Origin of the sequence: Streptomyces sp. NRRL S-244 (assembly GCF_000717915.1) — a bacterium.
Taxonomy (GTDB): Bacteria; Actinomycetota; Actinomycetes; order Streptomycetales; family Streptomycetaceae; genus Streptomyces.
In genome coordinates this window covers 57,271-113,307 of record NZ_JOCX01000011.1, presented here as the reverse complement: position 1 = coordinate 113,307, position 56,037 = coordinate 57,271, and the positions used below count along the sequence as shown (strand labels likewise).

Genomic DNA, 56,037 nt, shown 5'->3' with positions numbered 1-56,037 from the left:
CCAGGAGCCGTCTGTTCCGTTTTCGGGCCGGGTGCGCACCATCCAGGCATTGCGCAGGACGCCTTCGCTGATGCAGCCGATCTTCTGGGCCACCTGCTGGGAGGCGGTGTTGTCGGCGGCGGTGCGCAGTTCGAGGCGTTCGAAGCCCTGGTCGTGGAAGAGCCATTGGGCGGCGGCGAGTACGGACTCGCTGGCGTAGCCCTCGCCGCGGGCCCAGGGTGCGGTGACGTAACCGACCTCGGTGCTGCGGGTGCGCCAGTTGGTGTTCTTGAGGTGCACGATTCCGACGAGGCGCTGGGTGAGGAACTCGGTGACGGCAAAAACGATGCCTCTGCCCTCCGTGCGCTCCGCGTGGGAGTGCCGGGTGGCCCAGGCGTGGGCGTCGGCGTGCGTGTAGGGGTGCGGCACGGAGGTCCAGGCGATGACGTGCTCGTCGTTCATCATCTCGGCGAGCGCGGTGACGTCCTCCCCGTCGAAGGGGCGCAGCACCAGCCGGTCCGTGCTGATGGTGACGTCCGGGAAGGTGGTAGTCATGCGCAGCTCCATGCCGTTGCTGGACCTTTGTGCGGGCCGTAGGCACAGCATGCAGCATCGGCGGTGTGATGTGGCGGGCGGGTTGCCCGGAAGCGGGCAGCGCTCGGCCCCGCACGCCGAGGGGGCGTACGGGGCCGATCAGCGGTTCTGGATCAGGACTTCGGGGCGCCGAAGGCCGGGATGACCGAGCCCTGGTACTTGTCCTCGATGAACTTCTTGACCTCGTCGGAGTTGAGGAGCTTGGCGAGCTTCTCGATCCGCGGGTCCTTCTCGTTGCCGGCCTTCACCGCGAGGAAGTTGGCGTACGGGTTGCCCTCCGCCTTCTCCAGGACCAGCGCGTCCTTGGCGGGCGAGAGCTTGGCCTCCAGGGCGTAGTTGCCGTTGATGACCGCGGCGTCCACGTCGTTCAGGGCGCGCGGGACCGTGGCGGCCTCCAGCTCCTTGAACTCCAGGCCCTTCTTGTCGGTGATGTCGGACAGCTTGGCGCCGGTGCCGACACCTTCCTTGAGGGTGATCAGGTTGTTCGCGGCGAGCAGCTGGAGCGCGCGGCCCTCGTTGGTGGTGTCGTTGGGGACGGCGATGGTCTGGCCGGCCTTGATGTCGGCGAGGGCCTTGACCTTCTTGGAGTAGAGGCCGAGGGGCTCCAGGTGCACGTTCACGACGGGCACGATGTGGGTGCCGTTCTTCTTGTTGAAGTCGTCGAGGTACGGCTTGTGCTGGAAGTAGTTGCCGTCGACCTGGCCCTGCTCGGTGGCGGTGTTGGGGAGCACGTAGTCCGTGAACTCCTTCACCTCGAGCTTGAGGCCCTCCTTGGCCGCCAGCTTGTCCTTGACGAAGTTCAGGACGTCGGCGTGCGGGCTCGGGGAGGCCGCGATGACGAGCGGCTTGCTCTCGTCGGCCTTGCCGCCGTCGGCCTTGGTGGAGGACGGGTCCGAGGAGCTGCCGCAGGCGGTGAGGCCGAGGGCGAGCGCGGCGGTGGCGGCGGCGAAGGCGGTGGCCTTGATGTTCTTACGCACGAAGAGTGCCTTTCTTGCTTTTTCCGGATGGAGGCCCAAGCACGACAAGTGCGGGCTTTCGGGGGGGGAGGTTCGGGGGGCGGTGGGCCCGGTTCAGGCTGTCCGGCCGCGCCGGGCGAGGAGGCGTACCACGCCGTCGCCGATCAGCTGGATCACCGTGACGATGGCGATCAGGACCACGACGGTGGCGAGCATGAAGCCGGTCTCGAAGCGCTGGAAGCCGTAGGTGATGGCCTTGGAGCCGAGGCCTTCGCCGCCGACCGCGCCGGCCATGGCGGAGTACCCGATCAGGGTGATCAGGGTGGTGGTCACGGCTGCGACCAGCGAGGGCAGGGCCTGCGGGAGCAGCACCTTGCCCACGAGGGTGGGAACGCCGCCGCCCATGGACTCGACGGCCTCGATCAGGCCGTGGTCCACCTCGCGGACGGCCGTCTCGACGAGGCGCGCGAAGAAGGGGATGGCGCCGATGGCCAGCGGGACGATCATCGCGGTGGGGCCGATGAAGGTGCCGACGACCGCGGTGGTGACCGGGATCAGGGCGATCAGCAGGATGATGAACGGCAGCGAGCGGCCTATGTTCACGATCACGCCGAGGACCTTGTTGAGCGGCCGGTTCTGCAGGAGGCCGCCCTTGTCGGTGAGGACGAGGAGGATGCCGATCGGCAGTCCGCCGAGGACGGTCACCAGGGTGGACCACAGCACCATGTAGAGGGTGTCGTACGTGCCCTGGGTGAGCAGGGGCTGCATCTCGGACCAGGTCACTGGGCACCATCCTTGACGAGCTGGGCGAGCTCGGCGTCGGCGTCTTCGGGATCGTCGACGACGTCGACCTGCAGGCCCTGCTCGCGCAGGAAGCCGACGGGCACGACGTTGTCCTCGTAGCGGCCGGGCAGCTCGATCCGCATGCGGCCGATCTGGCGGCCGGCGACGGTGTCCATCGCGGCGCCGAGGATCGAGATGTCGATGTTGTACGTCCGCGACAGCTGGGAGATGACCGGCTGGGTGGCGGCCTCACCGTGGAAGGTGACGTCGACGACCGTGCGGTCGGGGCCGGTGGCGGCGCCGCTGACGGGGAAGAGTTCGGCGGCGAGCTCGGAGCCGGGGGTGGCGAGCAGTTCGGCGACGGTGCCGGACTCGATGATCCGGCCCTGCTTCATGAGGGCGGCCGAGTCGCAGACGGTCTTGACGACGTCCATCTCGTGGGTGATGAGCAGGACGGTCAGGCCGAGCTGCTGGTTGAGGTCGCGCAGCAGCTGGAGGATCGAGCGGGTGGTCTCGGGGTCCAGGGCGCTGGTGGCCTCGTCGGACAGGAGCACCTTGGGGTCGCCGGCCAGGGCGCGGGCGATGCCGACGCGCTGCTTCTGGCCGCCGGAGAGCTGGCCGGGGTAGGCCTTGGCCTTGTCGGCGAGGCCGACGAGGTCGAGGAGTTCGAGGGCCTTGCGGGAGCGCTCGCGGCCGGAGACGCCGAGGATCTCCAGCGGCAGTTCGATGTTGCCCTGGACGGTGCGCGAGGACAGCAGGTTGAAGTGCTGGAAGACCATGCCGATGCGGCTGCGGGCCTCGCGGAGCTCCTTGCCGGCGCGGCGGCCGCGGCCGGCGAGCGCGGTGAGGTCGACGCCGTCGACGCTCACGGTGCCGGTGGTGGGGCGCTCCAGCAGGTTCACGCAGCGGATCAGGGAGGACTTGCCGGCGCCGCTCTGGCCGATGACTCCGTATACCTCGCCCTCGCGGACGTGCAGATCGACGCCGTCCAGGGCGGTGACCTCGCGGCCACGGGACTGGTAGACCTTCGTGAGGCCCGATGTGGTGATCACAGGAATTCCGTCGCTGTCGAGTGCGCGGCGCAGCGGGGTGCCGGCACGGGGCAAACATCTGGGGACGCGATACGGGTCGAACCGTCACAAATGGTCGGCGTCGACGCGTGCGCGGGGCAGGAGCGGTCCGGGGTGTCTGGACGGGCTCGGCCGGGTCTCGCTTCGGGGCGCGAGACTCAGGAGAGGGGCCCTCAGAAGGCGCACATTCGACACATACAACGAGCACCGGGCGTCATCGTCGCCTCGGTCGCAAGGGTGCGGCTGCTCGTCGTGGTCATGGGCCCAAGTAAAGCAGACGTATCCCGTCACCGATCAAAGCTGTCCGAATAGCGGACGGAATCCGGCCGCATACCGGACAACACCGGTCAGCCCCGGCCGTCCGCCGACACCGTGACACCCCCGTCGCTGACCTGCGCGGACACGGCCGGCAGACCCCGTACGACCAGGCACGCACGGAGCTCTGCGGAGGGGTGCGTTGTGGTCAAGGCCACGGTCCGCGCCCCGGTGCAGCGGGCCGGGTCCGCCCCGGCCCGGAGCGCCGCCGGCAGAGCCCGCGCCCAGGGGCGCGCGCACCGGGCCTTTCGGCCCGTAATACCCTCGCTGCATGCTCGACGCCCTGACGGTCGCCCTCGGCGCGGCCGCACTCGCCCTCGCCGCCTGGTGCGGATTCGCCGCCCTGCGGGACCAGCCCACCAAGGACTGGCACTTCATCGGCATGGGCGTGGTGACCCTGCTGGCCCTGGCCCAGCTGGTGATCGGCGTGGTCGAGCTGGCTCGGGGCGGCAAGCCCGACGAGGGCACGGTGATCTTCGTGGCCTACCTGGTGGGCGCCTTCGCGGCGGTCCCCGCCGCCGGGCTGCTCTCGCTCAGCGAGCGGACCAAGTGGGGCTCGGTGACGGTGGCCGCGGGCGCGCTCGTCCTCGCCGTCCTCGAAGTACGCCTCTACGACATCTGGGGGACCCCCGGTGCCTGACACGACGACCGCCACTCCGGGCGGACGCAAGCGGCTGGTCTCCGGACCCGGACTGCTGCTGGTCTGGCTGTACGGGGTGATGGTGGTGGGGGCGCTGTCGCGCTCGGCCTACCAGATCTCCACCGAGTTCGACCGGGCGCCGCTGGCGTACTCGCTGTCCGGCGCGGCGGCCCTGGTCTACGCGTTCATCACGTACTCGCTGGTGCGCGGCGGGGAGACGGCCCGCAGGGCGGCGCTGTTCTGCTGCGCCGCCGAGCTGGCGGGCGTACTGGCCGTGGGCACCTGGACACTGGTGCGCCCCGAGGCCTTCCCGGACGCGACCGTCTGGTCGGACTTCGGGATGGGCTACCTGTTCATCCCGGTGATCCTGCCGATCACCGGGATGCTCTGGCTGCGCGCCAAGCGCTGAGCGCCGCGCGCAGGGGTCACCGGCGTCAGGCGCTGACCGCGAAGTCGGCCGCGTCGGTGGCCTCCTTCTCCAGGATGACCAGGCGGACGCCGTCGGAGGCCGTGCGGCCGCCGACCTGTACGTAGCCGGCCTTGCGGTAGAGGCGCAGGTTGGACTCGCTCTTGTGGCCGGTGTGCAGGCGGAAGCGGGTGGTCTCGGCGTGGCCCGCGAGGGCCTCCTCGACGGCGCGCAGCAGCCGGGCGCCGAGCCCGTGGCCCTGCAGGCGCGGGTGGACGCAGAGCTTGGCGATCTTGCCGGTGCCGTCCTCGTCGACGCTGCCGCGCACGGTGCCGACCACTTCGTCGCCGAGCCGGGCCACGAGCACCGTGTCCGACTCCAGCTCCGCCTTGAGGGAGTCCAGGGTCTGGGTGAGCGGCTGGATGCGGTAGTTGCCGTACAGCTCGGCCTCACGCTGGAACGCCAGGTACTGCAGTTTGAGGATCTGCTCAGTGTCCTCGGCAGCTGCCGCCGAAATGGTCACGCTCATGCCCATGTGCGCATGCCTCCCGCTCACCTGGTAGCCCATTGGTCTACCGCTCCCTTCCCCGAAGGCGAGGAGCCGCAACCTCACGCGAGCATTCTGCGCAGACATCCCAGGCAACGGGAACGGACGGGTCCCAAACTTCCTTGTGAGATACCCAACTCTCCTGCGATTTCACGGTAAGTGAGGTCTCTGGGCGAAAGAAGTGCCCCCATGAGCTCCGGACACCGTCCGGGCAATCGGGCGACGGCCGATCGGAGAGCACGGTTCTCCTCCCCGTCCAGCAGGGCGACTTCGGGTTCGGCGCCCGCGCTGCCGGGCCGGCAGCCGTACGGGATCTCGCGGCGGGCGCGGCGCCGGGCGAGCCGGGCTTCGGCCCGCACCGCGCGGCGCAGCCAGCGGGCAGGTTCGGCGGGGGCGGGGTCGTGTTCCAGCAGCCTGACCCAGACGGCTTGCTCCAGGTCGGCCGCTTCCACTCCGGCGCCCGGGGCTTCCGCGGCCGCCTCGGCGGAGAGCAGCGGCCCCAGTTCGTTCAGGAGGTCGGAGTCCTTCAGCAGGTCCATGCCGGGCGGGACGCGCGGGCCGTGCCCGGCGGTTTCCACACCCGGCACAGCCCACCCGTACGTGATATTCCGCTTATCTGTTGACGGTGCGGGGCCTCGGGCGTTGGCCGAAAGCCGCCCCCACGCGTCTAGGCCGTGTCTTTCGGATCAGGCCGGATCCAAAAGACACGGCCTAGCGGCCGCGGCCCGGGCGGAAGGCCTCGGCCGCGAGGAGTCCGGTGTCCGCGTTGTCCGTGAAGATGCCGTCGATGCCCTGCTCGAAGTACGTCTTGAAGGCGCCGAAGGCGTCCCCGTACGCGTTCGGGTCGGTGCCCTTGCGGTACTCGGCCGGCAGGAAGGTGTTCTCGTTGCGCGCGGTGTAGGGGTGCAGCACCAGCCCCCGGGCGTGGGCGTCCTTGACCAGCGTGGTCGGGGCGCCGAGCTTGCCCGCCGCGTCGCGCGGGAGGATCAGGTCCATCGTGGGGCCGATGCCCTGGGCGAATCCGGCGATCCACTTCAGGCCCTCGGGCTTGACCAGGTCCGACACCGTCCGCGGGTCCTTGGCCTGTTCGAAGTCCCAGGGCCGGGTGCCGGCGGCGGACAGCAGGACCACGCGCGGGGCGGAGACCAGCCGGGAGAGCCGCTGGATGCTGGAGGGCTCGAAGGACTGGAGGAAGAGCGGGGCACCCCGCCCGTCGCGGCCGTAGCGGCGCAGCAGCTTGGCGAGGGGCTCTTCGAGGCCGAGGCCCAGGGACCGGAAGTATGTGGGGTGCTTGGTCTCGACGTGCAGCCAGACGCGCTTGCCGCGCCGCTTGCCCTCGCGGTCGGCCCAGCGCAGCACCTCTTCGAAGGTGGGCACGTCCCACCGGCCGTCGTAGAGCGTGTTGCGCTGGCGGACGGCGGGGATACGTTCCTTCGCCCGTAGGGTCTTCAGCTCGGCGAGCGTGAAGTCCTCGGTGAACCAGCCCGTGACCGCGACCCCGTCGACCGACTTGGCCGTACGCCGGGAGGCGAACTCGGGGTGGTCGGCGACGTCGGTGGTGCCGCCGATCTCGTTCTCGTGGCGGCACACGAGGTGGCCGTCCTTGGTGGGCACCAGGTCCTGCTCGACGACGTCCGCGCCCAGGTCGAGGGCGAGCTGGTACGAGCCGAGGGTGTGCTCGGGCCGGTAGCCGCTGGCCCCGCGGTGGCCGATGACCAGCGGGACGGGGAGCTCCCGGTAGCCGCCTCCGCGCCGCAGGTCGTCGGCGTACGCCGCCTCCGCCGCCTGTGCCCCGTCCGCTGCCGGCGCCGCCGAGGCGGATCCCGCCGAGAGCCCGGCCATGCCGCCGCCCGCTGCCAGGACGGCCGCCCCCAGGACCGTGCGCCGTGCTGCCCCACCCTGCGTCATGAGTGCCACTCCAGTCGTCTGAGAGGGCCGGTCGGTACCCGGGATCTGCCGGTCCGAGCGGCCCCGTTCGGCGTGCCGATCGTAGGCAGCGGCCGGTGGCGCGGGGGTGGGCCTGCGGGGAACATGGCGGAAACGTGCGTCAACACTGCGTATCCACCTCGTGAACCCGATGTGCACTCGGAGCTGACCCGCGAGTATCGTCCTCACCTGCACTACCCCCGTGTGGTGCGAAAATCGCGTTTCGATGCCGGAGGGCTCACGTTGTTCCGTACATCGCTCATCAAAGCCACTGTCGGACCGGTCATGCGCATGATGTTCCGCACCCGGGTGGAGGGCATCGAGAACATCCCGGGCACCGGTCCGGTGATCCTGGCGGGCAACCACCTCACCTTCATCGACTCCATGATCCTTCCGCTGTTGTGCGACCGTACGGTCCACTTCATCGGCAAGGACGAGTACGTGACGGGCAAGGGCGTCAAGGGCCGCGCCATGGCCTGGTTCTTCACCGGGTCCGGCATGATCCCGGTCGACCGTGACGGCGCCAACGGCGGCGTCGCCGCCCTGATGACCGGCCGCCGCATCCTCGAAGAGGGCAAGGTCTTCGGGATCTACCCCGAGGGCACCCGCTCCCCCGACGGCCGCCTCTACCGCGGCCGCACCGGCATCGCCCGCCTGACCCTGATGACCGGCGCCCCCGTGGTCCCCTTCGCGGTGATCGGCACCGACAAGCTCCAGCCGGGCGGCAAGGGCATGCCGCGCCCGGGCCGGGTCACCGTCCGCTTCGGCGAGCCGATGGAGTTCTCCCGCTACGAGGGCATGGACCGCGACCGCTACGTGCTGCGCGCCGTCACCGACTCGGTGATGGCGGAGGTCATGCGGCTCTCGGGCCAGGAGTACGTCGACATGTACGCGACGAAGGCCAAGGAAGCCGCATAGCGGTCACTGACGCTGGAGTGACCGGCTGACGCCCGCCGCGGTCGTCGTGGCGAGGACCCAGCCGGTCACGATCAGCACGTACGAGAGCCACTGGTACCAGCCGCTCGGCGCGAAGGCGCCCTCCTGGCCGAAGCCGATGATCGGCAGCATCAGGTCGATCGTGTAGAACACCGCGTTGAACTCCGGTGCCTCCCCCGCCTTGAGCTCCCTCGGCGGGTGCAGACCGTACGCGAGCGTCCCCGTCAGCAGCAGCGCCAGCAGCCAGCCCGCCGCCCGCAGCGGCCGGAAGCCGTAGCCGACAGTGGCGTCCTGGAGCAGCCCCCAGAGCCTGGCGTGCCGGGGCAGCGTACGCCGGTGCCGGCGCAGCTTGGCGAGCTGTACGGTCCGCGCGCCCGCCTCGTCCCCGGCCGTACGGTAGGCCGCCGCGAGCTGCTCGTACGCGTACGGGAGGTACCCGGACTCCTCGCGCTCCAGCGCGGGCAGCCGCTCCTCGGGCGGCAGGTGCGGGGCGAGGGTGCGGTAGCTGAGCCCGTCGATGCGGATCTGCTCGGGCCAGGTCCCGGGCGGCACGTGCAGCAGGTCGAACTGGGAGCGGCGCAGGTTCACCCCGCCGCGGATGGTGTCGCAGGACCGCAGCCACACCTCGCCGATCACGCAGCTGGAGGCGCGCAACGCCACGCCGCCGGGGTTGGCGAGCCGCGCGTGGGCGAGGTTGAGCTGGCCGGGTATGCGGGAGCCGGTGAGGTTGACCCGCCCCCGGGCCTCCAGCCGCATGGCGCGCAGGTCGGTGCCGACGGACAGGGTCTCGGCGTGCAGGGCGGTGCCACCAGGGGCGAGCAGGCGGGCGCCGTCGAGGTTGAGCTGGCCGCCGACGGTGGCGCCGTTGATCCGGGTCTGGCCGTGGACGGTGAGGTCCATCGCGATGACGTCGGTGCCGATGGCGGCGTGGTTGAACTGGAGCGAGGGCTCCTCGGCCTCCTGCTGCGCGTCCGGGTCGCCGATGACGGCCCGCTGGAGGAAGAGGCCGCCGGTTATCCGGGCTCCTTGGAGCCGCACCGGCCCCGTGATGCGGCAGCAGGACAGCCGCAGGACGAGGTCGACGCCGAGGGTGGAGGCGGTCAGGCCGGGCAGCGCCGAGTCGGACAGTACGAGGGCGCGCAGCTGGGCCCCGTAGAGCAGGGGCTTGCGCTCGAACCAGCAGGCGCGCAGCCGGATGCCGTGCTCGACGAGCGCGTACTTGAGGTTCAGCTTGCCGGTGATCCGGGCGCCCCGGACGTTGAGCCCGGGGACCTGGCCCGCAGCGGTGACCCGGCTGAGCAGCAGGGCGCTGAGCACCTCGGCGCGCAGCGTGCGCTCGGGCCCCCACTGCGCGCCGCCGAAGCCGTTCTCGTCGGGGTGCTCCCGGAAGTCGACGCCCTCCCCGCGCGGGAAGGCTTCCCATACGCGGCGCTCCGCCGGGGTCAGCTCGTTGATCTCCATCGCGGGGATGGTGTCCTGCGTGTCGACGGACTGTCAACTCCGTTCAGGAACCACCCCTTGAGGGGATCAGTGCGCGATGCCGTCCTGGAGCTTCTGCCCCTTGAGCAGGAACCAGGCCGCCACCGCGGTCGCCAGCAGCACGGCCGCGCCCACGCCGGAGGCGAACCGCAGACCGTCCACGAAGGCGTCCTGGGCGGCGCCGACCATGGTCTGCGCGGTCGCGGGGTCCAGCGCCTTGGCGGCTTCGACGGCGCCGCCCAGCGATTCGTGCGCGGCGTCGGCGACCGGTCCGGGGACCGAGGCCGGGGCGGTGAAGCCCTGGTAGACGCCGGTGACGACGGAGCCGAGCAGGGCGATGCCGAGGGCCGCGCCGAGTTCGTACGCGGTCTCGGAGACGGCCGAGGCCGAACCGGCCTGCTCCTTGGGGACGCTGGAGAGGATGACGTCGGCGGTGACGGTGAAGGAGAAGCCGGCGCCGAGGCCGACGACGAGCAGGGCCGCGCCGAGCAGCGGGTAGCCGCTCTCCTTGTGGATCAGGGTGAGCGCGCCGAGCGCGAGCCCGATGGCCGCGAGACCGCCGGTGACGATGGACCGTACCGAGTACCGGCGGGCGTAACGGCCGGCGATCAGGCCGGTGACCACCGCGCCGATGGCGGCGGGCAGTTCGGCCAGGCCGGCCTCCAGGGGGTCGCGGCCCTGGACGAGCTGGAGGAACTGGGAGAGGAAGAAGACGAGGCCGGAGAGGCCGAAGACGGTCAGCAGGTCGGCGAGGACCGCGCCGGAGAAGCCGCGGTGCTTGAAGAGCCGCATGTCGAGGAGCGGCGACGGCAGGCCGAACTGGCGGCGGACGAAGCCGTACAGGCACGCGGCGCCGAGGGCGGCGGAGACCGCGACGCCCCGGGTGATGCCGTGCGTGGCGATCTCCTTGACGGCGTACACGACGCCGATGACGCCGACGAGCGAGAGGGCGACGCTGAGCAGGTCCCAGGGCCCGGCGACCGGGTTCTTGGACTCGGGCAGCAGCTTGCTGCCGACGAGGACCAGGGCGATCATCACGGGCAGGTTGATGAGGAAGACCGAGCCCCACCAGAAGTGCTGGAGCAGGGCTCCGCCGACGACGGGACCGATCGCGGCGCCTGCCGAGGCGGTGGCGCCCCAGATGCCGATGGCGAGGCTGCGCTCCTTGGCGTCGTGGAATATGTTCCGGATCAGGGCGAGGGTCGAGGGCATCAGCGTCGCGCCGGCCACGCCGAGCAGGGCCCGGGCCACGATCATCATCTCGGGGCTGGTGGCGTAGGCGTTCAGGACGGAGACGGCACCGAAGGCGGTGGCGCCGACCAGGAGCAGCTTCTTGCGGCCGATGCGGTCGCCGAGGGAGCCCATGGAGACGAGCAGACCGGCGATGACGAACGAGTAGATGTCGCCGATCCACAGCAGCTGGGTGCCGGACGGCTTGAGGTCTTCGCTGAGGGAGGGGGTGGCGAGGCCGAGTACGGTGGCGTCGACCGCGACCAGCAGGACGGCCAGGACGAGCACGGAGAGCGCCAGCCAGCGCCCCTTGCTCCCCTTGGCTCCGCTCGCCTCCGTCCCCTGCCCGTGCGTCAGCTGTTCTGTGCGGCTCATTTCTCCACGCTCCGTCGTGCGCCACCGAGCAACAGCTCGATGATCATGTACTGGAAGTCCTTCGCGGCGACCCGGCCGTCCATGACGGCCCAGGCGCAGGTGCCGATGAGGCCGTAGAGGGCCTCGGTGAGCCAGGCGGGGCTCAGGTCGATCCGGATGTCGCCCTCCTCCTGGCCGCGCCGGAAGAGCGCGCTGACGCGCGCGTCGAGCCGGGACCATCCCTCGTTGACCTGGTCGCCCTCGAAGAGCTGGTTCTCGGTGACGAGGAAGGCCAGCAGCTGGGCGTCGCGCTCGGCCTCGGCGACGAGCCGGCGCAGGGCCTCGACCGCCGTGCCCTCGTCGAGGCGGGCGTTGTCGAAGGCCGCCTCGAACTGGCGGATGCCGAGTTCTTCGAGGGCCCGTACGAGGGCGTCGCGCCCGGCGAAGTGCCGGTGGAGGGTCGCGCGCCCGATGCCTGCGGCGCGGGCGACCTCGTCCATCGTGGCGGTCGATTTGCGGGAGAGCAGGGCTGCTGCGTCGCGGAGCACCTGGTCACGATCCATGGCCATGAGACAAGCATACCCCGAATGAGACGTAGACGTCTCACGCGGGGCAAAAATGAGCTGCCACAGGGCAGCCGGAGAGGAATCCTCACCCCATGAAGCCACTGCTGCTGATCGACGTGGACGGCCCGCTGAACCCGTACGCGGCCAAGCCCCAGCGCCGCCCGGAGGGGTACTCCACCCACCGGATGCGCCCGAGCGGCTGGACCGAGGCCGAGAGCCGGCGGCCGCTGCGGGTCTGGCTGAACCACGCCCACGGCGCGGAGCTGCTCGCGCTGGCGCGCTCGTACGAGCTGGTCTGGGCGACCACGTGGAAGGACGAGGCGAACGACTGGATAGGCCCGCACCTGGGCCTGCCGAGGCTCCCGTACATCGACTGGCCGCAGATGCACGGGCGGGCTCCGCGCGGCACCTTCTGGAAGACGCAGTACGTCCTGGAGTACGCGGGCGCACGGGAGTTCGCGTGGATCGACGACGACATCACGGCGATGGACCGGGAGTACGTGGACCAGCGCCACCCCGCGCGGGCCCTGCTCATGCGCATCGACGAGCGGATCGGCCTGACCCGGGCGGACTTCGAGGCGCTGGCGCGCTGGGCGGCGTAACGGGCGGGCCTGCCGCAGCAATTAGCATGCACATGCCACCCCCTGCGCACCATGACCTGCAGTTCCGACGAAAGCGACCCATGCACATCCAGCGGATCCGGCGGATCCTCGCCACGACTGCCGCCCTCGCCTGCCTCGCAACCCTCTCCGCGTGCGAGGGGAGCGGGGACGCCGCACCGCCCGCAGCGCCCGCGGCCACCGCCACCGCGGCGGCCACCGCCGAAGGCCGCCTCACCGAGGCGCAGCGGTACATGCGCCGGTTCACCTCGTGCGAGGACCTGAGCGCGAAGCCCGACGACCCGAGGATGCCGAGCGGCGACTTCCCCAAGGTCGGCCAGTGGTCGGTCACCGAGGTCGGCGTCTGCAGCGACAAGCCCGAGAAGGGCGACATCGCCATCGCCGTCCCGAAGGACATGAAGGCGTTCCAGGCGGGCTACAAGAAGTACGTCATGGACCGGATCGCCGGGGGTGACGGATCCTACGGGCTCTTCAGCAACGTCCTCGTCGGCGAGGGCTTCGTCGCCTTCCCCACCAGGTCGAAGACCGCCCTGGCCCTGGTCCGCTCGGACCTGCGCGTCCTGGTCTGCAACCCGGGCGGCCGCACGCCCGAGGGGTACGAGTACCGCAAGCCGTTGGTGGAGGGCTGCGGCCTCACCGACTTCTTCGCCACCGAGGACGGCTCGGGCAGTCCGAACTTCGAGACCCCTCAGGACCCGGCGGCGGGCGACACCAAAAAGCCCGGCCAGCCGAAGACCGGCAGCCTCGGGCTCCCGCGCGCGGGCGGCATCGCCGAACTGCGCAAGCTCGTGGGCAGCAGCCTGAAGGAGTGTGAGAAGCACTTCTCCACGGACCCCGAGGCGGTGGCCATCGAGTCCATCGACTACCAGCCCGTCGTGAAGGGGAACGCCCTGGACTGGGGGATCACGGGCCGTGCCCTGTGCGGTCAGCCGGCGGGGGCGCAGCGCGCCGTCGGCCTGAGCTGGCTCGACACCGTCGGGGACATGAAGAAGCTCCAGAACAAGGCGAAGGCCGCCCAGCTGGCCGACCTGAAGGACGACGGAAAGCTGCGGGCCACCGCGAGCCTGCTGCTGGTCGGGGAGAACATCGCGGTGGAGACCAACGACCCGGATGCCCGGTTCGGCCTGTACCAGCTGCAGTTCCTCTACGTGAACTGCGTGCCGGGCTTCTCCGCCCCGACCGGGTACCGGCTGGAGAAGTCCCAGGTCGACGGCTGCGTGCTGACCAACTACGAACCGGAGCACCCGGTGCGCTGAGCGGGTACGACGCGGGGGCGGCCGGAGCCAGGGCTCCGGCCGCCCCCGCGGGCGTTCCGCGGCGTGCGGGGGTGCAGGGCCCGGCCCCCGAGGGGGGCGGCGGGCGTGCGGGCCGCAGGGCCGCGGGGCAAAGGGGCAGCGCCGTGCGGCTACTGCTTGTGCGTGGCCCAGGCGTGCTGGATGACCAGGTCGGCCTTCAGTTCCGCGAGCTGCTTCGCGACCGCCGAGGGGGCGGTGCCGCCGCGGCCGTTGCGGGAGGCGAGGGCGCCCGGCACGTTGAGGACCGTACGGACCTCCGGGGTCAGGTGCTCCGAGATCTTCGCGAACTGCTCGTCCGTGAGCCCGTCCAGCTCGATCCCGAGCGCCTCGCACTCCTTGACGCACTCGCCGGCCACCTCGTGCGCGACGCGGAACGGAACGCCCTGCTTGACCAGCCACTCCGCGATGTCCGTGGCGAGGGAGAAGCCTGCCGGAGCCAGCTCCTCCATCCGCTCCCGGTTGACCGTGAGCGTCGCCATCATCCCGGTGAAGGCCGGGAGCAGGACCTCGAGGGTGTCGCAGGAGTCGAAGACCGGCTCCTTGTCCTCCTGGAGGTCCCGGTTGTAGGCCAGCGGCAGCGCCTTCAGCGTGGCGAGGAGGCCCGTCAGGTTGCCGATGAGCCGGCCCGACTTGCCGCGCGCCAGCTCCGCGATGTCCGGGTTCTTCTTCTGCGGCATGATCGACGACCCGGTCGAGAAGGCGTCGTGCAGGGTCACGAAGGAGAACTCCTTCGTGTTCCAGATGATGATCTCCTCCGCGATCCGGGACAGGTTGATCCCGATCATCGCGGTGATGAAGGCGAACTCGGCGACGAAGTCGCGCGAGGCCGTGCCGTCGATCGAGTTGCCGACCGAGCCCCGCTCGAAGCCCAGGTCGGCGGCGACCGCCTCCGGGTCCAGCCCCAGCGAGGAGCCGGCCAGCGCGCCCGAGCCGTACGGGGAGACCGCGGTCCGGGTGTCCCACTGCCGCAGCCGCTCCGCGTCCCGCGCCAGCGACTGCACGTGGGCCAGTACGTGGTGCGCGAAGAGCACCGGCTGCGCGTGCTGGAGGTGGGTCCGGCCCGGCATGGCCACGTCGTGGTGCGTCTCTGCGAGGCCGACCAGCGCGTCCTGGAGCTCCGCGATCAGGCCGCCGACGATCCTGGCGTGGTCGCGCAGGTACATCCGGAACAGGGTGGCCACCTGGTCGTTGCGGGACCGGCCGGCGCGCAGCTTGCCGCCGAGGTCGGCGCCGAGCCGCTCCAGCAGGCCCCGCTCCAGGGCGGTGTGCACGTCCTCGTCGGCGATGGTCCCGGTGAAGGAGCCGTCGGCGACATCGGCCTCCAGCCGGTCCAGGCCCGCGATCATGCGGTCGAGCTCGTCCGCCGTGAGCAGACCCGCCTTGGCGAGCACGCGGGCGTGGGCACGGGATCCGGCGATGTCGTACGGCGCGAGGCGCCAGTCGAAGTGGACCGACGCGGACAGCTTCGCGAGGGCCTCGGCGGGGCCGTCGGCGAACCGGCCGCCCCAGAGCCGGACGTCACCACCGTTGTTGCTGCTCACAGCTGCTGCTCCTCAGGAATGCGTGCGTGGATGTGCGTCGGCCTCCCCGTCGCGGAGGTTACGGGGAGGCCGACTTCGTACTGCGTAACGAGTCGGGCTCAGGCCAGGTCGCGGCGTGCCGCGATCTTCGACGAGAGACCGAAGATCTCGATGAAGCCCTGGGCCTTGGACTGGTCGAACGTGTCGCCCGAGTCGTAGGTCGCCAGGTTGAAGTCGTACAGCGAAGCGTCGGACTTGCGGCCGGTGACCACGGCGCGGCCGCCGTGCAGGGTCATCCGGATGTCGCCGGTGACGTGCCGGCTGGCCTCGTCGACGAAGCCGTCCAGGGCCCGCTTGAGCGGGGAGAACCACTGGCCGTCGTAGACCAGCTCGCCCCAGCGCTGCTCGACCTGCCGCTTGTAGCGGGCCAGTTCGCGCTCGACGGTGACGTTCTCCAGCTCCTGGTGCGCGGTGATCAGCGCGATCGCGCCGGGGGCCTCGTACACCTCGCGGGACTTGATGCCGACGAGGCGGTCCTCGACCATGTCGATCCGGCCGATGCCCTGGGCTCCGGCCCGGGCGTTGAGCTGCTGGATCGCCTGGAGGACGGTGACGGGCCTGCCGTCGATGGCGACGGGGGCGCCCTCCTTGAAGGAGATGACGACCTCGTCGGCCTCGCGCGGCTCGGCGGGATTGGCGGTGTACTCGTAGATGTCCTCGATCGGCGCGTTCCAGATGTCCTCCAGGAAGCCCGTCTCGACGGCGCGCCCGAAGACGTTCTGGTCGATGGAGTACGGGGACTTCTTGGTGGTCGCGATCGGGAGGTTCTTGGCCTCGCAGAAGGCGATGGCCTTGTCCCGGGTCATGGCGTAGTCGCGGACCGGGGCGATGCACTTCAGGTCGGGGCCGAGGGTCTGGATGCCGGCCTCGAAGCGGACCTGGTCGTTGCCCTTGCCGGTGCAGCCGTGGGCGACGATGCCGGCGCCGTGCTTCTTCGCGGCGGCGACCAGGTGCTTGACGATGACCGGCCGGGAGAGCGCCGAGACCAGCGGGTACCGGTCCATGTAGAGGGCGTTCGCCTTGATCGCCGGGAGGCAGTACTCGTCGGCGAACTCGTCCTTGGCGTCCGCGACCTCGGCTTCGACGGCACCGCAGGCGAGGGCGCGCTTGCGGATGACGTCCAGGTCCTCGCCGCCCTGGCCGACGTCCACGGCAACGGCGATGACCTCTGCGCCCGTCTCCTCGGCGATCCAGCCGATGGCGACGGAGGTGTCCAGTCCGCCTGAATAGGCGAGTACGACGCGCTCGGTCACGGGCTTCTCCTTACGGTGCATCCAGCAGTCCGTCCAGTTGCAGGCATAACTATGCACTGCTCCGTATGTTTCGTCAATCGAGCTCGGGGCGCACCCCCGCCGACCAGCGGGAATATCAGGGGCGCCCCTTGCGACACCGGCCTAGGATCGGCGGTCTGGGCCACTTCGGGAGGGGCATATGGGAGCCGGTGCACGGCAGCAGAGCGCGGAGGGCCGGGCCGCGGCGGCGGGCCTGCTGCGCGGTGGACGCTTCGGGATCGGCGGCGTCGGCCGCCCCGTCCTGCCGGCCTCCTGGATCGCCTTCGACGCGGAGATCCGGCGCGGCCACTCCCCCTGGTTCCCGGGGCCGCGCGGCGCCGCCCGGATCGAGGTGCGCCTGTGCCACCCGGACGGCCGGGTCCGCGAAGCCGCGCTCCAGGGCCCGAAGCCGCCGCTGCCCCTCGTCGCGATCCGGTGCGCCGACTGGGTCCCGGCGGTGCGCGACCGCGCCCGGCGGGTGCTCGCCGAGGCGCTGGCCGCGCGCCCCGCGGACACCCTGATCGGCCTGACGCCCCTCGTGCTGCGGCTCGGCGGGCGCGATCAGGGCGCCTGGGCACTGGAACTGTTCGAGACCGCCCTGCGCGCGCCGGAGCCGGTGCTCGCCCCCTACTGGCGTCCGGCGCGGCCTGCGCGGTGGGGCCGCGCGGCGAGGCCCGCGCGCACGATGACCGGAGATGAGCCCGACACCGTGCTCGGCTGGCTGCGGCGCAGCGGGGACCTGCCGACCCGGCGGTTCGCCACGCGCATCACGCTCGGCGCCGGGCTGTTCGGTGCACGGGAACTGGCCCGGCGGGCCGCCCAGGAGCAGGATCCCGCGACGGCCCGGCTGTGGGCGGACGCGGCGCTGGCCGCGCTGGCCGCCGACGGACCGGACGACGAGGCGATCGACGCCCTGCTGCGCGGGCACATGCCGATGGTCCGGGCCGGCGGGGTCACCGCGCTGCGCCGCGCCGGGCGCTGCGCCGAGGCCGCCGGCCACCTGGCCGACCGCTCCGGGCTGGTCCGCGCCTGCGCGCGCTGGCTGGTCAAGCAGGACGGCGGCGACCCGTACGCCCTCTGCCGCGCCGTGGTCGAGGACCCGGCCCGGGTGACCGCGTACGCCGTGGCCGGCTTCGCCGAATGCGCCCGCCGGACGGACGCGCCGCTGCTGCGGGCCCTGCTGGACCACCCCGCGGGGGCCGTCCGGGCGGCGGCGGTCGCCGGACTGCGCACCCTGGACACCACCGACGTGGACCTGCTGCGGCCGCTGCTCGACGACCCGTCGGCCGCGGTCGCCCGCGAGGCGTCCGTGAGCCTGGCCCGGGTCGCGGCCCGGCTGCCCGACGAGTGGCTGCTGGGGCGGATCGCGCCCGGCCGGCCCGCGCACACCCGCCGGGCCGCCTACCGGGTGCTGCACGCCCGCGGCGGCGTCATCGGGCTGCGGGCCTCCGTGGAGCTGCTGACGGACGCCGAACCGGGACTGCGCCGACTCGCCGCGCAGCGCGTGCAGAGCCTGTGGTCCCCGTACGGGCCGCCCGCGCTGCCGCTGCGCGATCCGCAGGTGGGCGCCCTGCTGGACCGGTGCACCGACCTGTTCAGCGATGACGTCATGGGGCGGATGCGCTCGCAGCTCGGAATTCCCCGTGCGGTGTCCGGCCGCACCGGATACTGATCCACATGGGAAAGCTCTACGAACGCATAGACGGCCGGCTCCGCACGTTCATCGAGGAGCAGCCGGTCTTCTTCACCGCCACCGCCCCGCTCGCCGGGGACGGCCACGTCAACCTGTCCCCCAAGGGCCGCGCCGGAACGCTCGTCGTCATCGACGAGCAGACCCTCGCCTACCTCGACTTCGGCGGCAGCGGCGCCGAGACCATCGCCCACGTCCGCGAGAACGGCCGGATCACCCTGATGTGGTGCGCGTTCAGCGGCCCGCCCAACATCGTGCGCATCCACGGCGAGGGCGAGGCCGTCTTCCGCGACGACCCCCGCTGGGGCGAGCTGATCGGCCTGTTCGGGGCCGCCGACGGGCCCTCGGCCCGGGCGATCATCGTCGTGCACGCCCGCAGGATCGCCGATGTGTGCGGGTACGCCGTCCCGTTCATGGAGTACCAGGGCGAGCGCACCCTGCACGCGGAGTACTTCGGCCGCAAGACGGACGAGGAATTCGGCGCGTACTGCGAGAAGAAGGAGTTCATCGGATCGAGTGTCGACGGCCTGCCTGCGCTGCCGCTGCCCCTCCCTCCCCGTACCGTCTGACATGTGCTGCGTACCGCTCTCGTCACCGGCGTAACGATCGTCACCAGCCTGCTCGCGCAGGGCCCGTACCAGTCCGCGCCGCTGCCCGCCCGCCTCGCCGACACCGGCGGCGGCAGCCAGCTCATCACCGCTGTGGCGCCCGCACCCGGATCCACCACCGGGCGACTGACCTGGTGGGACCGCCGGGCGGGGCGCTGGTACGAGGCCGGCAGCGCCGAGGCGCGCTTCGGTGCGAACGGCCTGACCGAGGGCGCGACCCGTACCCAGGGCACGAACACCACGCCGACGGGCCTGTACGAGCTCCCCTACGCGTTCGGGATCCGGCACGCGCCGGCCGGGACGGAGTTCCGCTACCGGCGGGTGACCCCCGATTCCTGGTGGTGCCAGGACAACGCGTCGGCCGCGTACAACCGGTGGACCGAGCCGCTGCCCGCGGACTGCGCGCCCGGCGAGGCGGAGCACCTGGTCACGTACGAGAAGCAGTACGCGCACGCGCTGGTCATCGGCTTCAACTACGAGGAGCCGGTGCACGGCCGCGGCGCGGGCATCTTCCTGCACGTCAACGGCAAGGGGGCGACGGCAGGTTGCGTGTCCGTGCCGGAGCGGGCGATGCGCGCGATCCTGCGCTGGGCCGATCCGCACCGCCGCCCGCACATCGCCATCGGGACCGGGGAGGGACCGCTCGCCGTCACCCGCTACTGAGCACCGGCCGGGGTCGCCGCGCGGCGCCGGCGGCCTCGGTTGCGGCGGCGCCGGGTGCGCAGGCGGCTCACGCGCAGCCGGCAGAAGGCCTCCGGATCGCGGGCGCCCAGGGCCTGGAGCGCCGGGTGGGTCCCGTCGCGCGCGGCCTCCACGGCGGCGCGGTCGCCCGTCCAGCCGACCCCGCGGGCCCGGTCGTAGACGCGGAACCAGATCACCTGGGCGATCAGCCCGGCCCAGGCGGCCCAGGCGGCCGCCCATTCGGCGTCGCCGGCGGGCTGCAGCGACATCACGCCCGTGACGTAGAAGAGCATCTCGGCCAGGAGCAGGTACAGCCCGAACCGGGCCGGGCGGGCGGGTTCGCCGACCGTGAGGAGGGGCGGGCGGGCCGCCCCGAACTCCCGGAGGGCCGTCTCGAACTCCGCGTCCCTCACCACGATGTTGCCGAGGGTGGCCGGGGCGCTCCGGCGCAGCAGGGCGGCCAGCAGTGCCTCGGGCAGGGGATGGCCGGGGCTGCGGGCCGGGTCGGTGGCGGCCGGGGCGGGGCTCAGGTTGCCGCGGTGGTTGACGGTGACGAGCCCGTCCAGGACCAGCCGGGCGGCGGCGGCCTGGACCGCGTCGTTCGGCCACCAGCGCCCCACGGCGGCCTGGTACGGGTCGGCCAGGACGGCGGCCCACCGGTCGAGGGCACGGCGGTGCCGCACCGCGGTGCGGCGGCGGACCGCGCCGATCAGCCCGTACAGCCCGGCGGTGACGGGCACGGCGACACTGGTGAGGGTGTAGGCATGCACACGCCGAGCCTAGGCGGCCCGGCCGGAGCGGGGACACCGGATATCCGCTCCGCCGTACGGGACCTGACGGACCGTGAAGCCGCCCCGGGGGCGGTCAGCCCTCCTTCTGGGCCAGCCTCAGCAGGTGGTCCGCGAGGGCCTGGCCGCCCGACGGGTCACGGCTGATCAGCATCAGCGTGTCGTCGCCGGCGATCGTGCCGAGGATCTCGCGGAGTTCGGCCTGGTCGATCGCGGACGCGAGGAACTGGGCCGCGCCCGGCGGGGTGCGCAGGACGACGAGGTTCGCGGAGGCCTCCGCCGAGATCAGCAGCTCGCCGGAGAGGCGCCGCATGCGCTCCTCCTTGGCCGACTCGCCGAGCGGGGCCTGCGGGGTGCGGAAGCCGCCCTCGCTGGGCACCGCGTAGATCAGCTCGCCGCCGGTGTTGCGGATCTTCACCGCGCCCAGCTCGTCGAGGTCGCGGGAGAGCGTCGCCTGGGTGACGCTCAGCCCGTCGTCGGCGAGCAGCTTGGCCAGCTGGCTCTGCGAGCGGACCGGCTGCCGGTTGAGGATGTCCACGATCCGGCGGTGGCGGGCGGTGCGGGTCTGCGGAACGGACGGCCCGCCCCCGGACTCGGTCCGGGGGGAGCCCCACTCCTCGTGGTCCTGCGCCTGGCTCATCGTCGTCTCATTCCCCGGTGTGTCCGTCCCCGTTGGCTGCGTCGAGGATGCCGGGCAGGGCCCGGACGAACGCGTCCGCCTCGGCCTCGGAGAGTACGTACGGGGGCATGAGCCGTACGACGTCGGGGGCGGGCGCGTTGACCAGGAAGCCGGCATCCTGGGCCGCCTGCTGCACCTGCGGTGCGAGCGGCCCGGTCAGCACGATACCCAGGAGAAGGCCCTCACCACGGACATGGGAGACCAGCGGGTGGCCCTTCCCCTCGCGCAGGCCCTCGATTCCGGAGCGCAGCCGCTCCCCGCGCGCCTTGACCCGGTCGAGCAGTCCCTCGGCGGCGATGGTGTCGATGACGGCGAGGCCGGCGGCGCACGCGACGGGGTTCCCGCCGAAGGTGGTGCCGTGCTGGCCGGGCTGGAGCAGCTCCGCGGCCGGCCCGAAGGCGGCCACGGCGCCGATCGGCAGTCCGCCGCCGAGACCCTTCGCGAGCGTGACGAGATCGGGCTCGACGCCCTCGTGGGCCTGGTGCTCGAACCAGTGGCCGCAGCGCCCGATCCCGGTCTGCACCTCGTCCAGGACGAGCAGGGTGCCGGTGGCGCGGGTGATCTCCCGGGCGGCCGTCAGATATCCGGCCGGAGGGACGACGACCCCGTTCTCGCCCTGGATCGGCTCGATGACCACGAGGGCCGTCTCCTCGGTGACGGCGGCCCGCAGGGCCTCGACATCGCCGTACGGCACGTGCGTGACCTCGCCGGGCAGCGGCAGGAACGGGACCTGCTTGTTCGGCTGGCCGGTGAGCGCGAGGGCGCCCATGGTCCGGCCGTGGAAGCCGCCGCCGGTGGCCACCATGTGGGTCCGCCCGGTCAGCCGTCCGATCTTGAAGGCGGCCTCGACGGCCTCGGCTCCGGAGTTGCAGAAGAAAATCCGGCCGGGGCGGCCGAAGAGCTGGAGCAGCCGCTCGCCGAGCGCGAGGACCGGCTCGGAGGCGTAGAGGTTGGAGACGTGGCCGAGGGTGGTGATCTGCCGGGTCACGGCCTCGACGATCGCCGGGTGGGCGTGCCCGAGGGCGTTGACCGCGATGCCGCCGACGAAGTCGGTGTACTGCTTGCCGTCCGCGTCCCAGACCTGGGCGCCTTCGCCGCGTACGAGGGCCAGCGCGGGCGTCCCGTAGTTGTTGGTCAGCGTCCCCTGCCAGCGGGCGGCGTAGTCCTGATTGCCGGTCACGCGGGTTCCCCTCCCTGTGCGTCGGGCACGACCATCGTGCCGATTCCCTCGTCGGTGAAGATCTCCAGCAGGATGGAGTGCGGCACCCGTCCGTCGATCACGCGGGCCGTGCTCACCCCGCCGCGGACGGCGTGCAGGCAGCCCTCCATCTTGGGCACCATCCCGCTGGACAGCTCGGGCAGCAGCTTCTCCAGCTCGCTGACGGTGAGGCGGCTGATGACCTCGTCGCTGCTCGGCCAGTCCGCGTAGAGGCCCTCGACGTCCGTGAGCACCATCAGCGTCTCGGCGCCCAGCGCGGCGGCGAGCGCCGCGGCCGCCGTGTCGGCGTTCACGTTGTACACGTGGTGGTCGTCGGCGCTGCGCGCGATGGAGGAGATGACCGGGATCCGGCCGTCCGCCAGCAGCGCCTCGATCGCACCCGTGTCGATGGCGGTGATCTCGCCGACCCGGCCGATGTCGACGAGCTCGCCGTCGATCTCCGGGGTGTGCCGGGTGGCGGTGATGGTGTGGGCGTCCTCGCCGGTCATGCCGACGGCGAGCGGCCCGTGCTGGTTGAGCAGCCCGACCAGCTCGCGCTGGACCTGGCCCGCCAGGACCATCCGTACGACGTCCATGGCCTCGGGGGTCGTGACGCGCAGGCCCGCCTTGAACTCGCTGACCAGGCCCTGCTTGTCGAGCTGGGCGTTGATCTGGGGGCCGCCGCCGTGCACCACGACCGGCTTGAGGCCGGCCTGGCGCAGGAAGACCACGTCCTGGGCGAAAGCGGCCTTCAGGTCCTCGTCGATCATGGCGTTGCCGCCGAACTTGACGACGACGACCTTGCCGTTGTGGCGGGTGAGCCAGGGAAGGGCCTCGATGAGGATCTGCGCCTTGGGCAGCGCGGTGTGCTTGCGCGCGGTGCCGCTGCCGGGCTGCCCGGCCTTCTCGTCGCTCATGAGCTGTACGCGCTGTTCTCGTGGACGTACTCGGCGGTCAGGTCGTTGGCCCAGATCACGGCGGACTCGGAGCCGGTGGCCAGATCGGCGGTGATGCGGACCTCGCGCTCCTTCATGGAGACGAGGTCGCGGTCCTCGCCGACCGAGCCGTTCTTGCAGACCCAGACGCCGTTGATGGCCACGTTCAGCCGGTCCGGGTCGAAGGCGGCCCGGGTGGTGCCGATGGCGGAGAGCACCCGGCCCCAGTTGGGGTCCTCGCCGTGGATGGCGCACTTGAGCAGGTTGTTGCGGGCGATGGACCGGCCGACCTCGACCGCGTCGCCCTCGGTGAGCGCGCCCACGACCTCGATGCGGATGTCCTTGCTGGCGCCCTCGGCGTCGCCGATCAGCTGGCGGGCGAGGTCGTCGCAGACGGTCCGTACGGCCTCCGCGAAGGCCTCGTACGCGGGCACCTGGCCGGAGGCCCCGGAGGCGAGCAGCAGCACCGTGTCGTTGGTGGACATGCAGCCGTCGGAGTCGACCCGGTCGAAGGTGGTGCGGGTGGCCGAGCGCAGCGCCCGGTCGAGGGTGGCGCTGTCCAGGTCGGCGTCGGTGGTGAGGACGACGAGCATGGTGGCCAGGCCCGGGGCGAGCATGCCCGCGCCCTTGGCCATGCCGCCGACGGTCCAGCCGTCCTGCGCGACGGCAGCCGTCTTGTGCACGGTGTCGGTGGTCTTGATGGCGATGGCGGCGTCCTCGCCGCCGTCGGCGGAGAGGGCCGCGACGGCGGTGTCGATGCCGGGGAGCAGCTTGTCCATGGGGAGCAGGACGCCGATCAGGCCGGTGGACGCGACGGCGACCTCGCCGGCGTTGTGCCCGCCACCGAGCGCCTCGGCGACCTTCTCGGCGGTGGCGTGGGTGTCCTGGAAGCCCTTGGGGCCGGTGCAGGCGTTGGCGCCGCCGGAGTTGAGGACGACCGCGCTGATGACGGAGCCGCGCAGGATCTGCTCGGACCAGAGGACGGGTGCGGCCTTGACGCGGTTGGAGGTGAAGACGCCCGCCGCGGCCAGCCGCGGACCGTTGTTGACCACGAGGGCCAGGTCCGGGTTGCCGTTCGCCTTGATCCCGGCCGCGATGCCCGCGGCCGTGAACCCCTGTGCTGCCGTGACGCTCACGGTGCCACTCCGATCGAAGAAAGACCCAGGCTCTCGTGGAGCCCGAGGGCGATGTTCATGCTCTGCACCGCGCCACCGGCGGTGCCCTTGGTGAGGTTGTCGATTGCGCTGATCGCGATGATCCGCCGGGCGGACCCGTCGTACGCGACCTGGATCTGAACGGCGTTGGAACCGTGGACGGACGAGGTCGCCGGCCACTGCCCCTCGGGCAGCAGGTGCACGAAGGGCTCGTCCGCGTACGCCTTCTCGTACGCGGCGCGCACCGCGTCGGCGGTGGTGCCGGGGAGGGCCTTGGCGGAGCAGGTGGCCAGGATGCCGCGCGACATCGGCACGAGGGTCGGGGTGAAGGAGACGGAGACCTTCTGCCCGGCGATCGGGCTCAGGTTCTGCACCATCTCGGGGGTGTGCCGGTGCCCGCCGCCCACCCCGTACGGGCTGACGGATCCCATGACCTCGGAGCCGAGCAGGTGCGGCTTGAGCGCTTTGCCGGCGCCGGAGGTGCCGGTGGCGGCGACGATCACGGCCTCCGGCTCGGCCAGCTGTGCGGCGTAGGCCGGGAACAGGGCGAGGGTGACGGCGGTCGGGAAGCACCCGGGAACCGCGATGCGCTTGGACCCCTCCAGCGCGGCGCGGCAACCGGGCAGCTCGGGGAGCCCGTACGGCCAGGTGCCGGCGTGCGGGGCTCCGTAGAACGCGTCCCAGTCGGCGGAGTCCTCGAGCCGGTGGTCGGCGCCCATGTCGACGACGAGGACGTCCTCGCCGAGCTGGGCGGCGACGCCGGCGGACTGACCGTGGGGCAGGGCCAGGAAGACCACGTCGTGGCCGGCGAGGACCTCGGGCGTGGTCGCCTCCAGGGTCCGGCCGGCGAGCGGCGCCAGGTGCGGCTGGAGGCTGCCGAGGAGCTGTCCGGCGTTGGAGTTGCCGGTCAGCGCGCCGATCTCCACCTCGGGGTGGGAGAGCAGCAGGCGCAGTACTTCTCCGCCCGCGTACCCGCTCGCTCCGGCCACCGCTACACGTACCACCATCGGACCCTCCTCCTCGATGGCATGACTATACGTATCGCCGCAGGTTTATGCAAAGCCCGTGGTGATCACTCTGCGGGCCCCGCCGGAGCACGGGAAGATGACAGGGAGTTCCGCAACCCGCACCCGACCAGCACCCGACCCGTCCCCGACCAGCACCCGACCAGCACCGAGGACCGCGCATGAAGGGCTCTCCCGGAGATGCCGAACCCGTCGTCGCGGAGGCCAACGGCGCCGCACTGCGGGGCTCCGCGTTCGACGACACCCGCGACCTGGAGGACGAGCGCCGCGGATTCCTCGGCACGGTCGGGGAGAGCGGCATCCGCGACGCGGACGGGCGCGTGGTGTGGGACCTGGACGCCTACGGGTTCCTCGACGCGGACTGCCCGCCCACCGCCCATCCGGGCCTGTGGCGCCAGAGCGGCCTCGTCGCCGGACACGGACTGTTCGAGGTGGTCCCCGGGATCTACCAGGTGCGCGGCTTCGACCTCTCCAACATGACCGTGGTCGAGGGCGAGCGCGGCATCCTCGTCATCGACCCGCTGATCTCCACGGAGACCGCCGCCGCCGCACTGGCGCTGTACCGCCGCCACCGCGGCGAGCGCCCCGTCACCGGCGTCCTCTATACGCACAGCCACGCCGACCACTTCGGCGGCGTCAAGGGCGTGATCAGCGTCGAGGAGGTCGCGGCCGGGGTGCCGGTGCTCGCCCCGGAGGGGTTCCTGGAGCACGCCGTCAGCGAGAACGTCTACGCCGGCACCGCCATGAGCCGTCGCGCCACGTACATGTACGGGGCCGCCCTGCCCAAGGGCCCCCGCGGGCAGATCGGCGCGGGGCTGGGCCCCACGACGTCGACGGGCACGGTCACCCTCATCCCGCCGACCCTCGCCATCACCCGTACCGGGCAGAGCGAGACCGTCGACGGCATCCGCATGGTGTTCCAGATGACCCCGGGCACCGAGGCCCCGGCCGAACTCAACATCCACTTCCCCGGCCACGCCGCCCTGTGCACCGCCGAGAACGCCACCCACACCCTGCACAACCTGCTCACGCTGCGCGGCGCCCAGGTCCGCGACCCGCACGACTGGGCCCGGTACCTGACCGAGACCGTCCAGCTCTTCGGCGCCGCCACCGACGTCGTGTTCGCCTCGCACCACTGGCCGGTCTGGGGCCGCGAGGACGCCCTCGCCTTCCTCTCCGAGCAGCGCGACCTGTACGCCTACCTGCACGACCAGACACTGCGCATGATCAACCAGGGGCTCACCGGGCTGGAGATCGCCGAGCGGATGCAACTGCCGCCCGCGCTGGAGCGCGCCTGGCACACCCACGGCTACTACGGCTCCGTCAGCCACAACGCCAAGGCCGTCTACCAGCGGTACGTGGGCTGGTTCGACGGCAACCCGGCCCACCTGTGGGCCCACCCGCCCACCGAGGCCGCCACCCGGTACGTCGAGTTCATGGGCGGCGCGGGCGAGGTGCTGCGCCGCGCCCGCCAGTCCTACGCGCAGGGCGATTTCCGCTGGGTCGCCGAGGTCGTCGGCCACGTCCTGTTCGCCGATCCCGACGACGCCGAGGCCCGCGCCTTGCAGGCGGACGCCCTGGAGCAGCTCGGCTACGGCAGCGAGAACGGCACCTGGCGCAACTTCTACCTCACCGGCGCCCACGAACTGCGCCACGGCCCGGTCGGGACGTCCGCCACCAGCGCCTCCGAGGACCTGATCAACACCCTGACGCTCGACCAGCTCTTCGACTCCCTGGCGATCCGCGTCGACGGCCCGCGCAGCTGGGACGCGGACGTCACCGTCCGCTGGCGGCTCACCGACGGCCGCGAGCCCAGCACCCTGCGCCTGAAGAACGGCGTGCTCACCCACGTCCGGGGCCTCGGCCCGGCCGCCGGCGAGCCGGACGTCGAGATCGCCCTGGACGAGCCGGCCCTGCGCGCCCTCCTGCTCGGCCGGAGCGCGCTCGCCGACCTGCTCGCCCAGGGACGGGCCGAGGTCTCCGGCGATCCGGCCCGGCTCGCCGAGCTGACCGGCCACCTCACCGAGCCCGACCCCGACTTCGCGATCGTCACGCCCTGACGGACTCCCTTACGCCAGGCGGTCCAGCCGGTGCCGGACCCAGACGTTCGGCTCCACGTACGCCGCGTACCCCTGTTCGGCCTCGCAGCGGACCGGGGCCAGCGCTCCCGGCACCCGCACCGGGCCCGTCGTGTCGAACGGCAGCCCGGTCCACTCCCGCCACTGCGCGAGCGAGCCGGTGATCGTCATCGACAGCGGGGCCACCGAGTCGATCACCGCCCCCGCGCGGACGTGGACCCGCAGCCACGGGTCGTACGGGAGGCCGTCCTCGCGCGTGCGGTACGCGTACTCCTCGATCGGGGTGTCCGGCTCGGCCGGCTTCCCGCTGGGCCGGACGGGGGCCACCACCTCGGCGAAGCCGCGGGCGCGGGCGTTCTCCCGCATCGCGGCCAGCATCCGCCCGGACAGGCCCGCGCCGAGCCGGTCGGTGGCGATGGTGATCTCGATGGCGCTCACCGTGTCGGGGGCGACCCCGCGCCGCAGGTCGGAGAAGGCCCACATGAGGACCTGGTCCCAGCCCCGCGCGGGCAGCACCCCGTCCCGGCCGGGCGCGTGGTGTGCGAAGGGCACGCTGAACCCGCGGGCGACCACCGCATCCCCGTCGGTGGCGACCAGGACGTAGTCGGCCAGCTCCTTGACCATCCGCGGGTACAGGAGCCAGGCGAGCGAGTCGTGCTGGGCGAACTCCGGCCAGGTGTCCTTCATGTCCCAGAGCCGCTCGGCCAGTTCGGGTCGCTGCGCAAGGGTGGTGATCTTGATTCCGTCCATGGCCGCAGGGTAGGGCCGCGGAGCGGCGGCGCTCCAGCGATTTAGGCCGGGGCCCGGAGCGAGCGCAGCCGGCGTACGGCCTCGCCCAGCTCCGCCGCGCCCGAGACCCCGGCGAAGCTGAGCCGTACGTACGGCCCCGGCGGTTCCGCGCAGAAGTACGGGCGGCCCGCGGCGACCGCGACTCCGGCGCGCAGGGCCGCCGCCGCGAAGGCCGCGTCGTCGTCGCCCTCGGCCATCCGGGCCCACAACTGGTAGCCGCCCGAGGGCAGATGGGGCAGGGTCAGCCCGGGCAGCTCCCGGCGCAGCGCGCCCGCGAGCAGGTCCCGCCGGTGGCGCAGTTCGGTGGCGACGGCCCGTAGGTGGCGCGGCCAGGCGGGGGCGCCGACCAGCTCCAGCGCGGCCTCCTGGAGCGGCCGGGACACGAAGAAGGAGTCCACGATCTGGATGGCCCGCAGCCGGTCCAGCACCGGGCCCCGGGCGGCGAGCGCGCCCACCCGCAGGCTGGGCGAGGTGGCCTTGGTCAGGGACCGGACATGGACCACCACCCCGTCGTGGTCCTCGGCGGCCAGCGTCGGGGGCAGCGGACCGGCGTCGTCGTGGCCGAGGGCCCGGGCGTAGTCGTCCTCCACCACGAAGGCCCCGGCGGCCCGCGCGATCCGCAGCACCTCGGCCCGCCGCCCGGGAGCCAGCACCGCACCGGTCGGGTTCTGGAACAGCGGCTGGCATACGAACACCCGCGCGCCGGTCGCTTCGAAGGCGGCGGCCAGCAGCTCCGGCCGGACCCCCTCGGCATCCACCGGGACGGGCACCGGCCGGCAGCCGGAGGCGCGGGCGATGGCCAGCAGCCCGGGGTAGGTCGGGGACTCCACGAGGACCGGCGCCCCGGGCGGGGCCAGCGCCCGCAGGGCGGTGGTGAGCGCGCTCTGCCCGCCCGCGGTGACCAGCACATCGGCGGCGCCGACGGCCCCGGCCGCCCCGCCGATCTCCCGGGCGAACCAGTCGCGCAGCTCGGGCAGGCCCTCCATGGGCGGCCGCTCCCAGGCCCCGGGGCGCCGACCGGCCCGGGCCAGCGCGGCGGCCATGGCCCGCTCGGGCTGGATGGAGGGGTGCAGGTAGCCGCTGTTGAGCCCGATCACCCCGGACGGCGGCGCGGCCAGACAGGCCAGTACGCCGGAGGCGTCCACCGAGCGCGGGACCACCTCGCCCGCGCCCTCCGCGCTCAGGGCGACCTCCTGCCAGGAGGTGTCCCCGGGCGCGGGCTCCGCCGTGCGCGGCCGGGCCCGGAACACCCCTGCGCCGGGCCGGGTGACGACCAGCCCCTCGGCGGCCAGCTGCGCGAGGGCGCGGGAGACGGTGACGGGGCTGACCCGGTAGCGCTCCACCAGGGCCCGGCTCGATGGCAGCTTTCCACCCACCGAGTAGCGGTCGAGCTCCGACCGCAGGGATTCTGCCAACTCCGCCACGCTGCTACGCTCGTACATGACAGCACAGAATAGCGCTACTCTCCACACCGCGATAGCGGTCGGGCCCCCTGCACACCGGTCCGGCCTGCGCGCCGGACTCCGCGGCCCGGGCGGCCTCGGCGGCCGGGCGACCGGCGGCAGCGCCCTCGCCGCGCTCGGCGTCATCGCCTTCTCGCTGACCTTCCCCGCCACCGCCTGGGGCCTGGAGAGCTTCGGACCCTGGTCCTTCGTCGCCGTGCGCAGCCTCCTCGCCGCGCTCATCGCGGGGGGCTTCCTGCTGGCCGGGCGGGTGCCGCTGCCCGCCCGCGCGCACTGGGCGGGCCTCGCCGTCGTCGCCGCCGGAGTCGTCGTCGGCTTCCCGCTGCTCACCACCCTGGCGCTGACCACCTCCACCACCTCGCACGCCGCCGTCGTGGTCGGCCTGCTCCCGCTCACCACGGCCGCCGTGTCCGCGCTGCGCACCGGCGCCCGCCCCTCGCGCCGGTTCTGGGGCGCGGCCGTCGCCGGAGCCGCCGTCGTGCTCGGCTTCACCCTGGCGCAGAGCGGCGGCGCCCTCTCGGCGGGCGACGGCTACCTCTTCGGGGCCCTGCTGGTCTGCGCGGCCGGGTACACCGAGGGCGGGCGCCTGGCCCGCGTCCTGCCCGGCTGGCAGGTCATCGGCTGGGCGCTGGTGCTGTGCCTGCCGCTCAGCCTGGCCGGCTCCGCGCTGGGGCTCGCGTACGAGCCGGTGCACCTGAGCGGCCACGGGCTGGCCGGCCTCGTCTGGGCGGCGGCCGGCTCCACCTTCCTCGGCCTGTACGTCTGGTACCGCGGGATGGCGGAGATCGGCGCGCCGCGGGCCAGCCAGCTCCAGCTCGCCCAGCCGCTGCTGACCCTGGTCTGGTCGGTGGCGCTGCTCGGCGAGCGCCTCTCCCCCGCCGCCCCGGCCGCCGCCTGCGCGGTCCTGGTCTGCATCGCCGTGACCCAGCGGGCCTAATCACAACAAATCGCCGTAAACTGCTGTCACCGGATTCAGACCGCCTCCGAGGAGGTCAGAAATGCGCGCGACCGAGGGCGACCAGCTGGTGCAGCACGGCAGGATCGTGGGCCAGCACGACAAGGTCGGTGAAATCACTCAGGTACTCGGCGAGAACGGCACCCCTCCCTACCGGGTCCGCTTCTCGGACGGTCACGAGGCAGTCATGTCTCCGGGCCCCGACTGCGTCGTGAAGCACCCGACGGAGCCCCCGCACTGACTGCACCCACGCGACGCGGCCGACACGGCCAACGCGTCACCTCGGCGGCACGGCCGTCGGATAATGGTCGGCAACGACCCTGGCCATCGCACCATTGGGGTCCGCGACCACCTGCTTCGCCGAGAAGTAGACGTGGCCGCGGACCTCGGGGTAATCGCGGGCGAACGTCAGGTGCTTGGACAGCTCCTGCGGATCGCGCCACGCCTCGGTCGTGCTGTTGCGGTCGCAGCGGTACAGGGCCTCGCCCACGTAGAGCGCCACGTCGGTGCCGGCGACGGTCCCCGCCCACCAGGGGACGATCTTCGCGTAGTCGGCGGTCGGGTGGCCGATCTGCCAGTACACCTGCGGCACGATGTAGTCGATCCAGCCCTCCAGGACCCACTTGCGGGTGTCCGCGTACAGGTCGTCGTACGTTTCGACGCCGGCCTGCGTCGGCGAACCCAGCGGATCCCGGTTGCTGTTGCGCCAGACCGCGAAGGGGCTGATGCCGAAGCGCGCCGCAGGGCGGATCGCCCGTACCCGCTCGGACATCTCGCGGACCAGCGCGTCGGTGTTGCCGCGCCGCCAGTCCGCGCGGGAGGCGAAGCCGCCGCCGTGGCGCTCGTACGCGTCGTCGTCGTCGAACTCCTCTCCCTCGACGGGGTACGGGTAGAAGTAGTCGTCCCAGTGCACCCCGTCCACCTCGTACCGGGAGACGGCGTCGAGCATGGCCTCCTGCACGAAGGCGCGCACCTCGGGCAGCCCCGGGTTGTAGTACAGCTTCTTGTTGTACGCGACGGTCCAGTCGGGGTTGCGACGGGCCGGATGGTCCTCGGCCAGGCGGTCGGGGTCGGTGTGGTTGGCCACCCGGTACGGGTTGAACCAGGCGTGCAGCTCCAGCCCCCGGGCATGGGCTTCGGCGACCGCCGTGCCGAGCGGGTCCCAGCCGGGGTCCTCCCCCTGCTCCCCGGTCAGCCACTGCGACCAGGGCTCCCGGGCCCCGGGCCACATGGCGTCGGCGGCGGGCCGGACCTGGAGGACCACGGCGTTGAGGCGGCGGGCGACGGCGGTGTCGAGGAGGCGGACCAGCTCGTCCCGCTGGTCCGCGGCGTCCAGCCCGCTCTCGGAGGGCCAGTCCACGTTCTCCACAGAGGCGATCCACATCGCGCGGAACTCGGCGGCGGCCTTCCTGCGCGGACCGCGCCCCTGCGCCGCCCGCGCGGGGGCCGCCCCACCCGCCCCGCCCGTCGCGGCCAGCAGCCCGGCGGCCCCCGCCAGCAGCCCCCGACGCCCGATGTACGCCATGTGACGACTCCGTTCCATTGCGTGACAGTGCCCTGCATCTGACAGCATGCCCGCCCCGGCCCCCCGCCATGGTCAAGGTCGGGGGTAACGTCGTGGGGCGTGGCGGGCGCCGGAGCGCAGTGACACTGGGCAGCACGGGGGACCCGCCGACGGATGAGCTGCGAAAGGCACGAAGTGACTGACCTCCCTTCCGACATCACCCGAGTCGGCGTAGTGGGCTGTGGCCAGATGGGCGCGGGCATCGCCGAGGTGTGCGCCCGCAGCGGCCTCGAGGTGAAGGTCGCCGAGACCACCGGCGAGGCCCTGGAGATCGGGCGCACCCGGCTGCACAACTCCCTGACCAAGGCCGCCGAACGCGGCAAGATCAGCGAGGAGGAGCGGGACGCCACCCTGGCCCGCCTCACCTTCACCACCGATCTCGGCGAGTTCGCCGACCGCGACCTCGTCATCGAGGCCGTCGTCGAGAACGAGCAGGTCAAGACGGAGATCTTCCAGGTCCTCGACCAGGTGATCACCCGCCCGGACGCGATCCTCGCCTCCAACACCTCCTCGATCCCGCTGGTCAAGCTGGCCGTCACGACCTCGCGGCCGGACCAGGTCATCGGCATCCACTTCTTCAACCCGGCCCCGGTGCAGCAGCTCGTCGAGCTGATCCCGGCGCTGACCACGAGCGAGGAGACCATCAAGCGGGCCGAGGCCCTGGTGGGGAAGGTCCTGGGCAAGCACGCGATCCGCGCCCAGGACCGGTCGGGCTTCGTCGTCAACGCGCTCCTGGTCCCCTACCTGCTGTCGGCCATCCGGATGTTCGAGTCCGGCATCGCGAGCCGCGAGGACATCGACAACGGCATGGAGCTGGGCTGCGCCCACCCGATGGGTCCGCTCAAGCTCTCCGACCTGATCGGCCTGGACACGATCGCCTCGATCGCCGACTCGATGTACGCGGAGTACAAGGAGCCGCTGTACGCCGCTCCCCCGCTGCTCCAGCGGATGGTCGACGCCGGCCGCCTCGGCCGCAAGACCGGCTCGGGCTTCTACCCGTACGGCTGATCCCGCAGGACCGGGACCTGCGGCCGGCGCGGTCAGCCGAGCCGCAGATGGTGCAGGAGCAGCAGCCCGGCCGCCATGTTGGCGGCCGGGATCTCGCCGCGCGCGATCATGTCCGGCACGAGTTTCAGCGGCACCCACTCGCGGCGTGATGACTCGAAGTCGTCCTCGGGGTGTCCGATGTACGTCGCCCCGTCCGCCCAGTAGAGGTGGTGGCGGGCGTCGGTCAGTCCGTTGGCCGGCTCGACGGTCATCAGGTGGTGGAGGGGCCCGGGCCGCCAGCCCGACTCCTCCTCCATCTCCCGGGCCGCGGCCGCCGCGATGTCCTCGCCGTCCTCGACCACGCCCGCGGGCAGTTCCCAGCCCCAGCTGTCGGTGATGAACCGGTGCCGCCACAGCAGCAGCACCTCGTTGGCCTCGTTGACGGCCGTGGCGACGGCGACCGGCCGCAGCCGGATCACGAAGTGGTCCAGGTGCCGGCCGTCGGGAAGTTCCACATCGGCGAGATTCACGTCGAACCAGCGGTTCTTGTACACGGTCTGCTCACTCAGGTTCGTCCACTGCACGGTTGTGCCACCTTCCGTTCGAGTAGGTGGCAACATGGCAGCAGTTCGCGCGCTCAGAGGGGAACGCGCAGCGCCCCGTCGATCAACTGCGCGGTCTCTTCCGCGCCGGAACATCCGCTGGTCAGCAGCTGTTCGCGGACCGCCCGCAGCCGGTCCCGCAGTCGCAGCGACTCCATGCCCTTGGCCCGCTCGGCCATCTCGGCGGCGGCCGCCACCGCCCGGTCCGCCTCGCCCTGGCGCAGCTGGATCTCGCACAGCATCGCCAGCCGGTGGACCCGCCCTCGGTCGTGCGCCGGCGTCCCGACCGCCGCCGTCGCCTGCTCGTGGGCGGCGTGCAGGTCACCCAGGCTGAGCAGCGCCTCGGCCACCTGTACGTTGACCAGCCCGGGCTGTACGTACCCCGTCTCGTCCGGCTCCGTGCCGGGCCGGATCCGCTCGGCGGCCGCCTCGGCATTCCGGATGCAGGCCAGCGCGGCGGCGGTGTCCCCGAGTTGGGCGTACGCCTTGGCCTGCATGGCGTACAGGTCGGCGGCCAGGGCCGGGGTGGTGTGCCGGCCCGCGGCGCGCAGCGCGGCCTCGGCGAAGGCGACGGCCTGGCGGTGCTCCCGCAGGTGCAGGGACTGGTTGACGATCAGCGCGATGACGTAGGCGCCGAGCCCCCGGTCCCCGCTGGCCTTGGCGAGCCGCAGCGCCTGGTGGAAGTAGCGCTGGGCCAGCCCGTGGGCGTCCGAGTCGTACGCGCAGATCCCGGCCACCGCCACCAGGGACCCGGTGGCCCGGTGCAGCTGGCGGCCGAGCCCGTCGGGGTAGCTGCCGCGCAGCATCGGCGCGGTCTCACTGCCGAGGAAGCGGACGATCCGGGCCCGGGTGACCACCCCGCCGGCCCGGCGGTACATCAGCTCGTAGTGCGCGCGGGCGGCCCGCAGGATCTCGATGTGCTCCGGGCCGATCCGGTTCGGCCCGTCGCGGGAGACGTCGGCGTCCTCGGGCGGGTTCTCCCACTCCCAGACCGGGATCACGGCCGGCGTCCCGGTGACGGCCTCGGCGCTGAGCAGCTGGACGCGGCCCTGCTCGTCGGAGCGCCACAGGGCGGCGGCCCGGTCGACGAAGCCGCTGAGCGGAGAGCCGTGCGGGGAGACGGGCTGGCCCGGTACGCCGAACCCGACGTCGTCCAGCGACACCGGGCGCCGGAGCCGGCCGCCGAGCACCTCGCAGATCAGGTCGGGCACCTGGCCGCGCGGCCGCTGGCCCCTCAACCACCGGGTGACGGCGGTGTGTTCATAGCGCAGGGCGAGTCCGCGGGTGCGGCCCGCCTGGTTGACGTGCGCCGCGAGTCCGGCATGGGACATGCCCGCCTCGGCGAGGAGGGCGTCGAGAAGGGCATTGGGCTGCATGGGCCCCTCCAAGGGCTCTTCGGTCTCAGGCTAGTGGGTGCGCGGTTCACACGGGGTGCGAACCGAGTACGCGCATAAATGCGATACGCACCCTGCCGCAACGAGCCCTAGGAGCGGTTCACTTAAGAGCCTCGCCAAAGAGGCAGCTCGGGTCGTCGGCTCCCCCTCGTACAGTGCGACGACCCGCACCGCGCCGCCCGCCTTGCTGTCTGCCCGACACTCCATGGCAGGCGGGCGGCGCGCTCCGGCTCCGCCGGCGCCCGGTTGGTCGCCGGGCCCCGGCAGGGGTCGTGGAACGCGCGCCGGGCCCTCCCACCGGGCCCGGTGTGCGGTCCCCGTGTCAGCAGCCGCGGTCGCCGCGGTCGCTGCGCAGCACCAGCAGGGCGACGTCGTCGGTGAGTTGCCCGCCGGTGTGCCGCAGCAGTGCGGCGTGCACGCCCGCCACCAGCCGCGCGGGCGTGTCCGCCTGCCGGGAGGCCAGCTCCGCGAGCACGCCGCGCAGGGGGAAGAACCGCCCTGCGGCGTCGCGGGCGTCCTCGGCGCCGTCGGTGTGCAGGAACAGGACGTCGCCGGGCCACAGTCGCCCGCAGTCCTGCGGCTTGAGGTCCGGCCGTACGGGCACCACCCCGAGCGGCGGGAACGTCTCACCCCCGTCGAGCGGCTGCACGTCCCGACGCCGCCGCGCGGAGCCGTTCCCCACCCCGCCCCTTCCCGGAACCGGGGCTCCGCCCCAGACCCCGCGCCTCGAACGCCGCCGGGGCTGAACGTGCCGGCGTTCGGGGCGCGGGTCCGGGCAGGGCCCGGGAAACGGTGAAAGGGGTGAAAGGGCGGTGCGGGGAGAGGCCCCGCAGGGCTCCAGCGGCTGCGGCTCGCGCAGGAGGTACGGCCACGGGTGACCGCAGTTCAGGGCCAGCACGGAGCCGTCCTCCGCGATCTGGAGCAGCAGCACCGTCACGAACTCCTCCGACGGGCCGGACTCCGTATCCGCAGCGCCCGCCGGCGCCTGCTCCGGCCACGGCCGGTCCCGCACGTGCCGGGCCAGGGCCCTTTCCATCCGCACCAGCACCCCGCCCAGCGCGGGTTCGTCGTACGCCGCCTCCCGGAAGGCACCGAGCACCGCCGCCGCCGCGCCCAGCGCCGGCAGCCCGTGCCCCCGTACGTCCCCGATCACCACCCGCACCCCGTACGCCGTCGGCACGGCCTCGTACAGGTCGCCGCCCACCGCGGCACCCCGGCTCGCCGACAGCTGCGCCGCCGCCACCGTCAGGCCCTCGATCCGCCCCGGCAGAGGCCGGAGCAGGGCCCGCTGCGCCGCGCCCGCGATCTCCTGCGAGCGCCGCAGCTCCGCCATCAGCCCGTGCCGGATGTGCAGCGCACATCCGGCGGCCAGTAACAGGAACGCCGCGCAGCTGGCCAGGCCGGCGCCGAGCGGCCCCGGGGTGGTCAGCTCCCAGGACACCGCGGCGCCGCCCCATGCGAGGACGCACGCCCGACGCACCTGGGGCATCTCCCGACACGTGATCATCGTTACGGCCTCCCCTCGGCCGCAACGATTCTGTCGACCCGCCGCATCCATGGACACGGGTCACCGGCGTTCTCACCCCATTGAGTGAGCTGGGGTCCCCCGACGCCCGCCCACGCGCAAGGGGCGCATCCGGACCACCGGATACGCCCCTTGGGCATCAGGCCACGCAGCGGTTACGCCCCGCGCAGCACCGCGCCCGTGCGCTCGCCGGCCAGCGCCACCGCCGCGTCGCGCGCGGCCGTGGACTCCTCGGCGGTCAGCGTGCGGTCGGCCGCGCGGAAGCGCAGCGCGTACGCCAGGGACTTCTTGCCCGCGCCGACCTGCTCACCGGTGAACACGTCGAACAGCCGCAGGGACTCCAGCAGTTCGCCGGCGCCCTTGCGCAGCGCGGCCTCGACGTCGGCCGCCGGGACCGACGCGTCGACGATCAGCGCGACGTCCTGGGTCGCCACCGGGAAGGTGGAGATCCGGGGCGCCTCCACGGCCCCGCCGCCGGCCGCCGCGAGGCGGTCCAGGTCGAGCTCCATGGCGCTGGTGCGGGCCGGCAGGCCCATCGCCTTGACCACGCGCGGGTGCAGCTCACCGGCGTGGCCGATGACCGTCTCCACCCCGTTCAGGGTGACGAGCAGCTCGGCGCACCGGCCCGGGTGCCACGGCCCGTACTGGCCCTGGCGCACGACGAGCTTCACGCCGGCCTCGGCGGCCAGCGAGCGCGCGGCCTGCACCGCGTCCGCCCAGTCGGCCGGGTGGCCCTTGCCCCACCAGCCGGCCTGCTCGCGCGCACCGGCCAGCACGACCGCGGCGTACCGCGGCTGGGCCGGCAGGGCGGCGTTCAGCGTGGCGATCTCCTCGGCCGTGGGACGCCGGTCGACGGGCAGCCGTACGGCGACGCCCGGCTGCGGGCCGGCCCGGAAGACCGAGCCCGTCTCGAAGAGGGCGAGGTCGTGGCTGCCCCGGCTGTCGTTGCGGCGCAGCGCGCCCAGCAGGCCCGGCAGCAGCGTGGTGCGCAGCGCCGGCTCCTCGTCGGAGAGCGGGTTGACCAGCCTGACCACCTGGCGGGCCGCGTCGTGCGCGGGCAGCTGGAGCTGGTCGAAGACGCCCTCGCCGACGAACGGGTAGCTGAGCGCCTCGACGTAGCCCGCGCCGGCCAGCGCGCGGCCGACCCGGCGGTGCAGCTGCTGCCGGGCGGTCAGACCGCGGCCGGAGGGCAGCTTCGGCAGGGTCGACGGGAGGTTCCCGTAGCCCTCCAGCCGGATGACCTCTTCGGCGAGGTCGTTGGGCTCGGCGAGGTCGGGCCGCCACGACGGGACGGTGACGACGAGCTCGTCCTGCCCGTAGACGTCGCAGCCGACCTCCTGGAGGCGGCGGACGACGGTCTCGCGGCCGTAGTCCATGCCCGCGACCCGGTCCGGGTGGTCCGCGCGCATCGCGATGGTGCGCGGGGCGCCCGGGGCGGTGAGCTCGGTGACGCCGGCCTCGGCGGTGCCGCCCGCGAGCAGCACGAGCAGGTCGACGGTCCGCTGCGCGGCCGCGGAGGCCGCCTGCGGGTCGACGCCGCGCTCGAAGCGCTTGGAGGCCTCGGAGGCGAGCTTGTGGCGGCGGGCGCTGCGCGAGATCGTCAGGGCGTCGAAGTGCGCGGCCTCGATGACGACGTCCGTGGTGCCCGAGACGATGCCGGTCTCGGGGTCGGTCACGGAGTCGGCGATCTCGGTGTTGGCACCGCCCATGACGCCGGCGAGGCCGATCGGCCCGCTGTTGTCGGTGATCACCAGGTCCTCGGCGTCGAGCGTGCGCTTGACCCCGTCGAGGGTGGTGAACTTCTCGCCCTGCTCGGCGCGGCGCACGCCGATGGCGCCGTCCAGGCGGGAGCGGTCGTAGGCGTGCAGCGGCTGGCCGAGTTCGAGCATCACGTAGTTGGTGACGTCGACGGCGAGCGAGATCGGGCGCATGCCGGCCTTCTGCAGGCGCCGCGTGAGCCAGATCGGGGACTTCGCCTCGGGGTCGAGGCCGGTCACCGTACGGGCGGTGAAGCGGTCGCAGCCGGCCGGGTCGTCGATCTTGACCAGGTAGCCGTACGAGTTCGGCGCGGGCACGTCGAGCAGCGCCGGGTCGCGCAGCGGCAGGCCGTACGCGGTGGCGGTCTCGCGGGCCACGCCGCGCAGGGACAGGCAGTAGCCGCGGTCCGGGGTGACGGCGATGTCGAGGACCTCGTCGACGAGCTGGAGCAGCTCGATCGCGTCGGTGCCGACCTCGTGCTCCGGGGGGAGCACGATGATGCCGTGCGTGCCGTCGTCGCCCATGCCCAGCTCGTCGCCGGAGCAGATCATGCCGTGCGAGGTGCGGCCGTACGTCTTGCGCGAGGCGATCGCGAAGTCGCCGGGCAGGACCGCGCCGGGCAGGACCACGACGACCTTGTCGCCGACGGCGAAGTTCCGGGCGCCGCAGACGATCTCCTGCGGCTCGCCGGTGCCGTTGGCCTGGCCGACGTCGACCGTGCAGAAACGGATCGGCTTGCGGAAGCCCTCGAGCTCCTCGATGGTCAGCACCTGGCCGACGACCAGCGGGCCCTTCAGGCCGGCGCCGAGCTGCTCGACCCTCTCGACCTCGAGGCCGGCGTCTACGAGCTTGGCCTGCACGTCACGACCGGTCTCGCCCGCAGGCAGGTCGACGTACTCCCGCAGCCAAGAAAGCGGGACCCGCATCAGATCTCCATCCCGAACGGCCGGGTGAACCGGACGTCACCCTCGACCATGTCTCGCATGTCTTCGACGTTGTGGCGGAACATCAGCATCCGCTCGATGCCGAACCCGAAGGCGAACCCGCTGTACTTCTCGGGGTCCACACCGCAGGCGATGAGCACCTTGGGGTTGACCATTCCGCAGCCGCCGAGCTCGATCCAGCCCTCGCTGGAGCAGGTGCGGCACGGGCGGTCGGGGTTGCCCACCGACTCGCCGCGGCACACGTAGCACTGCATGTCCATCTCGGCGGACGGCTCGGTGAACGGGAAGAAGTTCGGGCGCAGCCGGGTGGTCATGTCCTTGCCGAAGAGCGCCTGGACCATGTGGTCCAGGGTGCCCTTGAGGTCGGCCATGGTCAGGCCCTCGTCCACGGCGAGCAGCTCGACCTGGTGGAAAACCGGGGTGTGCGTCGCGTCGAGCTCGTCGGTGCGGAACACCCGGCCCGGGCACACCACGTACACGGGCGGCTCCCGGTCGAGCAGCGAGCGCGCCTGCACCGGGGAGGTGTGGGTGCGCAGCACGACGCCGGACTCGTCGCCCTCGGTGCCCTTGGGGCCCTGGACGAAGAACGTGTCCTGCATCTGGCGCGCCGGGTGGTCGGGCGTGAAGTTGAGGGCGTCGAAGTTGAACCACTCCGCCTCGACCTCGGGGCCCTCGGCCACCTCGTAGCCCATGGCCGTGAAGACGTCCGCGATGCGGTCCATCAGCGTGGTCAGGGGGTGCCGGGCACCGGCGGGTACGCGGTCGTAGGGCAGCGTGACGTCCACCGCCTCCTCGACCAGCACCCGCTCGTCGCGCTCCGCTTCGAGCTCGACCGTGCGGGCCCCGAAGGCCTTGTTCACGGCGCCGCGGGCCTGGCCCACGAGCTTGCCCGCCGTGGCCTTGGCCTGGGGGGGCAGTGCGCCGATCTCGCGGTTGGCGAGCGCCAGGGGCGAGCGGTCGCCCATGTGCGCGGTCTTCGCCTCGCGCAGCGCGTCGAGGTCGCCGGCGGCCGCGAAGGCGGCGAGCGCCTCGTCCCGCATGCGCTCGATCTCTTCCGGTTTCAGTGCCTCGACCTCGACAGGGTCGTACGACTTGTTCGGTGCCGACATCTCTTCCCGTACTTCCGATGGCTGGCTGGTGGGTCCCCCGCGCGACACGCAGGGCGCGCTCGGCACAAGGACACAAAGGTGCCAAAGGACGAGTCTAAAGGTCGCTGGGGGTGAAGGAGCCCGTGGGCCGCCTGGCGAGACCCTCCGCAGGGTTACTGCGTGAGGTAGGCCGGCGCCCCCACGGGCAGGATAAATCGGAATTCGGCGCCGCCGCCGGGACCGCGGCCGACCGTGATGGTGCCGCCGTGGGCCTCGACGATGCCCTTGACGATGTACAGGCCCAGGCCGGTGCCGCCGCGCTTGCTGCCCCGCCAGAAGCGGGTGAAGACGCGGCCCATCGACTCCTCGGGGATCCCGGGGCCCTCATCGGTCACGGTGACGGCGGTGCCCTTCTCGGTCTTGCCCGCGGCGTTCGTCAGGCTGGTCGGCGATACGTCGATGGTGACCGTTCCCTCGCCGTGCCGCACCGCATTTTCGAGGAGGTTGCCGAGGATCTGGTCGATCTTGTCCGGATCGGCCCACAGATCGGGGAGCGAGCAGCTGACCCGTACGAGGAACCGGTCGGGTGCCTGGCCGTTCGCAGTGAGCGCCTGGACGTGGCGGCCCACGGCGGTGGCGATGTCCACCGGCTGGCGGCGCACCTCCAGGCGGCCGGAGTCGATGCGGGAGATGTCCAGGAGCTCGGCGATGAGGCGGGTGACGCGGTTCGCGTCGGCGTCGACGGTCTCCAGCATCAGCCGCTTCTGGTCGTCGGTGAACCGCTCCCACTTGGCCAGCAGGGTCGCGGTGAACCCCTTGACGGAGGTCAGCGGCGAGCGCAGCTCGTGCGCGACGGTGGCGATCAGCTCGGCGTGGCTGCGCTCGGTGCGGCGGCGGGCCTCGGTGCCGCGCAGGGTGACGACGAGGCGGCGCAGCGGGCCGGTGGGGTGGGTGCGCACGTACCGGGCGGAGACGAGCACCTCGCGGCCGCCGGGCAGCAGGAGGTTGCGCTCGGGCTGGCCGCGCCGGGTGGCGAGGCCCCCGTACGGATCGGTCAGCGCCCACCAGCGGCGGCCGTCGAGGTCCTCCAGCGGCAGCGCCCGGTCGATGCGTACGCCGAGCGCCTCGCCGGGGGCCAGCGCGGTGATCCGGGCGGCGGCGGAGTTGAAGCAGATCACCCGGCCGGTGTCGTCGGCGACGACGAGCCCGTCGGGGAGGTCGTCGGGGTCGATCCCGAGCGCCGCGAACTCCGGGATCCCGGCCGGATCACACGTTTCCCGGGGTTCGCCGGGTTCGCGGGGTTCGCACGGCGCGGGTGCGGCCGGACCGGCGCGGCCCGGGCCCTGTGCGGGGACGGCCGCCAGGGACGGCGTCCCGGACGCCGTCACGGCCCCTGGCGAGCTGTTCGTACCGACGGTCATGTCCCCGTACCCCACATCTCCGAGTAGCGCAGTGGGCCCCCCGGGCCGCCACATTACTAGCTGGGGGTCACGGAGCGGCACCCTCCGGGAGCCCGCTGTGCACGCGCGGACGCGTAGAGGCACACCGCGGCGGCCGTCGCGAGGTTCAGGCTCTCGGCCTTGCCGTGGATCGGAACGCGTACGACGGCGTCGGCGAGCGCCCGGGTCTCCTCGGGCAGGCCCCACGCCTCGTTGCCGAAGACCCAGGCCGAGGGGGTGCCCATGGTGCCCGCGTCGAGCTCGGCGTCCAGGTCGTCCTCGCCGGCCCCGTCGGCGGCCAGGATCCGCACGCCGGCCGCCCGGAGCCCCTCGACGGCCTGCTCCACGGGGACGCCGACCGCCACCGGCAGGTGGAAGAGGGAGCCCACGGAGGCCCGTACGGACTTCGGGTTGTACAGGTCCACGGAGGCGTCGGTCAGCACGACCGCGTCCGCGCCGGCGGCGTCGGCGCAGCGCAGTACGGTGCCGGCGTTCCCGGGGTCGCGGACGTGGGCGAGGACGGCGACCAGCTTCGGCTCGGCCTTGAGGATCTCCTCGAAGGGCGAGTCGAGGAAGTGGCAGACGCCGACGATCCCCTGCGGGGTGACGGTCTGCGAGACCTCGGCGAGCACCTCGTCGGAGGCGTAGTGGACGCGCGTGCCGGCGGCCAGCGCCGCCTCGATGATCCCGGTGTAGCGCTCGGCGGCCTCGACGGTCGCGAACAGCTCGATCAGGGTCGACGCACCGCCCGCACCGCGGTGCTCGACGGCCTCGCGGACGGCCTGCGGGCCCTCGGCGATGAACCGGCGCTCCTTGGTGCGGAAGTTGCGCCGCGCCAGTCGCCTGGCGGCGGCCACCCGCGGGGATCGGGGGGAGATCAGCTCGGCGGGGGTGCCCATGGCGGTCGGCTCGCTTCCGTACGTACAGCGGGTGGAACTCAGTCGAACTCGGTGATCAACGCACCGGACCCGCAGGCACGAGGCCTGCGGGTCCGGGCAAGTTACTGCAGCCTTCGAGGGCTTGCCGCTCAGGCGGCGACCTTCGGGGCGTTGACGTCGGCCGGAAGCGCCTTCTGCGCAACCTCGACGAGCGCGGCGAACGCGTTGGCGTCGTTGACGGCCAGCTCCGCGAGGATCTTGCGGTCCACCTCGATGTTGGCGGCCTTCAGACCCTGGATGAGGCGGTTGTACGTCATGCCGTTCTGGCGGGCAGCGGCGTTGATGCGCTGGATCCACAGCTGACGGAAGTCGCCCTTGCGCTTCTTGCGGTCGTTGAAGTTGTAGACCAGCGAGTGGGTGACCTGCTCCTTGGCCTTGCGGTACAGGCGCGAACGCTGACCGCGGTAGCCGGAGGCCGCCTCGAGGATCGCCCGGCGCTTCTTGTGGGCGTTTACTGCCCGCTTGACGCGTGCCACTTTTTAACTCCTTGTAGCGGGGCCGTGGGTGTCTTCACACGGCCCGAATTCGATGGGGTCCCGGTCTCGACGCCGTCCGCTCCCGGCAGGGGGAGCGGAGGGGCGTCACTTGCCGAGAAGCTTCTTGATCTTCGCGGCGTCGCCGGGGGCCATCTCCGCGGTGCCGGTGAGGCGGCGGGTGACACGGGACGACTTGTGCTCGAGCAGGTGGCGCTTACCGGCACGCTCACGGAGCACCTTGCCGGAGCCGGTGATCTTGAAGCGCTTCTTGGTACCGCTGTGCGTCTTGTTCTTCGGCATAGCGCCGTTATCTCCTCGTCGGTGGCGCCCCCGCCGGTCCGGGGAGGGACCGGCGCCCGGGAGCGTCATGTTGTGTCGGTGATCCGAGACGGGCTGCCTCGGGATCAGGCCTCGGCCGGTGCCTCGGGAGAGGCGGCCTCGGTGACGTCGGCCTCGGCCTCAGCCTCGGCTTCGACCTCGGCGTCGGCAGAGACGACCTCGGTGCCCTCCTCGACGGCGGCTTCCTCGGAAGGAGCCTCGTCGGCGGCGACACCCTGGCGCTCGGCCTTGCGGGCGGCCTGCGCCTCGCGGGCTTCGGCCATCGCCTCGGTCTTCTTCTTGTGCGGACCGAGGACCATGATCATGTTGCGGCCGTCCTGCTTCGGGTTCGACTCGATGAACCCGAGGTCCTCGACGTCCGAAGCGAGGCGCTGCAGCAGTCGGTAGCCGAGTTCCGGCCGGGACTGCTCGCGACCACGGAACATGATCGTGATCTTGACCTTGTCGCCCTGCTTGAGGAACCGAACGACGTGACCCTTCTTGGTGTCATAGTCGTGCGGGTCGATCTTCGGCCGGAGCTTCATTTCCTTGATGACCGTGTGCGCCTGGTTCTTGCGCGCCTCACGGGCCTTCATGGCCGACTCGTACTTGAACTTGCCGTAGTCCATGAGCTTGCAGACCGGCGGGCGTGCGGACGCCGCGACCTCGACCAGGTCGAGGTCGTACTCCTGCGCCAGCTCAAGGGCCTTGGCAAGCGGCACGATGCCGACCTGCTCACCGCTGGGACCGACGAGTCGTACCTCGGGAACGCGAATCCGGTCGTTGATGCGGGGCTCGGTGCTGATGGATCCTCCTCGGTAGCACCACACGGCTGTCTGGCAGACAGCCGCTGACGTCTGATGTCGTCAGACCAACCGCGGCGGAACATGAAAAATGCCCCGCCGGGCACAGGCAGGGGCTCCAATACAACCGGAGCACCGCCGCATGCGATCGCGGGGCGCAGACTCGGGCAGCTTTCCATCGTCCGTACGGAACGATGGATGCCACCTGACCGGTGACCCGCCGCCCCGGAGGGTGGTCGGGTGGGAGAGCGGAGCCTCCACTTGTGGGCCGGGGACATGCGTCTCCGGCCGGTCGTCAGCCCAATATAGCATTCCGCGCCGGGTCCGCTCACCCGGCGGCGTCCGCCCCGTCCCGGCCCGGGGCCCGGTCGGCGGCGTGCGCGGCCCGGCTTATCGTGTGAGGCATGACTGACGCGACCCCCACCCCCGCCACCGAGGCCGACAGCACGCCGGACGCTCCCGACTACGACGCCATGACCCGCGACATCGCGGACGTGCCCGCCGTCGAGGTGATCACCACGGTGGCCGTGCACCTGCTGAGCGCCGCGGCGGTCAACCTGGGCCTGGACAAGCCGGACTCCGAGCACAAGGACCTCGACGAGGCCCGCAAGCTGATCACGGCCCTGGCCGGCCTGGTCACGGCGAGCGCCACGGAGATCAGCTCCTTCCACGCGGCCCCGCTGCGCGACGGCCTGAAGTCGCTTCAGCTCGCCTTCCGCGAGGCCTCGATCGTGCCCGACGAGCCGGGCCAGGGTCCGGGCGAGAAGTTCACGGGCCCGGTCTTCGGCTGAGCCGACCGCACCTCACGCGGAAGGGCCGGGGCGATGCCCCGGCCCTTCCTGCATGCCGCGTCCCGTACGTCGCGGCTCAGCGGGTGAAGAGCGGCTCGCCGGGCGGGGCCGGGGCCTCCTGCGGGAGCAGGGCCAGGTCCAGCCCGTGCACGAGGCGGGCCCGCAGGGTCTCGTCGGCGGCCAGGGCCTCGGCGACGCGGCGGGCCGCGGCGTGGTCCCCCGCCCCCCGCGCCCCCGCGGCCAGCACGATCGCGAGCGTGCCGTCGGCGTCCGCCCCGCCCGGCCCGAGGTGGGCGCGGAGCACGGCCGGCTCCGCGGACACGGCGGCCCGTACGGCCTCCCGCACCGCGGGGTCGGCCAGCGGGCCGGCGTCGGTGCGGCCCTCGGCCAGCGCGAGCAGCGCGGAGCCGGTGAGCTGGTAGGTGACGGGGCCGGCCAGGTCCAGGACCACGGTGTCGGCCTTCTCGTGCGCGGCGGCGGCCAGGGCCTGGTGCAGCGGGACGGCGACCGGGCGGGCGGCCGGGTCCCAGAGGGCCAGCGAGGCGATCGAGGTGAACGCGGGCAGTGCCCGCCGGTCCCCCGCCCGCAGGGTCGGGACGGCCATGTCGCTGGTCTTCTCGCGCTTCAGGCCGGTCTCCGGGTCGGTCTCGACCTCGCCGAGCACGGCGACGACCGGGACCAGCAGCCGGGCGCCCTTGAGGGCGGCCAGCACCTGCGGCTCCTTCGTCCGGTCCGCGGACCAGGCGGCCAGGGCCGCGCTCAGCCGGGGGTCGGCGGAGCCGTCGTCGTCGGAGAAGCCGGGGTCGGGAATGTTTTTGTTCGCCACAGTTACCCGACCCTATCCCGCTCCTGGTCCCGCTCCTGGTTCCGGTCCCGCCGGGCGCCGCGCGGGCGCCGGGCCAGTACGGCGGCCAGGACGAGCAGCACCAGCCCGGCGGCCGCGGCCGCCGGTGCCCCGAGGCGGCCGCCGCGCCCGGCCCCGGCCCGGACCGGCTCGGGGCCGGGGCCGAAGTACGGCTGCGCGGCCGCGACGGGTGTGGGGACCGGCGGCTCGGCGCGCAGTGCCCCGGCGGCCTGGAGGGCGGCGACGGGGTCCACGAGACCGTGGCCGCGGGAGTCGTCGCGGCCGCCGGGCGGGGCGTCCGAGGCGGTGTCCTCCAGCAGCCTCTTGATCTGCGCCGGGGACAGGTCCGGGTGGGCGGCCTTGACGAGGGCCGCGGCGCCGGAGACGAAGGCCGAGGCGGCGCTGGTCCCCCAGCCCTCGTAGTAGGAGCGGTCGGGGTCGGCGATGACGACGTCCACGCCGGGGGCGCTGACGGTGGCGTACCAGTTGCTGGTGGAGAAGGCGGCCTTCTGGCCGCCGCGGTCGACGGCGGTGACGGCGATGACCCCGGGGTAGGCCGCCGGGTAGGAGGCGTGGTCGCCCTGCCGGCCGCCGTTGCCCGCGGAGGCGACGACGACCACGCCCTTGGCGAGGGCGTACTGGACGGCCTCGTCCTCGGCGGCCTCGTGGTGGGCGGAGTCGCTGTCGTCGCCGAGGGAGAGGTTGATGACGTTCGCGCCGTGGTCGGCGGCCCAGCGGATGCCCTCGGCGAGCGCGCCGCCCTTGCTCTCGCGGGCCTTGGCCCGGCCGGGGTCGCCCTCTTCGAGGATCACCCGGACGGGGAGGATCTTGGCCTGCGGGGCGATGCCGAGTACGCCTTGGCGGCGGTTGCCGCCGTGGCCGTGCCCGGCGATGATCCCGGCCATGGCGGTGCCGTGCCGGGCCCAGGAGCGGTCGCCGCGCCCGGCGCCCATCCCGATCAGATCGGCCCCGTCGAGGACCTGCCCGGCCAGGTCGGGGTGGGTGGCGTCGACCCCGGTGTCGAGGACGGCGACGGTGACCCCGGCGCCCCGGGTGGTCCCCCAGGCCTCCTCGGCCCGCAACGCGGTGAGCCCCCACTGCCGGTCCCGGATGCCGTCGGCCGCGGCCGGCGCCGCAGCGGCACCGACGAGCAGCACCCCGAGCACGAGGACGGCGCGGGCCCTGCCCCGGCTCACCGGGAGGTGTCCGAGGGGGCGGGGGGCGCGGCCAGGGCGCGCACGGTGCGCTCCGTCCGGTCGGCGACGGCCTTGGCCGCGTGGCCGAGGCCGGCTTGGGCGACGGCTCCGGTGGCGTCCTTGCGCATCATGTCCCCGGCGGGGCGGGGGGCGCCCGGCGTGCGGCCGTCGGTGAACGCGGAGACGGTGTAGACGACGACGGGGGCCTGCGGAACCACGGACGCGGTCCAGGCGGCGCGCTGGCTGTCGGCGAAGCCGTAGCCGGGCGGGGCCGGGAGGCGTCCCCGCAGCGTCTCCATCCCCGCCGCGTCGGCCGGGGTGAAGACCATGCCGACGGTGACGAGGGAGCTGCGGGTGGAGTCTGTGTACGTGGCGCGCAGGACCCGGGTGCAGCCGGTGGCGGCGAGGGCCGCCTGCCAGTCGGCGGCGAGCGCGGGTCCACAGTCGGAGTCGGGCGCGAGCGCGACCCGGGTCCAGGTCCGGTCGGCCCCGCCGGGCCCGGAGTCGGCGCCGTCGAGGACGGGCGGGAACAGACTGTCCACGGGAGTCGCGCGCCAGATCGATGCGGCCTTGCGGTAGGCGGCGTCGGCGGCCAAGGGCCGCTGGGCGTCGCGCTGTTCGACCCATCCGCTGACCCCGGCCCCGCCGAGGAGACCGACCCCGAGCACCGCGCACACCACGACGGCAACGCCGCGTCCGGCCCCGCGCCCTCCCGGTCCGGATTCGGCCACGGGCTCGGCCAGGACCGCGGTCTGCGGTGTAGACGCACTCATCCGGCGGCTCCGCCCCCCGTTCCGTCCGGCTGCCACCCCGTACTCTACGCGCCCGTGGCGCCCCCACCGCGGGCCCGGACGCGGCGAGGGTCTGCCCGGGCGGCCCGTGCTCCGGTGCGGGGTACGACCGCGCGGCCCCGGCCGCACACCCCTACCCACGGGTAGAACCATCTGGCAGGCTGCCGCCCATGAATCTTCCCGCCAGTGGAGACAGGGCCCGTTACGACCGGGCCACCGCGCACCTCGACGCGCCCCTGGCCATCGTCGATCTCGCCGCGTTCGACGCCAATGCCGACGACCTGGTCCGCCGCGCGGCCGGCAAGCCGATCCGCGTCGCCAGCAAGTCCGTCCGCTGCCGCGCGCTCCTCGAACGGGTCCTCGCGCGGCCCGGGTTCGCCGGCATCATGTCGTACACCCTCGCCGAGTCGATCTGGCTGGCCCGCTCGGGTTTCGAGGACGTGCTCCTCGCCTACCCCTCCGCCGACCGCACCGGCTTCGCCGAGCTCGCCGGCGACCCCAAACTGGCCGCTGCCGTCACCGTCATGGTCGACGACCCCGCCCAGCTGGAGCTGATCGACGGGTCCCGCGACGGCGGAAAGCAGGAGATCCGCGTCTGCCTCGAACTCGACACCGCCCTCCACCTCCTCGGCGGCAGGATCCGCGTCGGCGCCCGCCGTTCCCCGCTCCGCGAGCCCTCCCGGCTCGCCGACCTCGCCCGTGCCGTCTGCGCCCGTCCCGGCTTCCGCGTCGTCGGGCTCATGGGCTACGAGGGCCACGTCGCCGGCGTCGGAGACTCCCTCGCCGGGCGCCCCTTCCGCTCCCGCGCCATCCGGCTCATGCAGGCCGCCGCCCGCAAGGAGCTCGCGGCCCGCCGCGCCGAGGCCGTACGGGCCGTCCGCGCGGTCGTCCCGGACCTGGAGTTCGTCAACGGCGGCGGCACCGGCAGCGTCCAGCAGACCGCCGCCGAGGACGCGGTCACGGAGATCGCCGCCGGCTCCGGGCTCTACGTACCGCGGCTGTTCGACAACTACACGTCCTTCCGCGGCCGCCCGGCGGCGCTCTTCGCCCAGCCGGTGGTCCGCAGGCCCGGCGTCGGCGTGGTCACCGTCCTCGGCGGCGGGTACCCCGCCTCCGGCGCGGCCGGACCGGACCGGCTCCCGGTCCCGTACCTCCCGCAGGGGCTGCGCTACGACCCCCAGGAGGGGGCCGGAGAGGTGCAGACACCGCTGCTCGGCAGCCCGGCCGACGACCTGCTGATCGGCGACCGGGTCTGGTTCCGTCACGCCAAGGCGGGCGAACTGTGCGAGCGCTTCGACGCGTTGCACCTCATCGAGGGCGACCGGGTGAGCGCCACCGTCCCGACCTACCGGGGCGAGGGCCGCACCTTCCTCTAGCCGGCCTGGTACACGCGGTCCGTCTGGTCGGGGACGACGCTCGTGTCGCCCCGGCGGACGGGGCCCGCCGTACCGTCGTGGTCGACGTAGCCCGTGGTCGAGCACGGGTACGGGGTGGTCTTCTGCTTCTTCGGCTCGATGAACATCGGGTTCACGATCCACTTGCCGTCGCTGTCGTCGTACGCGCGGCACATCAGCTCGTTCTTGTTCCGGTTCACCACGAGCCGCAGCGCGGTCGCGTCCCGCAGGAACGTGACGTCGGTGTCGGAGTCGCCGGCGGCGAACACCTGGCGGCGGGCGGCCGGCTGCACCTTCTCGGCGGCCGCGCCCCGCACGCCGAAGACCTCCTGGTTGATCCAGCAGCGCTTGCCGTCGATGTACGTGATCATCGTGTCGGCGCCGTCCTTCACCGACCCGCAGCCCTGCAGGTGCGCGGTGAGCTTCCCGCCGGACGTGGTCGTGTTGCGGATGCCGATGACGTGGTCCGCGGCGACGCCGACCCCCTTGGCCCAGACCTCGACGACCGGCTGCGGCGAGGCCGAGCTGATCCAGACGTCGAAGCCGGCCTTCTGCAGGCCGCCGATGAGGTCCTTCTGCTGGTCGTAGTAGCGGACCCAGCCGGTGACCGTGCCGGTGCCGACCTGCTGCGTGGCGCCGACGGGCGCGGCCAGGTTCTCGGTGCGGGCGGCGGCCGCGAAGCCGCGGACCTCGCGGGCGGTCCAGCCCTGCATCAGCTGGGGCAGCCAGGCGTACGCGGGCTCGATGGTGCGGTGGTCCCAGCCGGCGAAGGCGGCGGCGCCGGAGCGGGTCGCGGCCTTTCCGTAGACGGCGGCGAGTTCGTCGGCGCAGCCCGCGCCGGCGGGTGTGCCGGTGGGCAGCGGGGCGCCGGGGCGGGCGAGGGCGCCGCAGGCGTCGGCGAGGGCCCGGGCGGCGGCCGGGGTGAGGTAGCGGCTGGTGGCGGTCCAGTCCCCGGCGGCGGGCTGGCGGATCTTGCCGTTCCGCAGCAGCCAGTACATCTGGGCGTCGCCCACGTCGTTCTTGACGACGGTGTTGTCCCAGTCGAAGACGGCGACGGGCTTGGTGCGGCTGGGCCGGTACGGGTTGCACTTCCCGTACGCGTCGATCAGCTGCTGGAGCCGGGCCTGGTTGTCCCCGTACCAGCCGCCCGCGAGCCGCGGGGTGGTGCAGTGGGCCGCCTGGGCGGCGGGCGCGGTGGCGACGAGGGTGCCGGCGGCCATCGCGACGGCGGCGCCGACGGCCTGGAGCCGTCGTACGGTGCTGCGTGGGGTCACTGAGGTGAACACTCCTCTTTCTCACGAAGATCATCTCGGACGGTAGGACACGACAGCCGGGCGTCGTGCGACGCCCGGCTGTCGGGGGGATGGAGTACGGGTGAACGGTGGGGGCGCCCACCCGCGGGTCTGCCTACAGGGGCGTCACGTACGCGCCCGAGATGCCGCCGTCGACCAGGAAGTCGGTGGCGTTGATGAACGAGGAGTCGTCGCTCGCGAGGAAGGCGACGGCGGCCGCGATCTCGGTGGGCTCCGCGAACCGGCCCAGCGGGATGTGCACCAGGCGGCGGGCCGCCCGCTCCGGGTCCTTGGCGAACAGCTCCTGAAGCAGCGGGGTGTTGACCGGCCCCGGGCACAGGGCGTTGACGCGGATGCCCTCGCGGGCGAACTGCACGCCGAGCTCGCGCGACATGGCGAGCACGCCGCCCTTGGAGGCGGTGTACGAGATCTGCGAGGTGGCGGCGCCCATGATGGCCACGAAGGACGCGGTGTTGATGATGGAGCCGCGGCCCTGGCGCTGCATGTACGGCAGGGCGGCCTTGCAGCAGAGGTAGACGGAGGTGAGGTTGACGTCCTGGACCCGCTTCCAGGCCTCCAGGCCGGTGGTGAGGATCGAGTCGTCGTCCGGGGGCGAGATGCCCGCGTTGTTGAAGGCGATGTCGACGGATCCGTAGGTGTCGAAGGCCGTCTTGAAGAGGGCCTCGACCTCCTCCGGGCTGGTGACGTCGACCTTCACGAACAGGCCGCCGACCTCCTCGGCCGCGGCCTTGCCGGCGCTCGCGTCGATGTCGGCGCAGACCACGTTGGCGCCCTCGGAGGCCAGCCGGCGGGCGGTGGCGAGACCGATGCCGCTGCCGGCTCCGGTGATGACGGCGGTGCGGCCGACCAGGCGGCGGCAGACGATCTCGGTGTCAGAAGTGGTCATGATGGGCTCAGGCCTCCGTGCTGATGAAGACGTTCTTGGTCTCGGTGAATGCGGTCAGGGCGTCGGGTCCGAGCTCGCGGCCGAGTCCGGACTGCTTGTAGCCGCCGAAGGGCGTCCAGTAGCGGACGCTGCTGTGGGAGTTGACGGACAGGTTGCCCGCGGCGACGGCGCGCGAGACGCGCAGCGCGCGGCCGATGTCGCGGGTCCAGAGGGAGCCGGAGAGCCCGTACTCGGTCGCGTTGGCCAGGCGTACGGCGTCCTCCTCGTCCTCGAAGGGGAGGACGACGGCGACGGGGCCGAAGACCTCCGCGGCCGCCACGGGCGCGGTGGGGGCGACGTCCGTGACGAGGGTGGGCGGGTACCAGAAGCCGGGGCCCTCGGGGGCGGTGCCGCGGATCGCGGTGAGGTCGTCGGTGACGTACGACCGCACGCGCTCCAGTTGCACGCGGGAGATCAGCGGCCCCATCTGGGTCTTCTCGTCGGCGGGGTCGCCGACCACGACGCCTTCGATGCCGGGGGCGAGCAGCTCCAGGAACCGGTCGTAGGCGGAGCGCTGGACGAGGATCCGCGTACGGGCGCAGCAGTCCTGGCCGGTGTTGTCGAGGAAGGCCATCGGGGCGGCCGCCGCGGCGGCTTCGAGATCCGCGTCGGCGAAGACGATGTTGGGGCTCTTGCCGCCGAGTTCGAGGGTGACGCGCTTCACCCGGTCGGCGCACTTGGCCATGATCTGCTTGCCGACCGGGGTGGATCCGGTGAAGACGATCTTCGCGACGCCCGGGTGCTCGACGAGCGCGTCTCCGGCGACGGTCCCGCGGCCGGGGAGCACCTGGAAGAGGTGCTCGGGGATCCCGGCTTCGAGGGCGAGTTCGGCGAGGCGCAGCGCGGTGAGCGGGGTGGTCTCGGCGGGCTTGAGGAGGACGGCGTTGCCGGCGGCCAGGGCCGGGGCGAGGCCCCAGGCTGCGATCGGCATGGGGAAGTTCCACGGGGCGATCACGCCGATGACGCCGAGGGGTTCGAGGAAGGTGACGTCGATGCCGCCGGCGACGGGGATCTGCCGGCCGGAGAGCCGTTCCACTCCCCCGGCGGCGAATTCGAGCAGGTCGCGGACGTTGCCGGCTTCCCAGCGGGCGTTGCCGATGGTGTGTCCGGCCTCGCGGACCTCCAGCCGGGCCAGTTCCTCGATGTGCTCGTCGACGACCGCGGCGAAGCGGCGCAGCAGCCGGGCCCGGTCGGCGGGGGCGGCCGCCGCCCAGCCGCGCTGGGCCGCGGCGGCCCGCGCGACGGCGGCGTCGACATCGTCCCGTGTGGCGGCCGGGACGATGGCGACGACTTCCTCGGTGGCCGGATTCAACACTGTCAATTTGTCGGGGGCCAGCACATCGGACACGTGTCGCCTCACAGAGGTTCGGGGGCAGAGATGACGGTGAGTGGGCTACCAGGTGACTACAGGCGTTCGAAGGAGCGGCGCAGTTCCCAGTCGGTGACGGCGGAGTCGTACGCGTCCAGTTCCACGCGGGCCATGTTGCGGTAATGGGCGACCACTTCGGGCCCGAACGCGGCCTTGGCGATCTCGCTGTTCTCCCAGAGCTCCGCGGCCTCGCGCAGGGTGGTGGGAACGTGCGCGAAGTCCGCCGTGTACGCGTTGCCCGCGCAGGCCTCGGGCAGTTCGAGGCGGTTCTCGATGCCGTACAGACCGGCGGCGACCAGGCCGGCGACGGCGAGGTACGGGTTCACGTCCCCGCCCGGGAGGCGGTTCTCGAAGCGCATGGAGCGGCCGTGGCCGACGACTCGGAGCGCACAGGTCCGGTTGTCCACGCCCCAGGCGACGGCGGTCGGCGCGAAGGATCCCGGCCGGAAACGCTTGTACGAGTTGATGTTCGGGGCGTAGAGAAGGGAGAAGTCGCGCAGCGCGGCCAGCTGGCCGGCCAGGAAGTGTCGCATCACCGGTGACATTCCGCCCGGGCCGTCGCCGGCCATCGCGTTGTGCCCGTCGGCGTCGCCCAGCGAGAGGTGGATATGGCAGGAGTTGCCCTCGCGCTCGTCGAACTTGGCCATGAAGGTGAGCGAGACGCCTTCCTGGGAGGCGATCTCCTTGGCGCCGGTCTTGTAGACGGCGTGCTGGTCGCAGGTGGTCAGCGCCTCGTCGTAGCGGAAGGCGATCTCGTGCTGGCCGAGGTTGCACTCCCCCTTCGCGGACTCGACGATCAGGCCCGCGGCCTGCATCTCGTTGCGGATCCGGCGCAGCAGGGGCTCGATGCGGCCGGTCCCGAGGACCGAGTAGTCGATGTTGTACTGGTTGGCCGGGGTCAGCCCGCGGTAGCCCGAGTTCCAGGCCTGCTCGTACGTGTCCTGGAAGACCATGAACTCCAGCTCGGTGCCGACCATGGCCGTGTACCCCTGGTCGGCGAGGCGCTCCAGCTGGCGGCGCAGGATCTGCCGGGGCGCGGCGACCACGGGCGAGCCGTCGTTCCAGGCGAGGTCCGCGAGGAGGAAGGCGCTGCCCGGGTTCCACGGGATCCGGCGCAGGGTCGCGAGGTCGGGGTGCATGGCGAAGTCCCCGTAGCCGCGGTCCCAGGAGGACATCTCGTATCCGTCGACGGTGTTCATGTCCGTGTCGACGGCGAGGAGGTAGTTGCAGCCCTCGGTGCCGTGGGCGAGGACCTCGTCGAGGAAGAACTGTGCGGCGAACCGCTTGCCCTGGAGCCGCCCCTGCATGTCGGGGAAGGCCAGGACGACGGTGTCGATCTCGCCGCTCGCCACGAGAGCGCGGAGCTCCTCGGGCGCGAGCGGAGGCTTGCGGTCTACCACTGGAATCTCTCCTTCGGTGAGCCGAGAACGCCTAAGGTATTGAACAGAACCATTGCTTGGGAAGGGGAGGAGCCAAGATGACCGACACGGCGAGCGAAGGCGGCGCGATCGCGCGGCTGAATCCCGTACTGCGACAGGTGCGGGCGGGCAACGGTTTCGAGGAGGCCCTGGAGCAGATCCTCCAGGTGGTCCGGCTGGGTCTGGTGCCGGGCGGCGAACGGCTGCCGCCCGAGCGGGAGCTGGCGGAGCGGATGGGGATCAGCCGGGTCACCCTGCGCGAGGTGCTGAAGGTGCTCCAGGACCAGGGCCTGGTGGAGGCCCGGCGCGGGCGGTACGGCGGAACGTTCGTGCTCCCCCGCCCCGACACCCCGGCCGGCGGCAGCGAGGACGAGCTGCGCCGGCGCGTGGTGGGCGTGGACATCGAGGACGTCCTGCGGTTCCGCGAGGTCCTGGAGGTCGGCGCGGCCGGACTGTGCGCCTCCCAGGGGCTCACCGAGGCGGGCTCCGAGCGGCTGCTCGGCGCCCTGGCCGCCACCCATGACGCCCCGCTGACCGACTACCGGCGCCAGGACACCCTCTTCCACCTCACCCTGTGCGAGCTCGCCGGATCGGCCACCCTCACGGCCCAGTACGCCGCCGTGCGGGCCACGGTGAACGACCTGCTGGACTGCATCCCGCTGCTGGTGCGGAACCTGGAGCACTCCCAGCAGCAGCACAGCTCGCTCGTGGAGGCGGTGCTGGAGCGCCACCCGGACGCGGCGCGCGAGGTGATGCGCGAACACTGCTGCGGAACGGCGGCCCTGCTGCGCGGATTCCTGGCCTAGAACGGACGCGGCGGATGCGGCCCGAGAGGTTTTCGTTACCCCCGTTTAACGCAGGGGTCTTGCGCACTCCACTCCCCTACGGCAAAGGTACGCCCCACAACCATTGCCCTAGGCAGGAGCGCACATGGCCGACGACACCGAGGCACGGCTCGCAGCCGTACCCGAACCCACCACGTCCCCCGAGGGCGGCGACAGCTCCGACGGCTATCTGGAGCGGCGTACGCTGCGCCGCGGCAGCGCCGGCTGGCTGCTGCTGACCGGCCTCGGCGTCGCGTACGTCGTCTCCGGCGACTTCTCCGGCTGGAACGTCGGCCTCGCCCAGGGCGGCTTCGGCGGGCTCGCCATCGCCACCGTCCTGATGGGCGCGATGTACGCCTGCCTCGTCTTCTCCCTCGCGGAACTGTCCGCGATCCTGCCGACGGCGGGCGGCGGCTACGGTTTCGCCCGCCGGGCGCTCGGCACCTGGGGCGGCTTCCTCACCGGCACCGCGATCCTGATCGAGTACATCCTGGCCCCGGCCGCCATCGCCATCTTCATCGGCGACTACGTCGAATCCCTGAACCTCTTCGGCCTCACCTCCGGCTGGCCGGTCTACCTCGCCTGCTTCGCCGTCTTCATCGGCATCCACCTGTGGGGCGTCGGCGAGGCCCTGCGCTTCTCCCTCGTCGTCACCGCCATCGCCGTGCTCGCGCTGATCGTCTTCGCGCTCGGCGCCTTCACCGAGTTCGACCCCTCGAACCTCGACAACATCGCCGTGGACACCA

Annotated in this window: 53 protein-coding genes and 1 pseudogene (2 of these 54 cut by a window edge); 16 read left to right on the top strand and 38 right to left on the bottom strand. The window is 72.6% G+C overall.

Going from position 1 to position 56,037, the window contains the following annotated elements:
- The 4 genes from IF02_RS0115730 to IF02_RS0115715 all read right to left on the bottom strand — a co-directional run.
- Positions 1-534, bottom strand: the 5' portion of a protein-coding gene (locus IF02_RS0115730; RefSeq protein WP_037836405.1) for a GNAT family N-acetyltransferase. The gene continues 168 nt to the left of window position 1, outside the view; the window shows 534 of its 702 coding nt (coding positions 1-534); the start codon lies at positions 532-534; its stop codon lies beyond the left edge, outside the window.
- A 152-nt stretch (positions 535-686) separates the two neighbouring features.
- A complete protein-coding gene (locus tag IF02_RS0115725) occupies positions 687-1,550 on the bottom strand; it encodes a MetQ/NlpA family ABC transporter substrate-binding protein (RefSeq protein WP_030157316.1) in 864 nt (287 codons plus the stop codon).
- A gap of 93 nt (positions 1,551-1,643) precedes the next feature.
- On the bottom strand, positions 1,644-2,312 hold the full coding sequence (locus IF02_RS0115720; RefSeq protein WP_030157314.1) for a methionine ABC transporter permease: 669 nt from the start codon (positions 2,310-2,312) through the stop codon (positions 1,644-1,646).
- Positions 2,309-3,364 (bottom strand): methionine ABC transporter ATP-binding protein, encoded by a 1,056-nt coding sequence (locus IF02_RS0115715; protein ID WP_030157312.1) that lies wholly within the window; start codon positions 3,362-3,364, stop codon positions 2,309-2,311. Before IF02_RS0115715 ends, IF02_RS0115720 begins: the two co-directional genes overlap by 4 nt.
- 604 nt (positions 3,365-3,968) lie before the next feature.
- Here IF02_RS0115715 and IF02_RS0115710 point away from each other — a divergent pair.
- Complete coding sequence (locus IF02_RS0115710; RefSeq protein WP_030157310.1) at positions 3,969-4,337, top strand: hypothetical protein; 369 nt, start codon at positions 3,969-3,971, stop codon at positions 4,335-4,337.
- The gene (locus IF02_RS0115705; protein WP_030157308.1) at positions 4,330-4,746 is read left to right on the top strand and encodes a hypothetical protein; all 417 of its coding nucleotides are present in this window, start codon (positions 4,330-4,332) and stop codon (positions 4,744-4,746) included. Before IF02_RS0115710 ends, IF02_RS0115705 begins: the two co-directional genes overlap by 8 nt.
- Before the next feature lie 25 nt (positions 4,747-4,771).
- On the opposite strand, the gene IF02_RS0115700 is transcribed toward IF02_RS0115705, so the two are convergent.
- The 3 genes and pseudogenes from IF02_RS0115700 to IF02_RS0115690 all read right to left on the bottom strand — a co-directional run bounded on the left by IF02_RS0115700 (position 4,772) and on the right by IF02_RS0115690 (position 7,198).
- Entirely contained in the window at positions 4,772-5,278 is a 507-nt protein-coding gene (locus tag IF02_RS0115700; protein ID WP_030157307.1) for a GNAT family N-acetyltransferase, read from the bottom strand.
- Between the two features lie 37 nt (positions 5,279-5,315).
- Positions 5,316-5,829: pseudogene (locus IF02_RS0115695) on the bottom strand (sigma-70 family RNA polymerase sigma factor).
- A gap of 172 nt (positions 5,830-6,001) precedes the next feature.
- Positions 6,002-7,198 (bottom strand): glycerophosphodiester phosphodiesterase, encoded by a 1,197-nt coding sequence (locus IF02_RS0115690; protein WP_030157303.1) that lies wholly within the window; start codon positions 7,196-7,198, stop codon positions 6,002-6,004.
- A gap of 303 nt (positions 7,199-7,501) precedes the next feature.
- Here IF02_RS0115690 and IF02_RS0115685 point away from each other — a divergent pair, with 303 nt between their 5' ends.
- The gene (locus IF02_RS0115685) at positions 7,502-8,134 is read left to right on the top strand and encodes a lysophospholipid acyltransferase family protein (RefSeq protein WP_030157301.1); all 633 of its coding nucleotides are present in this window, start codon (positions 7,502-7,504) and stop codon (positions 8,132-8,134) included.
- Between the two features lie 3 nt (positions 8,135-8,137).
- Here the strand turns inward: IF02_RS0115685 and IF02_RS0115680 are convergent, their stop codons facing one another.
- The 3 genes from IF02_RS0115680 to IF02_RS0115670 form a co-directional block, all read right to left on the bottom strand.
- Positions 8,138-9,613: a hypothetical protein gene (locus tag IF02_RS0115680; protein ID WP_030157300.1), complete on the bottom strand. Its 1,476-nt coding sequence runs from the start codon at positions 9,611-9,613 to the stop codon at positions 8,138-8,140.
- Positions 9,614-9,679: 66 nt separating this feature from the next.
- Positions 9,680-11,236 (bottom strand): MFS transporter, encoded by a 1,557-nt coding sequence (locus IF02_RS0115675; protein WP_030157298.1) that lies wholly within the window; start codon positions 11,234-11,236, stop codon positions 9,680-9,682.
- Positions 11,233-11,784: a TetR/AcrR family transcriptional regulator gene (locus IF02_RS0115670; protein ID WP_030157296.1), complete on the bottom strand. Its 552-nt coding sequence runs from the start codon at positions 11,782-11,784 to the stop codon at positions 11,233-11,235. Before IF02_RS0115670 ends, IF02_RS0115675 begins: the two co-directional genes overlap by 4 nt.
- Positions 11,785-11,873: 89 nt before the next feature.
- On the opposite strand from IF02_RS0115670, the gene IF02_RS0115665 reads away from it, so the two are divergent.
- On the top strand, positions 11,874-12,383 hold the full coding sequence (locus IF02_RS0115665; protein WP_030157295.1) for an HAD domain-containing protein: 510 nt from the start codon (positions 11,874-11,876) through the stop codon (positions 12,381-12,383).
- A gap of 80 nt (positions 12,384-12,463) precedes the next feature.
- Positions 12,464-13,657 carry a hypothetical protein gene (locus tag IF02_RS33135; RefSeq protein WP_030157293.1) on the top strand — a complete coding sequence of 398 codons (1,194 nt, stop codon included), beginning with the start codon at positions 12,464-12,466 and terminating at the stop codon, positions 13,655-13,657.
- A 149-nt stretch (positions 13,658-13,806) separates the two neighbouring features.
- Here IF02_RS33135 and argH read toward each other — a convergent pair whose 3' ends face one another.
- Together argH and IF02_RS0115650 are read right to left on the bottom strand one after the other, a co-directional pair.
- Complete coding sequence (argH, locus tag IF02_RS0115655) at positions 13,807-15,237, bottom strand: argininosuccinate lyase (RefSeq protein WP_030157291.1); 1,431 nt, start codon at positions 15,235-15,237, stop codon at positions 13,807-13,809.
- A 98-nt stretch (positions 15,238-15,335) separates the two neighbouring features.
- Entirely contained in the window at positions 15,336-16,529 is a 1,194-nt protein-coding gene (locus tag IF02_RS0115650) for an argininosuccinate synthase (RefSeq protein WP_030157290.1), read from the bottom strand.
- A gap of 178 nt (positions 16,530-16,707) precedes the next feature.
- Between IF02_RS0115650 and IF02_RS0115645 the strand changes: the two genes are divergently transcribed.
- The 3 genes from IF02_RS0115645 to IF02_RS35520 are packed head-to-tail and all read left to right on the top strand — an operon-like array spanning position 16,708 to position 19,508.
- Complete coding sequence (locus IF02_RS0115645) at positions 16,708-18,219, top strand: hypothetical protein (protein ID WP_051696241.1); 1,512 nt, start codon at positions 16,708-16,710, stop codon at positions 18,217-18,219.
- 5 nt (positions 18,220-18,224) lie between these two features.
- Positions 18,225-18,806, top strand: a complete 582-nt coding sequence (locus tag IF02_RS35525) for a pyridoxamine 5'-phosphate oxidase family protein (protein WP_030157286.1) — start codon at positions 18,225-18,227, stop codon at positions 18,804-18,806.
- A 6-nt stretch (positions 18,807-18,812) separates the two neighbouring features.
- Positions 18,813-19,508: a L,D-transpeptidase family protein gene (locus IF02_RS35520; protein WP_030157285.1), complete on the top strand. Its 696-nt coding sequence runs from the start codon at positions 18,813-18,815 to the stop codon at positions 19,506-19,508.
- Here the strand turns inward: IF02_RS35520 and IF02_RS0115630 are convergent.
- From IF02_RS0115630 to argC, 6 genes are all read right to left on the bottom strand, one after another.
- Positions 19,502-20,296 carry a hypothetical protein gene (locus IF02_RS0115630; RefSeq protein WP_030157283.1) on the bottom strand — a complete coding sequence of 265 codons (795 nt, stop codon included), beginning with the start codon at positions 20,294-20,296 and terminating at the stop codon, positions 19,502-19,504. The genes IF02_RS35520 and IF02_RS0115630 overlap by 7 nt on opposite strands.
- 94 nt (positions 20,297-20,390) lie before the next feature.
- The gene (locus IF02_RS0115625) at positions 20,391-20,954 is read right to left on the bottom strand and encodes an arginine repressor (protein ID WP_030157281.1); all 564 of its coding nucleotides are present in this window, start codon (positions 20,952-20,954) and stop codon (positions 20,391-20,393) included.
- Between the two features lie 7 nt (positions 20,955-20,961).
- Positions 20,962-22,173 carry an acetylornithine transaminase gene (locus IF02_RS0115620; protein WP_030157279.1) on the bottom strand — a complete coding sequence of 404 codons (1,212 nt, stop codon included), beginning with the start codon at positions 22,171-22,173 and terminating at the stop codon, positions 20,962-20,964.
- Positions 22,170-23,108, bottom strand: a complete 939-nt coding sequence (gene argB / locus IF02_RS0115615) for an acetylglutamate kinase (protein ID WP_037836367.1) — start codon at positions 23,106-23,108, stop codon at positions 22,170-22,172. Before argB ends, IF02_RS0115620 begins: the two co-directional genes overlap by 4 nt.
- Entirely contained in the window at positions 23,105-24,262 is a 1,158-nt protein-coding gene (gene argJ / locus IF02_RS0115610; protein ID WP_030157276.1) for a bifunctional glutamate N-acetyltransferase/amino-acid acetyltransferase ArgJ, read from the bottom strand. The genes argB and argJ overlap by 4 nt, the downstream gene beginning before the upstream one ends.
- The gene (gene argC / locus IF02_RS0115605) at positions 24,259-25,287 is read right to left on the bottom strand and encodes an N-acetyl-gamma-glutamyl-phosphate reductase (RefSeq protein WP_030157274.1); all 1,029 of its coding nucleotides are present in this window, start codon (positions 25,285-25,287) and stop codon (positions 24,259-24,261) included. Before argC ends, argJ begins: the two co-directional genes overlap by 4 nt.
- A 179-nt stretch (positions 25,288-25,466) precedes the next feature.
- Here argC and IF02_RS0115600 point away from each other — a divergent pair, with 179 nt between their 5' ends.
- Entirely contained in the window at positions 25,467-27,365 is a 1,899-nt protein-coding gene (locus IF02_RS0115600; RefSeq protein WP_030157273.1) for an alkyl/aryl-sulfatase, read from the top strand.
- Positions 27,366-27,374: 9 nt separating this feature from the next.
- On the opposite strand, the gene IF02_RS0115595 is transcribed toward IF02_RS0115600, so the two are convergent.
- Together IF02_RS0115595 and IF02_RS0115590 are read right to left on the bottom strand one after the other, a co-directional pair.
- Entirely contained in the window at positions 27,375-28,133 is a 759-nt protein-coding gene (locus IF02_RS0115595) for a hypothetical protein (protein WP_030157271.1), read from the bottom strand.
- Between the two features lie 41 nt (positions 28,134-28,174).
- On the bottom strand, positions 28,175-29,614 hold the full coding sequence (locus IF02_RS0115590) for a PLP-dependent aminotransferase family protein (RefSeq protein WP_030157270.1): 1,440 nt from the start codon (positions 29,612-29,614) through the stop codon (positions 28,175-28,177).
- Here IF02_RS0115590 and IF02_RS0115585 point away from each other — a divergent pair.
- Both IF02_RS0115585 and IF02_RS0115580 read left to right on the top strand, forming a co-directional pair.
- Positions 29,613-30,572: a DMT family transporter gene (locus IF02_RS0115585; protein WP_030157269.1), complete on the top strand. Its 960-nt coding sequence runs from the start codon at positions 29,613-29,615 to the stop codon at positions 30,570-30,572. The two genes, IF02_RS0115590 and IF02_RS0115585, sit on opposite strands and share 2 nt — an antisense overlap.
- A 61-nt stretch (positions 30,573-30,633) precedes the next feature.
- On the top strand, positions 30,634-30,831 hold the full coding sequence (locus tag IF02_RS0115580; RefSeq protein WP_030157267.1) for a DUF1918 domain-containing protein: 198 nt from the start codon (positions 30,634-30,636) through the stop codon (positions 30,829-30,831).
- 36 nt (positions 30,832-30,867) lie between these two features.
- On the opposite strand, the gene IF02_RS0115575 is transcribed toward IF02_RS0115580, so the two are convergent.
- Complete coding sequence (locus IF02_RS0115575; RefSeq protein ID WP_030157266.1) at positions 30,868-32,115, bottom strand: glycoside hydrolase family 10 protein; 1,248 nt, start codon at positions 32,113-32,115, stop codon at positions 30,868-30,870.
- Between the two features lie 153 nt (positions 32,116-32,268).
- Between IF02_RS0115575 and IF02_RS0115570 the strand changes: the two genes are divergently transcribed.
- Positions 32,269-33,162, top strand: coding sequence for a 3-hydroxybutyryl-CoA dehydrogenase (locus IF02_RS0115570; RefSeq protein WP_078622110.1), 894 nt, complete (start codon positions 32,269-32,271; stop codon positions 33,160-33,162).
- Positions 33,163-33,194: 32 nt separating this feature from the next.
- On the opposite strand, the gene IF02_RS0115565 is transcribed toward IF02_RS0115570, so the two are convergent.
- The 10 genes from IF02_RS0115565 to infC all read right to left on the bottom strand — a co-directional run bounded on the left by IF02_RS0115565 (position 33,195) and on the right by infC (position 44,453).
- Positions 33,195-33,725, bottom strand: a complete 531-nt coding sequence (locus IF02_RS0115565) for an NUDIX hydrolase (RefSeq protein WP_030157262.1) — start codon at positions 33,723-33,725, stop codon at positions 33,195-33,197.
- A gap of 53 nt (positions 33,726-33,778) precedes the next feature.
- Complete coding sequence (locus IF02_RS0115560) at positions 33,779-35,119, bottom strand: hypothetical protein (RefSeq protein ID WP_030157260.1); 1,341 nt, start codon at positions 35,117-35,119, stop codon at positions 33,779-33,781.
- A gap of 340 nt (positions 35,120-35,459) precedes the next feature.
- On the bottom strand, positions 35,460-36,626 hold the full coding sequence (locus IF02_RS35515; protein ID WP_051696239.1) for a PP2C family protein-serine/threonine phosphatase: 1,167 nt from the start codon (positions 36,624-36,626) through the stop codon (positions 35,460-35,462).
- Positions 36,627-36,817: 191 nt separating this feature from the next.
- A complete protein-coding gene (gene pheT / locus IF02_RS0115550) occupies positions 36,818-39,346 on the bottom strand; it encodes a phenylalanine--tRNA ligase subunit beta (protein ID WP_030157257.1) in 2,529 nt (842 codons plus the stop codon).
- On the bottom strand, positions 39,346-40,473 hold the full coding sequence (gene pheS, locus IF02_RS0115545; RefSeq protein ID WP_030157256.1) for a phenylalanine--tRNA ligase subunit alpha: 1,128 nt from the start codon (positions 40,471-40,473) through the stop codon (positions 39,346-39,348). The genes pheT and pheS overlap by 1 nt, the downstream gene beginning before the upstream one ends.
- A gap of 152 nt (positions 40,474-40,625) precedes the next feature.
- The gene (locus tag IF02_RS0115540; RefSeq protein WP_078622128.1) at positions 40,626-41,873 is read right to left on the bottom strand and encodes a sensor histidine kinase; all 1,248 of its coding nucleotides are present in this window, start codon (positions 41,871-41,873) and stop codon (positions 40,626-40,628) included.
- 56 nt (positions 41,874-41,929) lie between these two features.
- Positions 41,930-42,790, bottom strand: coding sequence for a TrmH family RNA methyltransferase (locus tag IF02_RS0115535; protein WP_030157252.1), 861 nt, complete (start codon positions 42,788-42,790; stop codon positions 41,930-41,932).
- 128 nt (positions 42,791-42,918) lie between these two features.
- A complete protein-coding gene (gene rplT, locus IF02_RS0115530; RefSeq protein ID WP_030157251.1) occupies positions 42,919-43,305 on the bottom strand; it encodes a 50S ribosomal protein L20 in 387 nt (128 codons plus the stop codon).
- 105 nt (positions 43,306-43,410) lie between these two features.
- Positions 43,411-43,605 (bottom strand): 50S ribosomal protein L35, encoded by a 195-nt coding sequence (rpmI, locus tag IF02_RS0115525; protein WP_030157249.1) that lies wholly within the window; start codon positions 43,603-43,605, stop codon positions 43,411-43,413.
- Positions 43,606-43,709: 104 nt separating this feature from the next.
- Entirely contained in the window at positions 43,710-44,453 is a 744-nt protein-coding gene (gene infC / locus IF02_RS0115520; RefSeq protein ID WP_030157247.1) for a translation initiation factor IF-3, read from the bottom strand.
- A 377-nt stretch (positions 44,454-44,830) separates the two neighbouring features.
- Between infC and IF02_RS0115515 the strand changes: the two genes are divergently transcribed.
- Positions 44,831-45,217 carry a DUF1844 domain-containing protein gene (locus IF02_RS0115515; protein WP_030157246.1) on the top strand — a complete coding sequence of 129 codons (387 nt, stop codon included), beginning with the start codon at positions 44,831-44,833 and terminating at the stop codon, positions 45,215-45,217.
- A 76-nt stretch (positions 45,218-45,293) separates the two neighbouring features.
- Here the strand turns inward: IF02_RS0115515 and IF02_RS0115510 are convergent, their stop codons facing one another.
- The 3 genes from IF02_RS0115510 to IF02_RS0115500 are packed head-to-tail and all read right to left on the bottom strand — an operon-like array spanning position 45,294 to position 48,030.
- Entirely contained in the window at positions 45,294-46,043 is a 750-nt protein-coding gene (locus IF02_RS0115510; RefSeq protein ID WP_030157244.1) for an SseB family protein, read from the bottom strand.
- 2 nt (positions 46,044-46,045) lie between these two features.
- Positions 46,046-47,257, bottom strand: coding sequence for a type VII secretion-associated serine protease mycosin (gene mycP / locus IF02_RS0115505; protein ID WP_037836362.1), 1,212 nt, complete (start codon positions 47,255-47,257; stop codon positions 46,046-46,048).
- A complete protein-coding gene (locus IF02_RS0115500) occupies positions 47,254-48,030 on the bottom strand; it encodes a hypothetical protein (protein WP_078622109.1) in 777 nt (258 codons plus the stop codon). The genes mycP and IF02_RS0115500 overlap by 4 nt, the downstream gene beginning before the upstream one ends.
- A 188-nt stretch (positions 48,031-48,218) precedes the next feature.
- On the opposite strand from IF02_RS0115500, the gene IF02_RS0115495 reads away from it, so the two are divergent.
- Positions 48,219-49,424, top strand: a complete 1,206-nt coding sequence (locus IF02_RS0115495) for an amino acid deaminase/aldolase (protein WP_030157239.1) — start codon at positions 48,219-48,221, stop codon at positions 49,422-49,424.
- On the opposite strand, the gene IF02_RS0115490 is transcribed toward IF02_RS0115495, so the two are convergent.
- From IF02_RS0115490 to IF02_RS0115475, 4 genes are all read right to left on the bottom strand, one after another.
- Positions 49,421-50,716 carry a haloacid dehalogenase-like hydrolase gene (locus tag IF02_RS0115490; protein WP_030157237.1) on the bottom strand — a complete coding sequence of 432 codons (1,296 nt, stop codon included), beginning with the start codon at positions 50,714-50,716 and terminating at the stop codon, positions 49,421-49,423. The two genes, IF02_RS0115495 and IF02_RS0115490, sit on opposite strands and share 4 nt — an antisense overlap.
- A 133-nt stretch (positions 50,717-50,849) precedes the next feature.
- Positions 50,850-51,641: a 3-oxoacyl-ACP reductase gene (locus tag IF02_RS0115485; RefSeq protein WP_030157236.1), complete on the bottom strand. Its 792-nt coding sequence runs from the start codon at positions 51,639-51,641 to the stop codon at positions 50,850-50,852.
- 7 nt (positions 51,642-51,648) lie between these two features.
- Positions 51,649-52,995 (bottom strand): aldehyde dehydrogenase family protein, encoded by a 1,347-nt coding sequence (locus IF02_RS0115480; protein WP_420708156.1) that lies wholly within the window; start codon positions 52,993-52,995, stop codon positions 51,649-51,651.
- Between the two features lie 89 nt (positions 52,996-53,084).
- Positions 53,085-54,449 (bottom strand): glutamine synthetase family protein, encoded by a 1,365-nt coding sequence (locus IF02_RS0115475; protein ID WP_030157233.1) that lies wholly within the window; start codon positions 54,447-54,449, stop codon positions 53,085-53,087.
- A gap of 77 nt (positions 54,450-54,526) precedes the next feature.
- Here IF02_RS0115475 and IF02_RS0115470 point away from each other — a divergent pair, with 77 nt between their 5' ends.
- Both IF02_RS0115470 and eat read left to right on the top strand, forming a co-directional pair.
- The gene (locus IF02_RS0115470) at positions 54,527-55,273 is read left to right on the top strand and encodes a FadR/GntR family transcriptional regulator (RefSeq protein WP_030157231.1); all 747 of its coding nucleotides are present in this window, start codon (positions 54,527-54,529) and stop codon (positions 55,271-55,273) included.
- A 124-nt stretch (positions 55,274-55,397) separates the two neighbouring features.
- Positions 55,398-56,037 carry the 5' end (the start) of an ethanolamine permease gene (eat, locus tag IF02_RS0115465; RefSeq protein WP_030157229.1) on the top strand. The gene runs 839 nt beyond the window's last position, so only the first 640 of its 1,479 coding nucleotides appear in the window; its start codon is at positions 55,398-55,400; its stop codon lies off the right edge, out of view.

Excerpts from the sequence above, each read along its gene's own strand:
- IF02_RS0115580 (WP_030157267.1), top strand. The coding sequence starts at position 30,634 with ATGCGCGCGACCGAGGGCGACCAGCTGGTGCAGCACGGCAGGATCGTG.
- IF02_RS0115600 (WP_030157273.1), top strand. The coding sequence starts at position 25,467 with ATGAAGGGCTCTCCCGGAGATGCCGAACCCGTCGTCGCGGAGGCCAAC.
- argC (WP_030157274.1), bottom strand. The coding sequence starts at position 25,287 with ATGGTGGTACGTGTAGCGGTGGCCGGAGCGAGCGGGTACGCGGGCGGA.
- IF02_RS0115710 (WP_030157310.1), top strand. The coding sequence starts at position 3,969 with ATGCTCGACGCCCTGACGGTCGCCCTCGGCGCGGCCGCACTCGCCCTC.
- IF02_RS0115590 (WP_030157270.1), bottom strand. The coding sequence starts at position 29,614 with ATGTACGAGCGTAGCAGCGTGGCGGAGTTGGCAGAATCCCTGCGGTCG.
- IF02_RS0115500 (WP_078622109.1), bottom strand. The coding sequence starts at position 48,030 with ATGAGTGCGTCTACACCGCAGACCGCGGTCCTGGCCGAGCCCGTGGCC.
- IF02_RS0115495 (WP_030157239.1), top strand. The coding sequence starts at position 48,219 with ATGAATCTTCCCGCCAGTGGAGACAGGGCCCGTTACGACCGGGCCACC.
- IF02_RS0115485 (WP_030157236.1), bottom strand. The coding sequence starts at position 51,641 with ATGACCACTTCTGACACCGAGATCGTCTGCCGCCGCCTGGTCGGCCGC.
- pheT (WP_030157257.1), bottom strand. The coding sequence starts at position 39,346 with ATGCGGGTCCCGCTTTCTTGGCTGCGGGAGTACGTCGACCTGCCTGCG.
- argB (WP_037836367.1), bottom strand. The coding sequence starts at position 23,108 with ATGAGCGACGAGAAGGCCGGGCAGCCCGGCAGCGGCACCGCGCGCAAG.
- IF02_RS0115570 (WP_078622110.1), top strand. The coding sequence starts at position 32,269 with ATGAGCTGCGAAAGGCACGAAGTGACTGACCTCCCTTCCGACATCACC.
- IF02_RS0115680 (WP_030157300.1), bottom strand. The coding sequence starts at position 9,613 with ATGGAGATCAACGAGCTGACCCCGGCGGAGCGCCGCGTATGGGAAGCC.
- IF02_RS0115675 (WP_030157298.1), bottom strand. The coding sequence starts at position 11,236 with ATGAGCCGCACAGAACAGCTGACGCACGGGCAGGGGACGGAGGCGAGC.
- IF02_RS0115685 (WP_030157301.1), top strand. The coding sequence starts at position 7,502 with ATGCGCATGATGTTCCGCACCCGGGTGGAGGGCATCGAGAACATCCCG.
- IF02_RS0115540 (WP_078622128.1), bottom strand. The coding sequence starts at position 41,873 with ATGACCGTCGGTACGAACAGCTCGCCAGGGGCCGTGACGGCGTCCGGG.
- IF02_RS35525 (WP_030157286.1), top strand. The coding sequence starts at position 18,225 with ATGGGAAAGCTCTACGAACGCATAGACGGCCGGCTCCGCACGTTCATC.
- IF02_RS0115535 (WP_030157252.1), bottom strand. The coding sequence starts at position 42,790 with ATGGGCACCCCCGCCGAGCTGATCTCCCCCCGATCCCCGCGGGTGGCC.
- IF02_RS35515 (WP_051696239.1), bottom strand. The coding sequence starts at position 36,626 with ATGCCCCAGGTGCGTCGGGCGTGCGTCCTCGCATGGGGCGGCGCCGCG.
- IF02_RS0115560 (WP_030157260.1), bottom strand. The coding sequence starts at position 35,119 with ATGCAGCCCAATGCCCTTCTCGACGCCCTCCTCGCCGAGGCGGGCATG.
- IF02_RS0115645 (WP_051696241.1), top strand. The coding sequence starts at position 16,708 with ATGGGAGCCGGTGCACGGCAGCAGAGCGCGGAGGGCCGGGCCGCGGCG.
- IF02_RS33135 (WP_030157293.1), top strand. The coding sequence starts at position 12,464 with ATGCACATCCAGCGGATCCGGCGGATCCTCGCCACGACTGCCGCCCTC.
- IF02_RS0115515 (WP_030157246.1), top strand. The coding sequence starts at position 44,831 with ATGACTGACGCGACCCCCACCCCCGCCACCGAGGCCGACAGCACGCCG.
- IF02_RS0115700 (WP_030157307.1), bottom strand. The coding sequence starts at position 5,278 with ATGGGCATGAGCGTGACCATTTCGGCGGCAGCTGCCGAGGACACTGAG.
- IF02_RS0115690 (WP_030157303.1), bottom strand. The coding sequence starts at position 7,198 with ATGACGCAGGGTGGGGCAGCACGGCGCACGGTCCTGGGGGCGGCCGTC.
- IF02_RS0115625 (WP_030157281.1), bottom strand. The coding sequence starts at position 20,954 with ATGAGCCAGGCGCAGGACCACGAGGAGTGGGGCTCCCCCCGGACCGAG.
- IF02_RS0115670 (WP_030157296.1), bottom strand. The coding sequence starts at position 11,784 with ATGGCCATGGATCGTGACCAGGTGCTCCGCGACGCAGCAGCCCTGCTC.
- IF02_RS0115470 (WP_030157231.1), top strand. The coding sequence starts at position 54,527 with ATGACCGACACGGCGAGCGAAGGCGGCGCGATCGCGCGGCTGAATCCC.
- IF02_RS0115575 (WP_030157266.1), bottom strand. The coding sequence starts at position 32,115 with ATGGCGTACATCGGGCGTCGGGGGCTGCTGGCGGGGGCCGCCGGGCTG.
- rpmI (WP_030157249.1), bottom strand. The coding sequence starts at position 43,605 with ATGCCGAAGAACAAGACGCACAGCGGTACCAAGAAGCGCTTCAAGATC.
- pheS (WP_030157256.1), bottom strand. The coding sequence starts at position 40,473 with ATGTCGGCACCGAACAAGTCGTACGACCCTGTCGAGGTCGAGGCACTG.
- IF02_RS0115585 (WP_030157269.1), top strand. The coding sequence starts at position 29,613 with ATGACAGCACAGAATAGCGCTACTCTCCACACCGCGATAGCGGTCGGG.
- IF02_RS0115595 (WP_030157271.1), bottom strand. The coding sequence starts at position 28,133 with ATGGACGGAATCAAGATCACCACCCTTGCGCAGCGACCCGAACTGGCC.
- IF02_RS0115665 (WP_030157295.1), top strand. The coding sequence starts at position 11,874 with ATGAAGCCACTGCTGCTGATCGACGTGGACGGCCCGCTGAACCCGTAC.